The 57,671-nt window shown below is 61.8% G+C and carries 47 protein-coding genes (2 of these 47 only partly in view); 32 read left to right on the forward strand and 15 right to left on the reverse strand.

Annotated features, from left to right (window positions below; all coding sequences use genetic code 11):
* From DM806_RS22220 to DM806_RS22230, 3 genes are all read right to left on the reverse strand, one after another.
* A protein-coding gene (locus DM806_RS22220; protein ID WP_179045342.1) for an SDR family NAD(P)-dependent oxidoreductase crosses the window boundary here: on the reverse strand, window positions 1-581 show its 5' portion. It extends 394 nt beyond the left edge of the window; the window shows 581 of its 975 coding nt (coding positions 1-581); the start codon lies at window positions 579-581; its stop codon lies beyond the left edge, outside the window.
* A gap of 49 nt (window positions 582-630) precedes the next feature.
* Window positions 631-2,043: an aromatic ring-hydroxylating oxygenase subunit alpha gene (locus DM806_RS22225; RefSeq protein WP_179045343.1), complete on the reverse strand. Its 1,413-nt coding sequence runs from the start codon at window positions 2,041-2,043 to the stop codon at window positions 631-633.
* 131 nt (window positions 2,044-2,174) lie between these two features.
* Window positions 2,175-3,428 (reverse strand): DUF7064 domain-containing protein, encoded by a 1,254-nt coding sequence (locus DM806_RS22230; RefSeq protein WP_179045344.1) that lies wholly within the window; start codon window positions 3,426-3,428, stop codon window positions 2,175-2,177.
* Window positions 3,429-3,656: 228 nt separating this feature from the next.
* On the opposite strand from DM806_RS22230, the gene DM806_RS22235 reads away from it, so the two are divergent.
* Window positions 3,657-4,172: a YybH family protein gene (locus DM806_RS22235; protein WP_179045345.1), complete on the forward strand. Its 516-nt coding sequence runs from the start codon at window positions 3,657-3,659 to the stop codon at window positions 4,170-4,172.
* A 25-nt stretch (window positions 4,173-4,197) separates the two neighbouring features.
* Window positions 4,198-5,121, forward strand: coding sequence for an LLM class F420-dependent oxidoreductase (locus tag DM806_RS22240; protein ID WP_218647612.1), 924 nt, complete (start codon window positions 4,198-4,200; stop codon window positions 5,119-5,121).
* Here DM806_RS22240 and DM806_RS22245 read toward each other — a convergent pair.
* Window positions 5,113-6,036 carry a GntR family transcriptional regulator gene (locus DM806_RS22245; protein WP_179045346.1) on the reverse strand — a complete coding sequence of 308 codons (924 nt, stop codon included), beginning with the start codon at window positions 6,034-6,036 and terminating at the stop codon, window positions 5,113-5,115. The two genes, DM806_RS22240 and DM806_RS22245, sit on opposite strands and share 9 nt — an antisense overlap.
* Before the next feature lie 39 nt (window positions 6,037-6,075).
* Between DM806_RS22245 and DM806_RS22250 the strand changes: the two genes are divergently transcribed.
* From DM806_RS22250 to DM806_RS22295, 10 genes are all read left to right on the forward strand, one after another.
* Complete coding sequence (locus tag DM806_RS22250) at window positions 6,076-6,921, forward strand: enoyl-CoA hydratase (RefSeq protein WP_179045347.1); 846 nt, start codon at window positions 6,076-6,078, stop codon at window positions 6,919-6,921.
* 12 nt (window positions 6,922-6,933) lie between these two features.
* A complete protein-coding gene (locus DM806_RS22255; RefSeq protein ID WP_179045348.1) occupies window positions 6,934-8,049 on the forward strand; it encodes a hypothetical protein in 1,116 nt (371 codons plus the stop codon).
* A gap of 1 nt (window position 8,050) precedes the next feature.
* The gene (locus DM806_RS22260; RefSeq protein ID WP_179045349.1) at window positions 8,051-9,085 is read left to right on the forward strand and encodes a phosphotransferase family protein; all 1,035 of its coding nucleotides are present in this window, start codon (window positions 8,051-8,053) and stop codon (window positions 9,083-9,085) included.
* Window positions 9,082-9,540, forward strand: coding sequence for a hypothetical protein (locus DM806_RS22265; RefSeq protein WP_179045350.1), 459 nt, complete (start codon window positions 9,082-9,084; stop codon window positions 9,538-9,540). The genes DM806_RS22260 and DM806_RS22265 overlap by 4 nt, the downstream gene beginning before the upstream one ends.
* A gap of 9 nt (window positions 9,541-9,549) precedes the next feature.
* Window positions 9,550-11,883, forward strand: a complete 2,334-nt coding sequence (locus DM806_RS22270) for an acyl-CoA dehydrogenase (RefSeq protein WP_179045351.1) — start codon at window positions 9,550-9,552, stop codon at window positions 11,881-11,883.
* A 10-nt stretch (window positions 11,884-11,893) separates the two neighbouring features.
* The gene (locus DM806_RS22275) at window positions 11,894-12,373 is read left to right on the forward strand and encodes a nitroreductase family deazaflavin-dependent oxidoreductase (RefSeq protein WP_179045352.1); all 480 of its coding nucleotides are present in this window, start codon (window positions 11,894-11,896) and stop codon (window positions 12,371-12,373) included.
* 2 nt (window positions 12,374-12,375) lie between these two features.
* A complete protein-coding gene (locus DM806_RS22280; protein WP_179045353.1) occupies window positions 12,376-14,016 on the forward strand; it encodes a class I adenylate-forming enzyme family protein in 1,641 nt (546 codons plus the stop codon).
* Between the two features lie 142 nt (window positions 14,017-14,158).
* On the forward strand, window positions 14,159-15,559 hold the full coding sequence (locus tag DM806_RS22285; RefSeq protein ID WP_179045354.1) for an aromatic ring-hydroxylating oxygenase subunit alpha: 1,401 nt from the start codon (window positions 14,159-14,161) through the stop codon (window positions 15,557-15,559).
* A gap of 60 nt (window positions 15,560-15,619) precedes the next feature.
* Complete coding sequence (locus DM806_RS22290; protein ID WP_179045355.1) at window positions 15,620-16,021, forward strand: putative quinol monooxygenase; 402 nt, start codon at window positions 15,620-15,622, stop codon at window positions 16,019-16,021.
* Between the two features lie 35 nt (window positions 16,022-16,056).
* The gene (locus tag DM806_RS22295; RefSeq protein ID WP_179045356.1) at window positions 16,057-17,304 is read left to right on the forward strand and encodes a cytochrome P450; all 1,248 of its coding nucleotides are present in this window, start codon (window positions 16,057-16,059) and stop codon (window positions 17,302-17,304) included.
* A 91-nt stretch (window positions 17,305-17,395) separates the two neighbouring features.
* On the opposite strand, the gene DM806_RS22300 is transcribed toward DM806_RS22295, so the two are convergent.
* Window positions 17,396-19,354, reverse strand: a complete 1,959-nt coding sequence (locus DM806_RS22300) for an oxidoreductase (protein ID WP_179045399.1) — start codon at window positions 19,352-19,354, stop codon at window positions 17,396-17,398.
* Window positions 19,355-19,393: 39 nt separating this feature from the next.
* Window positions 19,394-20,188, reverse strand: coding sequence for an SDR family NAD(P)-dependent oxidoreductase (locus DM806_RS22305; RefSeq protein WP_179045357.1), 795 nt, complete (start codon window positions 20,186-20,188; stop codon window positions 19,394-19,396).
* Window positions 20,189-20,447: 259 nt separating this feature from the next.
* Here DM806_RS22305 and DM806_RS22310 point away from each other — a divergent pair, with 259 nt between their 5' ends.
* The 4 genes from DM806_RS22310 to DM806_RS22325 are packed head-to-tail and all read left to right on the forward strand — an operon-like array spanning window position 20,448 to window position 24,538.
* Window positions 20,448-21,206, forward strand: a complete 759-nt coding sequence (locus DM806_RS22310) for an SDR family NAD(P)-dependent oxidoreductase (RefSeq protein WP_256869434.1) — start codon at window positions 20,448-20,450, stop codon at window positions 21,204-21,206.
* A 30-nt stretch (window positions 21,207-21,236) separates the two neighbouring features.
* On the forward strand, window positions 21,237-22,550 hold the full coding sequence (locus DM806_RS22315; RefSeq protein WP_179045359.1) for a phosphotransferase family protein: 1,314 nt from the start codon (window positions 21,237-21,239) through the stop codon (window positions 22,548-22,550).
* Between the two features lie 23 nt (window positions 22,551-22,573).
* On the forward strand, window positions 22,574-23,653 hold the full coding sequence (locus DM806_RS22320; protein ID WP_179045360.1) for a Gfo/Idh/MocA family protein: 1,080 nt from the start codon (window positions 22,574-22,576) through the stop codon (window positions 23,651-23,653).
* 30 nt (window positions 23,654-23,683) lie between these two features.
* Window positions 23,684-24,538 (forward strand): MaoC/PaaZ C-terminal domain-containing protein, encoded by an 855-nt coding sequence (locus DM806_RS22325; RefSeq protein ID WP_179045361.1) that lies wholly within the window; start codon window positions 23,684-23,686, stop codon window positions 24,536-24,538.
* Window positions 24,539-24,566: 28 nt separating this feature from the next.
* Here DM806_RS22325 and DM806_RS22330 read toward each other — a convergent pair whose 3' ends face one another.
* The 3 genes from DM806_RS22330 to DM806_RS22340 all read right to left on the reverse strand — a co-directional run bounded on the left by DM806_RS22330 (window position 24,567) and on the right by DM806_RS22340 (window position 28,045).
* A complete protein-coding gene (locus DM806_RS22330) occupies window positions 24,567-25,706 on the reverse strand; it encodes an epoxide hydrolase family protein (RefSeq protein WP_179045362.1) in 1,140 nt (379 codons plus the stop codon).
* Entirely contained in the window at window positions 25,703-26,983 is a 1,281-nt protein-coding gene (locus DM806_RS22335; RefSeq protein WP_179045363.1) for a phosphotransferase family protein, read from the reverse strand. Before DM806_RS22335 ends, DM806_RS22330 begins: the two co-directional genes overlap by 4 nt.
* Before the next feature lie 153 nt (window positions 26,984-27,136).
* Window positions 27,137-28,045 carry a sugar phosphate isomerase/epimerase family protein gene (locus DM806_RS22340; RefSeq protein ID WP_179045364.1) on the reverse strand — a complete coding sequence of 303 codons (909 nt, stop codon included), beginning with the start codon at window positions 28,043-28,045 and terminating at the stop codon, window positions 27,137-27,139.
* A 114-nt stretch (window positions 28,046-28,159) separates the two neighbouring features.
* Between DM806_RS22340 and DM806_RS22345 the strand changes: the two genes are divergently transcribed.
* On the forward strand, window positions 28,160-29,482 hold the full coding sequence (locus DM806_RS22345; RefSeq protein WP_179045365.1) for an aromatic ring-hydroxylating oxygenase subunit alpha: 1,323 nt from the start codon (window positions 28,160-28,162) through the stop codon (window positions 29,480-29,482).
* Window positions 29,479-29,877, forward strand: coding sequence for a VOC family protein (locus DM806_RS22350; protein ID WP_179045366.1), 399 nt, complete (start codon window positions 29,479-29,481; stop codon window positions 29,875-29,877). Before DM806_RS22345 ends, DM806_RS22350 begins: the two co-directional genes overlap by 4 nt.
* A 44-nt stretch (window positions 29,878-29,921) precedes the next feature.
* Here the strand turns inward: DM806_RS22350 and DM806_RS22355 are convergent, their stop codons facing one another.
* Window positions 29,922-30,449 carry a VOC family protein gene (locus DM806_RS22355; protein WP_179045367.1) on the reverse strand — a complete coding sequence of 176 codons (528 nt, stop codon included), beginning with the start codon at window positions 30,447-30,449 and terminating at the stop codon, window positions 29,922-29,924.
* A gap of 103 nt (window positions 30,450-30,552) precedes the next feature.
* Between DM806_RS22355 and DM806_RS22360 the strand changes: the two genes are divergently transcribed.
* The 11 genes from DM806_RS22360 to car all read left to right on the forward strand — a co-directional run bounded on the left by DM806_RS22360 (window position 30,553) and on the right by car (window position 45,009).
* On the forward strand, window positions 30,553-31,332 hold the full coding sequence (locus DM806_RS22360; protein WP_179045368.1) for an SDR family NAD(P)-dependent oxidoreductase: 780 nt from the start codon (window positions 30,553-30,555) through the stop codon (window positions 31,330-31,332).
* Between the two features lie 29 nt (window positions 31,333-31,361).
* Window positions 31,362-32,420 (forward strand): phosphotransferase family protein, encoded by a 1,059-nt coding sequence (locus DM806_RS22365; RefSeq protein ID WP_179045369.1) that lies wholly within the window; start codon window positions 31,362-31,364, stop codon window positions 32,418-32,420.
* Window positions 32,421-32,424: 4 nt separating this feature from the next.
* Complete coding sequence (locus DM806_RS22370) at window positions 32,425-32,934, forward strand: hypothetical protein (RefSeq protein WP_179045370.1); 510 nt, start codon at window positions 32,425-32,427, stop codon at window positions 32,932-32,934.
* 134 nt (window positions 32,935-33,068) lie between these two features.
* A complete protein-coding gene (locus DM806_RS22375; protein WP_179045371.1) occupies window positions 33,069-33,290 on the forward strand; it encodes a hypothetical protein in 222 nt (73 codons plus the stop codon).
* 318 nt (window positions 33,291-33,608) lie between these two features.
* On the forward strand, window positions 33,609-34,775 hold the full coding sequence (locus DM806_RS22380; protein WP_179045372.1) for an acyl-CoA dehydrogenase family protein: 1,167 nt from the start codon (window positions 33,609-33,611) through the stop codon (window positions 34,773-34,775).
* 22 nt (window positions 34,776-34,797) lie between these two features.
* Window positions 34,798-35,781 (forward strand): thiamine pyrophosphate-dependent dehydrogenase E1 component subunit alpha, encoded by a 984-nt coding sequence (locus tag DM806_RS22385; protein WP_179045373.1) that lies wholly within the window; start codon window positions 34,798-34,800, stop codon window positions 35,779-35,781.
* A gap of 32 nt (window positions 35,782-35,813) precedes the next feature.
* On the forward strand, window positions 35,814-36,773 hold the full coding sequence (locus DM806_RS22390) for an alpha-ketoacid dehydrogenase subunit beta (protein WP_372859711.1): 960 nt from the start codon (window positions 35,814-35,816) through the stop codon (window positions 36,771-36,773).
* A gap of 54 nt (window positions 36,774-36,827) precedes the next feature.
* On the forward strand, window positions 36,828-37,643 hold the full coding sequence (locus DM806_RS22395) for an enoyl-CoA hydratase/isomerase family protein (protein WP_179045375.1): 816 nt from the start codon (window positions 36,828-36,830) through the stop codon (window positions 37,641-37,643).
* A 368-nt stretch (window positions 37,644-38,011) separates the two neighbouring features.
* Window positions 38,012-40,300, forward strand: a complete 2,289-nt coding sequence (cofH, locus tag DM806_RS22400) for a 5-amino-6-(D-ribitylamino)uracil--L-tyrosine 4-hydroxyphenyl transferase CofH (RefSeq protein WP_179045400.1) — start codon at window positions 38,012-38,014, stop codon at window positions 40,298-40,300.
* Window positions 40,297-40,953 carry an NADPH-dependent F420 reductase gene (npdG, locus tag DM806_RS22405; protein ID WP_179045376.1) on the forward strand — a complete coding sequence of 219 codons (657 nt, stop codon included), beginning with the start codon at window positions 40,297-40,299 and terminating at the stop codon, window positions 40,951-40,953. Before cofH ends, npdG begins: the two co-directional genes overlap by 4 nt.
* 507 nt (window positions 40,954-41,460) lie before the next feature.
* Window positions 41,461-45,009 carry a carboxylic acid reductase gene (gene car / locus DM806_RS22410; protein WP_179045377.1) on the forward strand — a complete coding sequence of 1,183 codons (3,549 nt, stop codon included), beginning with the start codon at window positions 41,461-41,463 and terminating at the stop codon, window positions 45,007-45,009.
* A gap of 27 nt (window positions 45,010-45,036) precedes the next feature.
* Here car and DM806_RS22415 read toward each other — a convergent pair whose 3' ends face one another.
* The 3 genes from DM806_RS22415 to DM806_RS22425 all read right to left on the reverse strand — a co-directional run bounded on the left by DM806_RS22415 (window position 45,037) and on the right by DM806_RS22425 (window position 48,121).
* Window positions 45,037-46,080, reverse strand: a complete 1,044-nt coding sequence (locus DM806_RS22415) for a helix-turn-helix domain-containing protein (RefSeq protein WP_179045378.1) — start codon at window positions 46,078-46,080, stop codon at window positions 45,037-45,039.
* A gap of 32 nt (window positions 46,081-46,112) precedes the next feature.
* Window positions 46,113-47,273 carry an acyl-CoA dehydrogenase family protein gene (locus DM806_RS22420; protein WP_256869435.1) on the reverse strand — a complete coding sequence of 387 codons (1,161 nt, stop codon included), beginning with the start codon at window positions 47,271-47,273 and terminating at the stop codon, window positions 46,113-46,115.
* A 62-nt stretch (window positions 47,274-47,335) separates the two neighbouring features.
* Window positions 47,336-48,121: an SDR family oxidoreductase gene (locus tag DM806_RS22425; protein ID WP_179045380.1), complete on the reverse strand. Its 786-nt coding sequence runs from the start codon at window positions 48,119-48,121 to the stop codon at window positions 47,336-47,338.
* Between the two features lie 435 nt (window positions 48,122-48,556).
* On the opposite strand from DM806_RS22425, the gene DM806_RS22430 reads away from it, so the two are divergent.
* The 3 genes from DM806_RS22430 to DM806_RS22440 are packed head-to-tail and all read left to right on the forward strand — an operon-like array spanning window position 48,557 to window position 54,524.
* The gene (locus DM806_RS22430) at window positions 48,557-49,285 is read left to right on the forward strand and encodes an SDR family oxidoreductase (RefSeq protein ID WP_179045381.1); all 729 of its coding nucleotides are present in this window, start codon (window positions 48,557-48,559) and stop codon (window positions 49,283-49,285) included.
* A 41-nt stretch (window positions 49,286-49,326) separates the two neighbouring features.
* Window positions 49,327-51,330, forward strand: coding sequence for a right-handed parallel beta-helix repeat-containing protein (locus DM806_RS22435; protein ID WP_179045382.1), 2,004 nt, complete (start codon window positions 49,327-49,329; stop codon window positions 51,328-51,330).
* Window positions 51,327-54,524 carry an alpha-L-rhamnosidase gene (locus tag DM806_RS22440; protein ID WP_179045383.1) on the forward strand — a complete coding sequence of 1,066 codons (3,198 nt, stop codon included), beginning with the start codon at window positions 51,327-51,329 and terminating at the stop codon, window positions 54,522-54,524. Before DM806_RS22435 ends, DM806_RS22440 begins: the two co-directional genes overlap by 4 nt.
* A gap of 52 nt (window positions 54,525-54,576) precedes the next feature.
* On the opposite strand, the gene DM806_RS22445 is transcribed toward DM806_RS22440, so the two are convergent.
* Window positions 54,577-56,634 (reverse strand): glycoside hydrolase family 2 protein, encoded by a 2,058-nt coding sequence (locus tag DM806_RS22445; protein WP_256869436.1) that lies wholly within the window; start codon window positions 56,632-56,634, stop codon window positions 54,577-54,579.
* Between the two features lie 10 nt (window positions 56,635-56,644).
* A protein-coding gene (locus DM806_RS22450) for a rhamnogalacturonidase (RefSeq protein WP_218647613.1) crosses the window boundary here: on the reverse strand, window positions 56,645-57,671 show its 3' portion. It continues 599 nt past the right edge of the window; the window shows 1,027 of its 1,626 coding nt (coding positions 600-1,626); its start codon lies beyond the right edge, outside the window; it ends in the stop codon at window positions 56,645-56,647.

Below are 57,671 nucleotides of genomic sequence, written 5' to 3' on the forward strand. Positions count from 1 at the left end.
AGCGCCTCGGGATTGTAGGTATTCACTGTGATGCCATAGGGTCCGTAATCGGCCGCCATGGCACGCCCCAAGCCAAACAATGCGGCCTTGGACGTGGAATAGGCGCTGCCGCCCATCTTGCCAGTGCCTGCATAGGATGCCGCGTTGATGATGCGCCCCCACCGCTGCTGCTTCATATGCGGCAGGGCGGCGCGCGCCATATAAAATGGTGCATTGAGATTCACCGACAGCGTTCGATGCCAGGTGTCGATAGAACATCCCTCGACCGGCCCGATCGCTTCGTCGCTATAGATCGCCGCATTATTAATCAGGATATCCACCCCACCAAAGGCCGCAACGCACTCGTCCACCAGCATCTCGGCGAAGACCGGATCGTCCACCGCACCGGCAACGCCGATCGCCTGACCTCCGGCGGCGCGTATCTCTTCCACGACGTCGTCGATGGCCTGCTTGCCCGCCGCGCCGGAGCCGCGCGCGTTAATCACCACCCGCGTTCCTTCAGCCGCGAGCAGGCGCGCGATCGACCGGCCAATGCCAGAGGAAGAACCCGTTACAATGGCCCTCTTGCCTTCAAGTCTCATACTATCCCCTGCACTATAGTCTGCCGTCCGTTGCCAGCGCGGCCATTATTCACACGGCTTGGTTCAAAATGATCTGCGCCTGTTCGCCGGCTGCAGCAGGCAGAGGACGGACGCCGGCGATATATTCGTCGATCACATCGTGGAAATGGAGCAGCCGCCGCTCTTCATTAGCGAGATAAGAGCCCTTATACCCCTTCGACATGAAGCCCAATTGCTGAGCCTGCATGATTCCGCTGTCCTGCTCCACGACCGGGCCGAGGCTGCGTTCGCCATAGTCGAACACTTGGTGGACGACCTCCTCATTCGCACGCACCGGCCCGCCCGGCGTGCCGATAATGGCTGTCGGCTCTTCAGGCTCCATGGCGTAGAACCAGTTATCGAACAGCGACTGCGCGGGATCGCTCGCATGCGGGCGAACGCGCAGGAAATGAATGCCGTCCGCCGTGATCGTCATGGAAATATTGGGGAAGATCGAATAGCGACAATAATCCGTCAGCTGTTCGTCGGATAGCTGGCGATAATGATCGCGGCCCTTTTCAAGTCCCACCTTCCGCTTCCGCTGCTGCAACGCTTCACGAATTTCCGCTTCCCGGCCGACAAACTGCTGCGGATCAAGGCCGCAATCCCGCAATATCCCCTGCAGAGACTCTACAAGTTCATGGTTTTGCGCGAGCGGCGCGTCGATCGTCCGACGGAGACGACTGGCCACCGTTCCGCCCCGCGGTTGAGCGTAACAATGCCCTTGCGCGAAAGCGATTTCGGTCATGTGCCGGTAATTATCCTCCACGACCCATGCCGCCTGCGGATGCACGGTCTGGACATGATAGGATTCGGTGAAATTATCCTGCACAACCTTCCAGTTGCAGGACATTCGGGCCGTAAGCGCCAGATACCGCTTCATGTTCGCCAGGGGATAGGCGGACCAGCGATCCCATACAGGGCCCAGAAAATCGCGCAGGCTGCCGCAATCCGGGTCCATATTGGCCCAGATGAAACCGGCAAAAGTTTCACAGGCAATCTCGGCCAGCCCGATTTTGCCGCACAGATCGCCCGACATGAAATTTTCTCGGTCGGGCGCCGAAGCCAGCTTCCCATCAATGTCGAACCGCCAGGCGTGATAAGAACAGACGAACCGGTCGCTGCTGCCCCAGTCATGGGAAACCAACCGGTTCCCCCGATGCGGGCAGACATTGTAAAAGGCGCGGATGGTCCCGTCGTCCTGGCGCACCATGATGATGGACTCAGGACCGACAGGCTCCACCTGATAATCGCCGGGCTCGGGAATCTGATCCTCGCGACCGAGCAGAAGCCAGACTTTGGCCCACATGCGCTCCATCTCGACATCCGCGAAGGCGGCCGAGGTATAGCGCTCGCCAGGCAAGGGACGATCCGACATAGAGTGCCGGTGCGCCTGTTTCAACAGCGGCAGTTCTGCCACGCCCGCCCGATTAGCGTGCTGCATGGATCCTCTCCTCCGACTCTCATTCAATGTCCGGATTTGAGTACTAAAATCGCATAATGATGGCCCACGTCAAGCTACAATCGTACACGATTTTACACATACACGTATACGTATTGAACGTGGGGATGCACTCACTGCTTCGGCGTCGCCTTATCCATCATGCGGTAGGCATCGCGGTATATGACCATCTGAATATCGCCATGCCCCTTGGCCTTGCGGCCTTCACACTCCCATTCGAATAGCACGAAATGCGCCGCCATATTGGGCCAGGCCATGACCGGCGTCGAGGAAATCGCCTTTCCGGTAATGACATAGTCGCGGCCGTTAGTGGCCGTGATGACCGTGCGCACCGCCATCGGCGCAATCCCGTCCGGGCCTCGCGTCGTCTGCTGATCTACATGGGCCACGCCATGAGTTTCGCCATTCTCGTAGATATAGCCCCACAGGCAGTTATTGTCGTCGCCATTGCCGGAGAAGTTGTCACCCCATTCAGGATGATAACGCCGGCTGTCGAAGCTGCAGTGGTGAAAAGCGAAATCATCATCGAACACACCTACCGTCCAGTTGAGCGGCGGTGTCTTGCGGATGACTTCGCTGCGCGCTTCATTCCACGACCGATCGCGGGTGTGATAGCCATCGATCTTGAACCGCTCGCCCGAAAGGACCAGCTCACCGCTCGTCTTCATGGCCTGCGTGATATGCCCGCCATTGTAACGGCAAGCGGGTGGCATGATCGCTTTCAGGTGTAGATCAAGGCTGGTTTCATAAGGCGGATCGTCGAATGTGATATGAAATTCTTCCAGCGGCTTGATCATCCTGACGGTCACGCCGTTGGCATAGGTGCAGTTTGTGATGTCATCCGGCAAAGGCATGACACTGCGGTAATCGGAATAGTCACATGCGACCTGATTGCCATTCTGACCACGCCAGATGATCAGGCCACCATAAGTGACCGACAAGGCCGGATGGTGCCAATAATAGATGATGCAATCGATGCCATGTTCCGGAATATTGAAGCCGAACATGCTGGTTTCCGTCCACTCGTAATGAGCACCCTCCGGGACGGGCTGGATCCATTCCTCTTCGGGACGCATCACGGAAAAATGATTTTCCCGCCCTTCCGCGGAGTAATTTTGATAACCAATGTCACTGCTTACCTTCATTTCCTTTGCCATCATACTCTCCTTGACCATATGTATCCGCAGCCGCGAAACCGGCGGCGGCTGAAATGTCCCGGACGAAGCCCTGCACTTGTCGACCATGTCCTGATGATTACGCGCACGCGGCCCCGAATCAGAAACCGCCGGCGCCGACGCCCCTCTCTTGAAAACGACCACCTGCAGCGCCGCAGCGGAATTGTTCCAGTTCTTTTCGATAGCTAGCACACCTTACGCGACCTATCTTCATTAGTCAATATTCGTATACGATAATCTATCGATCGATTTTACCACCCATCTCCAAATATTGTCATAACAATATGAGATATATTGATTTTCTTTAAATTTCGGCACACCTTCTTTAAATCCGCATACTAAGACTCCAGAATATGTTTGACCGCGACCGTGTGATTTGCGACTTGCACGTATAAGCCAACAGGATCGCAGGAGAGTCTTATGAAGCTCAGGCCTGGCATCGCCACGCTGTTTGTTGGATCACTCCTTTCCGGCACAGCCCTGGCTGCGCCCGCGAAGGACGATGGCGAACAGATACGCCATGCGCTTACGTCAGGATGCGCGGCATTTGCCAATGGAGACCGGATTGGCGCAGTCGCCCCTTTCCTGAAGTCAGCGGAATTCCTCGAATATGACTTCAGTCCACCGCGCTCCAAAAATTATAAGGAGCATAAGAGGGAAGTCGAGGGCTTCTTTGAAATCCTGACGGGCAAGTCCATCTGCGAATATCTTGAAATCACTCCCGTCATCCTGTCACCGGACAGCGCCTATTCAACCGCGCTGATGCGCTTTGCCGGCCAGTTCAAGGATGGGCGCGTCATCGACGTCACGTTTCGGAGCACCGACGTCTGGCGGAAGATCGACGGGACATGGCGCATCGTGCACGAACACAACTCCTTTCCGGTCAACCCTTTTACCGGGAAGGCTGACCTGACATCATCACCGGCTTCGCAGTGAGGGTCAAATATTCGGGTGAATGGCAATGATGACGATATCTCCTTCCTTTCGCGTCGGGGTGGTTTTCCCCCAGCTTGAAATTGAGGCCGAGGCAGCGGCCATCCGGGATTTCGGGATAGCGGTCGAAGCGATGGGCTATCGCCACATCATTGCCTATGATCATGTGGTCGGCGCGAATATTCGCGACCGCCCCGACTGGAACATGCCCTATACGCATGAAAGTGCGTTCCATGAGCCATTAACGCTCTTTTCCTATCTGGCAGCCTGCACACGCAAAATCCTGCTATCGACAGGCGTCATCATCCTTCCCCAGCGACAAACCGTCCTCCTCGCCAAACAGGCGGCCAATGTGGACATTTTTTCGGGCGGCAGGCTGCGCCTGGGGGTCGGCCTGGGCTGGAATGAAGTGGAATATGAGGCGCTTGGCCTTCCCTTCGCCGATCGTGGCGAGCGCATGGATGCCCAGATCGCGCTTCTGCGAAGGCTCTGGACGGAAGAGTCGCTCACCGTCGCGGACCAGCATCACCATATCAGCGACGCAGGCCTCTGTCCGCTGCCGATACAGCGCCCCATTCCGATCTGGATCGGCGGCATCGGCCCGGCCGCCCTCCGACGCGTGGCCACCCTGGGCGATGGATGGCTACCCGCATTCGAGGCGGAACTGGCCGAAGAGAAGGTAGAGCTATTCCGTGATGCCCTGACCCATGCAGGAAGACCGGATGACAGCGTCCAAATGGAGAATATCATCTTCCTGGGCAATACGATCGGTGGCCCTATGCGAGGAGCCGATGACGCCGTGAAGGATGCTGAAATCTGGCGTCATGCCGGCGCCGCGGGGGTGGCGATCCACAGCATGGGCATGGGCCTGAAAGGCGTAGAGCAGCATCTGCGGCTGTTCGAGAACATTGCCGGAATGATGGGGATGCCGTCGCGCCCGGCTTCAGATTGACAGCGGACGACCGTCCATCCTGGAGCGCTCGACAAAGCCTCGATCCACGCGATAATCATTCAGCACCTTGCGCGCCTGCTTCAGCAGAATCTTGATCGCCTTACCTTCATCGCCATTCTTGATGGCCTGCGCCATCTGAAGATATTTGGGCGCCCCCGCATTGATTGCGCGGTGCCCCAGGATCATCACGACCGAGCGGGTATAATGATTCATCCGAGTCCGGCTGGCCACATCGGCAAGATAGCGGTTGCCGCAGGAGCGGATGATATGCGCATGGAAGCGGTTGATTTCGCGCATGGTTGCCGCGGCATCCATGCCCTTGCCCCTTTGTTCGATGCGCCGTGCGATTCCGATCAAATCGTCGGCCAGTTCCTCGTGCGCGCCTTCGACGACAAGCCGTTCCATGGCACAGGCCGACATCCATGTAAGTAGTTCAAATCGTTCTAGAATTTCGTCCGGTTCCACGAGACGCACGCGGGCGCTCCGGTTCGGCACCAACTCCAATATGCCCTCACCCGCCAGAATGCGGATGGCCTCCCGGACCGGGACTCGCCCAATGGAAAGGGCGGCGCCGACTTCCGGTTCGCTGATTGCGTCACCTGGGCGCAGCAATCCCCGGCCGATCAACGCATCGATATGCTGGATGGCCTGTACTACAAGCGCGCTCGAACCGGTCTTCTTGCCGGCCCCACCCCGCCCCTCCGACGTTTCTTCCGCTACCGCTCCGATCATCTGCTTTCCAATATACCTTACAATCAACCCTGTACCACGGGCTTTATGAGAAATCACCACAGTAATTTGTATACGATACAGCTTCCGTCGAATACGAAATTCGTTGACATACATGGTCAGTAACGCAACAATATGTTGGCGCACAATAACATGATGGGAGAGGGACCGATTCACCTCGGCCACCCCCCCTCTTATGACGCCTGCCAGGGGACCGAAATAGAGATGACAAGCCATCTGATCCTCGAAGAGCGCCCGGAAGGCGGGATTGCTCGAGTGATCCTGAATCGCCCCGAGGCACGTAACGCCCAGAATCTGCCGCTGCTCTATGCGCTGGACGACGCTTTTTCGCGTGCGATGGCCGATCCAGCGGTGCGAGTCGTCCTTTTGGAGGCGGCGGGACCGGATTTTTCATCCGGCCATGACCTGCGCCAGTCCCTCGACATGGCGGAAGGTGCATCTTTCCGCGGTGCCTCTCACAATGATCTGGTGCATGAGCCCAACGGCCTTGGTTATATGGCGCGTGAGGAAGAAGTGTATCTCGGCCTCTGCCGCAAATGGCGCGACCTGCCCAAGCCGACGATTGCTGCCGTGCAGGGTCGCTGCATCGCGGGGGGGCTGATGCTGGCCTGGGTGTGCGACCTGATCGTCGCGGCCGAGGATGCGCTGTTCATCGACCCCGTCGTGGCGATGGGCGTCAGCGGCGTTGAGTGGTTTGCGCACCCCTGGGAACTGGGGGCGCGCAAGGCGAAGGAAATGCTGTTCACCGGTGATGCCATCGATGCGCGGGAAGCGCTGTCGCGCGGCATGGTCAATCATGTCGTGCCACGCCACTCCCTGTCCGACTTCGCCCTGGATATGGCCCGGCGCATCGCGACCAGGCCGCCCCATGCGCTCGCTGCCGTCAAGAAGGCGGTCAACGAAACTCTGGACATCCAGGGACAGCGCACCGCCATCGAGCTGGCGTTCCGCATCCATCACCTGACCCATTATCACAATATGCAACAGCATGGCATGCTGGGCGATCCATCGGGGACGCCCGGCGCCAAGCCCGTTCTTCCCAGGAAATGAGCAGAAATAATAATGAGTAACGACCTGATCCTCAGCCCGTCGGACGAATATTTCACGCACCAGATTCCGTTGCCCCATCATGTGGTGGGAACCAGTGATCCGAATTGGCGGGAACGCTACTGGTTTTCCATTCACGACACACAGGCGCAGGATTTTGTCCTTTCGGCCGGCTTTGGCAAATACCCCAATCGTGATGTGATGGACGGCTTTGCCATCGCGGCCAAGGGCGACACGCAGCGCAACCTGCGCTGTTCGCGCCAACTGACGCCCCATTTCCATGATGTGGCCGTCGGGCCATTTTCGGTCGAGGTGATCAAGCCGCTGGAATTGCTGCGGCTCAAACTGGACCCCAATGATAGCGGCATCGCCTATGACCTGACCTGGGAAGCATCGGCGCCGCCCGCGCTGGAAGGCCGGCATTTCGAGATCAATCGTAACCGCGTGAGCCATGACCTGGTCCGCTATGTTCAGACGGGCCGCCTAAACGGCGAGGTGACTTTTGGCGACGAGCGCTTAACCGTAACGCCGGATCGCTGGTGGGGCGTGCGCGATCACAGCTGGGGCATGCGGCCGATGTCCGCCGTGCCCGGCGACCCGCCGGTGGCGTCGGTCCAGTGGAACTTCCTCGGCTTTATCCCGATCCAGTTTCCGAGCTTCTCGATCCACGTCTATCTGTTTGAATCCCAACCCGGACGCCCCACGCACCTGTCCGCATCGATCATGCGCCCCACCGGTGCCGAAGTTCATGACGATGAGATCCGCGGTGTCACGCACGATTTCGAGTGGGTCCACGACGCACCGATCCAGACGCTGGTCGGCGGCCGCATCACCATCGACTTCTTCGACAAGCCCGCGCTAGAAATCGATGTCAGGGCATGCCCCGGCCGCGCCTTCCTGAAGGGCGGCGGCTATGGCAGCACGCAGGGCAAATGGTTCGGCGAAAGCCATGCCGAACAGGAAAAATATGACCTGACGGACAAGGCTCTGTTACGGGATTATAATTCCCATTCCAGCGATCATCTGATCGAGGCACGCTGCAATGGCGAAACCGGCTATGGCATCATCGAATATATGATCCGACGCGGTTATGGCAAATATGCCGAAGCGCACCGCTCCCGGAAAGCCTGACATGGACGAACGGGAAATCATCGACGGCATCGCAACGCTGGCACGCAGCAATGGCGTGTCGGGTCCGGTGGAGATCAAGGCGCTCAAACGCGTCCGGGGCGGCAATTCATCGGAAATCTGGGCGTTCGACGGCAACTGGTCGGAAAATGGCGCGTACGTCGCTCGCCCGCTCATCCTGCGCAGCGGCGCGGACAATGAATTTTCCTTTGGCGGACGCGATATGGAATATCGGGTACTCAAGGCGCTCGAGCGTTCGGACGTCAAGGTGCCGCGCATCTACTGGTTCGATCCGGCAGGAACGCATTTCGGTCGCCAGACGATGGTTATGGAACGCAGCCCCGGCATCGCCGAGCGGCTGGTGATGACCGACCGGAACGGACTGGGCCTGGATCAGTCGGCCCGTGTCGCACTGGGCCAGGAAATCATCGATCTGCTGGGCCGCATTCACGCCTTCGAGGCAGCGCCGGGCGAACTGGATAGTCCCACCGATCAGGCGCATCCCGCCGCCGACCGCCTGCGCGCGCATGATCAGGCGATCGAAAAGCTTGAACTGGAGCCGATGGTCGAATTGCGCATTGCCTCATGGTGGCTCTGGAAGAACCTACCGCCGCCGCCTGAACGGCTGACGATCGTGCATGGCGACTATCGACCGGCCAACATGCTGGTCGAAAAGGGTCGCGTCACCGCCATTTTGGACTGGGAATTTACCAGTCTGGGCGATCCGCTTGAGGACCTTGGATGGTATCTCACGCCCTACTATGCGAAGGAACATCTGATCCCCGGCGCCTTGTCCTATGACGATGTCATAGCACGCTACGAGCAGGCGACCGGAACGGTGGTAAACCGGGCCGCCGTCCGCTTCTGGGGTGTCTTCGCGATCTACAAGCTCGCCTACATGACCATCGCGGCCCTGCGCTGGATGGCGGAGGGCGATGCCAGCCGCATGACCAGTTCGGGCCGTTTCATCTTGAAACCGCTACTGGCGGCGATCGCCGACGCAACCAGTGACAATCGCAGCGAGGACGGTGCGCGATGAGACCGACCCCGGAAGAAATCATCGCCAGCGCGCGCACCCTGATGAAAGATCATGTCGCGCCCGAACTTTCATCGGAAGCGCAGGCCCATTTCCGCAGGGTCATGTCCGCCTTGAGAAACGGCCGCTGGAACGAGACCGCCTTCGACCTTTTGCATGAGAATGAAGCTCTGGCGGCTTTGATCCACGCCTGCCTTGACCAGCACGGCAGGAGCCTGCCTGAATCGCTGATCGGCCAGTTGCGCTCGGCGTCAGAAAGACAGGCAGCGGGCACGCCGCGCAGCTTCGCCGAAGCCAATGCCGTCAATCACGCTCTGCGGAAGGCCCTGACCGGGCTGATCGAGGCGATGCGCGACGGGCAAGTCCCAGATGATGCGGCGCTGGGCAGTCTTATCGTCGCCGTGTCGCTCGGCTTGCAGGACAGGCCGCAACCGGATGACGTCCAGAAAGAAAGATGAATTTCTACAGTGCTTACGCTCACCCCTGAACAAATTCTGCTCAAGGACATGGTCGGCGACTATGTGCGCGCGCGCCATGGGGAGGCCGGCGCGACGTGGACCGCGACCGGCTGGCGCAGCTTGGCGCAGGACCTCGGCATTGTCGGCGCGGCGTTCCCGGAGGCGCTGGGCGGCGCCGGCGGAACGCTGCTGGATGCCATGGTCGTCATGGAAGCATTTGGCGAACATCGCCTTGTCCAGCCCTATGCCGAAGTCCTGATGGCGGGCCGCCTGCTTGCCCTGTCGACCCATCCTACGCACCACGCGCTGATTGCTGAACTGGCCGCAGGCGAGCGGGTCATCGTTCCCGCTGTGCAGGAACGCAGGGCAACCGATCGCCTTGCCGCTATCCAGACGATCGCCCACGCCGACGAAGAAGGCAGCTACCAGCTTTCGGGCGCGAAGATCATGGTCGGGGGCGCGCCCTGGGCCAGCCATCTGCTGATCCCGGCGCTGACCGGTCCGGAAAGCCTTTCCCTGTTTCTGGTGGAAAGCGACCGGGCAGGCATCGCCTTAAAGCCTTGCCGCACCGTCGACGGTTACGACGCCGCCGACATCATCCTGAACGAGGTCCGGGTCAGCATCGAGGATAGGGTCGGCCCGGCGGGCGAAGCGCTGGCCCTCATCCAACGGGCGCGGGACGAGGGCGCGGCGGCCTTCTGCGCCGAGGCGGTCGGGCTGATGCGCGGCATGATCGATCAGACGACAGCCTATCTGCGCGAGCGACATCAGTTCGGCAAACCGCTCGCCTCCTTCCAGGTACTTCAGCACCGGCTCGTCACCATGCAATTGCTGATGGAGCATTCCGCGTCACTGACCTTCGGCGCGACGCTGGCGCTTGAGCAGGGGGATAGGGCAGCGGCTCAGATCGTCTCAGCCGCCAAAGCCTATGTCGGCGACGCGCTGCGAGATGTCGGCACGGACGCGATCCAGATGCATGGTGCGATCGGCCTGATGGCCGAAACCCCGATCTCCAGCTTTTTCTGCCGATCGCTGGCCCTGCAGGAACGTTGCGGATCGACCGAGCATCATCTGCGGCGCTTTGCCGAAACGCTGGGGGAAACTCTGCACAATCATGCCGTCGACATCGTCGCGAGGATCGTCGGCGAGGCTCAGGAGGACAGACGATTTCGGGAGGAGGTTCGCGCCTTCCTGAACGAGGCGCTGACCCCCGATCTGCGCGCCAAAGCCCAGGGCGAAGTGGGCGCCTTCGCCACCCCGCGCGCCAGCACCGAGTGGCAGCGCAAGCTTCATGCAAAAGGCTGGGTAGCGCCATCATGGCCGCTCGCTTTTGGCGGTACCGGCTGGACGCCCCGGCAAAGGCAGATTTTTGAGGCCGAATGCGCGCTGGCGGGCGCACCCCGATTGCCCGCCATGGGATTGCAGATGTGCGGCCCCGTATTGATGCGCTTCGGCACGGCGGAGCAGCAAAGCCACTTTCTGCCGCGCATCCTGTCCTGCGAAGATTATTGGTGCCAGGGCTATTCGGAAACGACCTCCGGCTCGGACCTCGCATCATTGCAATTGCGCGCGGTGCGGGATGGTGACGACTATATATTGAACGGCTCCAAGATCTGGACGACCTTCGCCCAGTTCGCCAACTGGATATTCCTGCTTGTCCGCACGTCCACGGAAGGAAAACCGCAGGCGGGCATCACCTTCCTGCTCGCGCCGATGGACAGTCCCGGCATCACGGTTCGCCCCCTGATATCGATGTCGGGCGAACATGAAGTCAATCAGGTCTTCTTCGACGACGTGCGCATACCCGTGGCCCATCGGGTGGGCGATGAGAATGAAGGCTGGCGCATCGCCAAATATTTGCTCGAATTCGAGCGGGGCGTAGGCCATCAGGTTCCTGCGCTGTCGGTGGAACTCAGCCGGCTGCGGGAGATTGCCCTGGCGGAAATGTCCGAAAGCGGAGCGCCGCTCTGGGAAGACCCGATCTTCCGTAGGACATTCGCGAAGCTGGAAATTGCCACGCTCGCCGCACGCCTGACCGAGGAACGGTTGATCTATTCGCGCGCCGAGGGTGATTCAGCCGGTGACGGCAACGCCGCCCTGATGAAACTGACCTGGAGCGAGTTGGCGCAGGCGATCGAACAATGCTCGGTCGAAGCCATTGGCCCCTATGCGGCTATCGATCAGGAGGCTTTTTTCCGCAGCTTTGACGATGATCGGATTATCGGACCGGTGCATGGAGCAACAGTCACCAGGCGATATCTGAATGACCGGGTAATGACGATCGCGGGCGGATCGAACGAGGTCCTGCGCAATATTTTGGCGCGCGTGACAATCGGCGCATAGGAGAGGAAGCATGGCGGTTGATCGGATGAAGGCACTGCCGGAGGATATCCAGAAGCATCTGGCCGCGCATGTCGAATTGTACCAGCGCGATCCGGAGCGCGCGCATATATGGGATTCGTCGGTCATCGGCGTACCGGGGCCGGTGAAGACGCTATTGCTGCGAACCAAAGGCCGAAAGTCAGGCGATGACCGCTATGTCACGCTGCAATATTTCCGTCCTGAGAACCTCTATGTGATTGTGGGCTCCAAGGGCGGGGTGGCGGACCATCCCGCATGGTTCCTCAACCTGCTGGACGAGCCCCGATGCCATATGCAGGTCGGCGCTTTTTCCTCCGACGCTGTGGCGCGGGTGGCGAAAGGCGACGAGCGCGACCGGCTATGGGCGATGGTCAGCGAGGAGCAACCACAATATCGACGCTATCAGGCGCGGACGAGCCGCGAAATCCCGATAATCGTCCTGAACCCGACCGCTTCGAAGACGGCGTCCTGAACATGGTCACGACACAGGATTACAGCATTGGCGCAGACGGGCTAGTCCATGGCCTGCACCCGCGCCCCATTCCCCAGGGGCCAGCGACCGTCGCGCGGATATTGGAGGGGTGCAATCCCGATCACGTCGCCCTGATCGATGCGACTGGCGAACTGACCTATGGCGAACTGGACCGGTACGTCCGGGCAGCGGCGTCCGGGTTGGCCGCGATGGGATTGCAACAGGGCGACCCGATCGCCGCCTGCTGCGTCAATCACAGCGCCATGATCGTCGCTTTTCTGGCGTCGCAGCGGTTGGGCCTGGTCTGGAACGGCGTCAACCGCGTGTTGGCGGATGCGGAAAAATGCGCACAACTGCTCGATGCCGAAGCGAGACTGCTGCTGGCCGATCCGACCGTGGCCGAGGCTCTGGCCGCCCGCAAGGCGGATCTGCCCAAGCTGGATCGCATCCTGACAACAGGTACTGACGCAACGCTGGAATGGCCAACGCTGATCGCAGGAAATCTGGGAAAGGATGCCGCCGCCGCGGAGATCGATCCGTTCGCGCCCGCCGCGCTCAGCTACACCAGCGGCACCACCGGCCTGCCCAAGGGCGCGGTCCATACGCAACACAGCATCATGGCCTTCATCAACGGCGCCATCGCGTCCAACCGGGGCGGCATCTGGCAGGCGGGCATCCGACGGAGCGTGACGATCGCGCTCACGATCCTCAACGGCATGACCTATGGGCCTCTGGCCGCGCTGGCCAGCGGAGGATCGTTCGTATCGATGGACCGGGTCGATTCCATCGGCGTTGCCGAATGGATCGCCCGCACCCGTATCCAGGCGCTGTGCTGCACCCCGCCAACCATCCATGATTTTCTGTTCAAGGACAGCCTGCAGGCCATGGATCTCAGCAGCCTGGCCTACGCCATGGCGGGAGGTGCAGCGGGATCGGCCGAGCTTTACGAACCGTTCCGCGCGCGCTTCGGGTCGGAACTGATCAACGAATATGGCATGACCGAAGCGCCCTCGGGCGTCGCCGGCAGCCGTTGCGACCAGTTGCCGCCCGACAAATGCGTGGGCAAACCCTATAGCCATCTGGAAATTGCCGCGCTGGACGACAATGCCGTTCCCCTGCCGCAGGGCGAGACCGGCGAGATCGGGATCAGGGCCATCCAGACCGGCCCATGGGCTGGCGTATTCACCGGCATGCGCGGCTATTGGCGCCAGCCGGAGGAAACAGCGGCGACGTTCCGCAACGGCTGGATGTGCACGGGGGACCTGGGCTTCCTTGATCTGGAGGGCAATCTGGCGATCGTCGGACGCAAGAAGGAAATGATCATCCGGGGCGGCGCCAATGTCTATCCGGCGGAAATCGAACGGGTGCTACGCCTGCGACCGGAAATTCAGGACGCGGTGGTGTTGGGCATAGCGGATCAGCGGCTGGGCGAAATTGTCGGCGCCTGGCTGCTGCTCAATGATGGCGTCGATGAAAGCCCGGAACTGATCAAACAACTGACCGATGCCTGCGCCGGGCAGCTGGCACGCTACAAGGTGCCGGCCCGCTGGCTGATCGTGGATAATATTCCGCGCAATGCCATGAACAAGCCGGATCGCAAACTGCTGCGGACCGTTCCCGCACGCGAACTCGTGCAGGCATAGTGACTGGATTTTGTTTGGCGTGATTTTGGCGGCAGAGGTGATGACACTCGCTTAGAAATCACTCTAGTTAATTGTCATAGTATTATTTTTGCAGAAAATCGGTTCCCATTTTCCTGCATGATGCTCTGGAGGAGCCTGAACCATGAATGTCGTACGCAAGGACATCAAGCGGGGCCACGGATCGGAAACCCGGCAACTTGCCGGCGAGCTGTGGGCTCTCGACACCTATCCCGACCATCCGGCCGGCAAGGAAACGGGCAATTACGACCCGACCTATGACCGGATCGAATATTCGCGCTATTATGATGTCGAATTCGCGCGCAAGGAACATGAAAAGATCTGGATGAAATCCTGGCTGATGGCCTGCCGTGACGAGGATATCCCCAATGTCGGCGACCGGATACCGTTCAATGTCGGACGCGTCTCCTTCATCATCGTCCGCGTCGCCGAAGACAGCTTCAAAGCCTTTTACAACAGCTGCCTCCACCGTGGCACGCAGCTATGCACCAAGCCGGAATCCGGCACGCACTTCCGCTGCCCTTATCATGCCTGGGAATGGAAGATCGACGGATCGCTGAGCTATATTCCCAGTCATTGGGACTTCAAGATGGTGACGCCCAAAAATGGCGCACTTCGTGAGGTCAAGATCGGACGCTGGGGCGGTTTCATCTACATCAATGCCGATCCCGATGCCGCACCGTTCGAGGACTCGCTGGGCGTCGTGCCCCGGCATTTCGAGCCGTTCGACATCGCCAACCGTCATACGGCCGCGCATTTCCGGCGCCTCGTGCGCGCCAACTGGAAACTGAACCAGGAAGCCTTCATGGAATCCTACCATGTGGTGGGCACCCATCCGAACGCCATTCCATTCAGCGGCGACACCCAGTCGCAATATGATATCTATGATGACGGCATCGCGCATATCGGGCGGCAGCTGACGCCCGGCGGCCATCCGAGCATGCACGCCGATGACGCCGTGACGACCGCCGAGGCCATCATGGGTGCCGTGGCCTTCGTGCGCGACATGCATCATCCCGATGCCGAATTGCCGCAGATCGATCCGGACCAGCCCGTCAGGCCGCAGGTCGCTGATTGGTATCGCAAGCTGGAGACGCAGCGGCTGGGCCGTCCCTGCACCCTGCCCGACGGCATCCTGATCGACTCGCCGCTCTATTTCGTCTTCCCGCACACGACCTTCTGGCTGTCGGAAGCGCTACCCTTCTTCTACCGGTTCATGCCGCATGAATCCGATCCGGAAATGAGCTATCTGGAGGTCCGGATGCTCAAGCATCACGCGGCAGGCACCGAGCGGCCCAAGCCGTCGCCCTGCATCGAAATCGGTCCCGATGAATGGATCAAGGACAAGGCCCCGGCCTTCGGATTCCTGGCGGCGGTTTTCGATCAGGACTTTGAAAACCTGCCGAACGTTCAGAATGGCGTCCGCTCGGCGGACCCGCAACGCCACTATGCCCAGCTTGGCGATTATCAGGAGTTCGTCATCAAGCGTTGGCACGAAGTCATCGACGAGATGATCGCGGAATGACGGCAGAAGTGCCAGGTTCGCGTCCGGCACCCTTGGGAAAGACCGGAAGAGGATGAGCCGATGAACTATAACAAGATATTCATTGAAGGTAGTGCGTTCATCTGCGTGTTCACGATCGACCCCGCCAAGAGGGACCAATTTGTTGAACTGTTCGATGATCTCTGGACCCGGTTCATCCCCACTATGGAGCGCGACACAAATTTCGTCTTCTATGGCTGGGGACGCGATCCGAACCAATTTTATTGTGTCGAGTCCTGGCAATCGGAAGAAGCCACCAATGCCGTGCGCGCCGAACCCTTCTTCCAGCAGCGCGTCGGGGAACTGATCGACTGCTGTGCCGCCCCGATGCAGCTGACGATCCTGTCGGGCATGCGATCCGATCGGTCGGTCTTTGACCTTTATCCGGTCGGCCAATCGGAACTGCATCCCAATACGGAAAGCAACACCAGCGTCTTCGTCTGATCACCGACGCTGCAACCTTATAGACGGAGTATCACATGGTCGACCTAGGCAGCTTCAGCGATACGGAAGTGCAGCGCTGCCCGTTTCCGTTCATTCACAGCCTGCATGAACAGGCGCCGATCTATCCCGATCCGCGCACCGGCTTCCATGTAGTGACCCGTTACAAGGACATCGCCTATATCAGTATGAATCCACAGCTTTTCTCGAACCAGACGGCTATCGTCATCAACGAAAAAAACCCGTCGGAGGATGGCAAGCGCGTCGCCGCCCTGTACGAGGAAACCGGTTATAACCGCATACATACGATGGTCACCAACGACCCGCCGAGCCACACCGCCTATCGCGGCTTAGTCGATAAGGTTTTCACCGCGTCCTTCGTCAAGAGCCTGGAACCTTATATCGCCGATCTCGCCGACGAGCTGATCGACAGTTTCTGCGAAACCGGGAAGGTCGACCTGATGCGGGATTTCTGCATCCGCCTGCCGATGTACGTCATCGTCGATCAGCTCGGCCTGTCGCGCGAAGAATGGGAAAAATTCAAGATGTGGTCGGACTCGACCATGGCGCTCATCGATCCGGCCTTGCCGATCGATGAGCGGCTGCATCTTTCGACCTTCCATATCGAAATGCAGCAATATCTGGTGTCCAAGGGCGAGGAATATCGCAAGGCGCCGGTCGACAAGATGCTCAGCAACCTTGCCAATGCGCAGCTCGATGGCCGCTATCTGACCCCGACCGAATTCGTGTCGATCGCCGAACAGCTGTTCGTCGCGGGCAATGAGACGACGACCAGCGCGATCGGCCATGCGGTGCGCCTGCTGATCCGCAACCCCGACGTCTATGCCCGGCTGCGCGAAAATCCGGCAAAGGTCGGCGCCTTTACCGAGGAAGTGCTGCGCCTCCACGCGCCAAGCCCGCATCTCTATCGCGAGGTGAAGGAAGACACCAAAATTGACGGCTATGCGCTGCCCAAGGGCAACATCGTGATGTTGAGCTACCTCGCGGGCAATTACGACCCGTCTTTCTACGAATGCCCGGAAAAGATTGACCTCGACCGCAAGGGCATCCGCAACCACCTCGCCTTCGGTCGCGGCATCCACTATTGCCTCGGCAACCTGCTGGCACGCGCCGAACTGAAGCTGGGCATGGACAAGCTGGTCCAGCGCCTGCCCAACATGCGGTTCGACCCGGACTATCCGGAACCTTCCTTTGCGCCGATCTTCCATGTGCACACGCTCGACAGCATGCACATCCTGTTCGACCCGACCTCGCGCCAAGCCTAATCCTGCAGATGGGCTGATCCCGATGGGGATCAGCCCAGGCCCCTGTTTTGCTGTGATTTCCAGGCCGTGAACTGTGCCAGTTCACTCGAAATCACTCAAGGCTGGCGGCAACCCGGCGTCCCTCGGCTATGGCCGCCAGCATGTCGCGCGGGCTGGCCGCATCGCCGATCACATGCAAGGCTGGGAGTTCGCCGCGCAATTCATCGAACAGATCCCTGCGGGACCGGTTGTACGTCACCAGCACTACAACGTCCGCCGGGACATACTGCTCCGCTCCACCATCCAGCGGTCGAACGACGCAATCCACCTGCCCTATTTCGGCGAGCAAGGCCCGCGTGATCAGACGGAACTCCTGTTTGCCGAACCGTTCCAGCGCCGGCGTCGTCCGCAGCGTGCTCTGAACATAAGGCGTCATCATCGGGTGGCGCGTGACCAGCGTCACCGCCATGCCCCGCGCCATGAGCGTATCGACGGCCGCGATCGCCTCCACATGGCCCACATCATCGAGGACCAGCGCATGCCGGCCTTGTGCGGCAGGGGCGGCCGTCAGGAGATCGATCGTACTGAGGACATGGGGCTGATGCACGCCGACGAGCGACGCCCACGGCGCGGAAGCTTGCATCCCGTCCATGCGGGGTTCCGAGCCAGTGGCGATGATCACGACATCCGCACCTTCCCCGCGGATATCGTCCGCGGAGAAATAGCTGTTGAGCCGCACATCCACCCCCAGCCGGTAAACCTCCTGTTCAAGCCAAGTGAGGATGTCGCCAACCATATGCAGATAGGGCGCCTTGCGCGCCACGGCGGCCGCGCCGCCCAGGCCCGGCATCGCTTCGGCCAATATCACCGCATGCCCAGCCAGAGCCGCGACGCGGGCGGCCTCCATCCCTGCGGGGCCGCCGCCGACGACCAGCACCTTGCGTTTCACGACCGGCGTGGCGGCAATGACATTGTCGTCCAGCTGCCGTTCAAAACCCACCGCCGGATTGACCAGGCACCCCATGCGCCCACCGCGATTGAGTTGGCCGATGCAGCCCTGATTGCAGGCGATGCAGGGGCGGACCTGTTCGGGATGCCCCTCCTTCGTCTTGCGTACCAGATCGGGATCGGCAATCTGCGCCCGCACCATTGATATGAGGTCCGCCGTGCCTTCGCGCAGCACCTGTTCGGCCTCCTCCAGCGTGCGGAACCGCCCTGCCACGATACGCGGCAGAGTGGAGGTCGCGGCGATCGGGCCTGCGCTCGGCAATTCGTAGCCGGTCGGCGTTTCCATCGTCGCGTTCATGGATAGCGGCCGATAATAATCGCCCAGCGAGACATTCACATAGTCGATCAGCCCTTCAGCCTCCAGCGCGTGGATCAGGGCTACATTATCTTGTGCCTTGACCCCTTCGGGCGCTTCGGTCGCGCTGAGGCGCACGCCCACCACGAAATCCTGCCCAACCCTTTTGCGTACTGCCCGCGCCGTATCCATCAACAGCCGCATGCGGTTTTCGAGCGAGCCGCCATAGGCATCGGTCCGCCGGTTCAGAACGGGCGAGAGGAACTGATGGAAGATATAGCCATGCGCACCGTGAATCTCAACGCCCTCCAGTCCACCCTCACGGCAGCGAAGCGCGGCGGCGGCAAAGGCTTCGATCAAGGTGTCGATATCTTCCTGTCGCATCGGGCGCGGCACGAAACCGAGCGGACTGGGAATATCCGAAGCCGACCAGCCAAGCCCGTCCAGACCCGGAAAATGCGCGCCGCCATGATGGAGTTGCTGGAAAATCTTCATGCCATGGGGTCGAATGGCCTCCATCAACCTGCGATAATGGGGAATGATCGCGTCATCGAAATTGCGCACCGTTCCCACGCTCGACGGATGGACGCTGGCAATCTCTAGGATCGACAATCCGCAACCACCCCGCGCCCGCGCTTCATGATAAGCGATGAACTCGTCGGTCAGGCTGTCCTGCGAAAAATGCGTGCCGTGCGCTGTCCGCACGATGCGATTGGGGATCTCCACCGACCCGATGCGGATCGGCTCGAAGACATGACAAAGACTCATCACCCCTCGCCTCCTTTCCTTTTGTCTGGTTTCCCCGTGTCACTCACCGATGGAGGCATAGGCCTGCGGCGGATATTCGTCGGGGAAGGTGCAACGCCGCAGATGATTTCCGCCATCGACCGGCATCCAGGTGCCCGTCGCGAAACATTCGTCCGACGCCAGCCACAGACAGGCCGCGGCCATGTCGGCGGGCGTGGCCCCGCGTCCCAGCGGCGCTTCCTTGACCGCAGCCTCCCGGACGCCCGGAATGGCCACGAAGGGCGCCGCCATCGCGGATTCGATCAGCGAGGGAAGGACCGCATTGACGCGAATTTGCCGGGGTCCGAATTCGATCGCAGCATATTTGATCATCATGTTGGTCGCGGCTTTGGCGCAGGCATAGGCCATCTGGCCCGGCGCGGCATGGGTCGAGGAAATGGAAGAAATGACCACCACCGCTCCGCCATCGCGCATGACGCGCGTGCAGTTCTGGACGAAGAAGAGCGGTCCCATGAAGTTGACGGCCATCGCCCTTTCCACCTTTTCCGGCGTGATATCGGCGATCATGCCCGGCATCGGCCAGCCCGCGGCGTCGATCGCGATGTCGATCGGGCCTAGCGCGTCGCGCGCCTGATCTGCCAGGCGCACAAGATCCTGCGGCTTGCCCGCGTCGCAGGCGACGGCCAGGCCACCGATCTTCGCGGCCAGACGTTCCAGATTCTCCAGATTCCGCGATGCGACCGCGACCCGTGCGCCCTCGGCAGCCAGCCGTTCCGCTATCGCCCACCCCGAACCGCCCTCCGCCGACGCGCCCAGCACGATCGCCGACTTGCCGGAAAACCGTTGTTCCGCCATCATCCTCTCCATAAGAATCGCATACGATCTTGCTGCAGCTTGAGGTTATTGGCAAGGCTATGGATCAATTATTCCCAAGCTGAATCTGTAAGAAATTTTTAGCTTTCCGACTTAATTTTCTGGAAAAGGCTGCACCGGATATTGCATAAAATACACATATCTCGTATACGACTATTCACAAAAGAAGAACGATCGGCCGGTCAACCCGATGGACAAGGTTCTGCGGCCACCGCGCACGAGAGCAATTGCGGAGGATGCATTGAAGGAATTTGAAGGCAAGGTGGCGCTGATCACCGGCGGCGGAAACGGGATTGGCCTTGCCACTGCCCGTCTCTTTGCCGAGCGCGGAGCGCGGGTCGCCATCGCGGATGTGAACCGCGAGGCCGGCGAGCAGGCGGCGGAGCTGCTGCGGCAATCCGGCGCAGAGGTGATGTTCGTCTATGGCGACGTGTCCGACAAGGCGGTTGTCGAGCAGATGGTCGCGGAAACCGTGGCCAAGCTGGGCGGGCTGGATTATGCCGCCAACAATGCCGGCATCACCCATCCCAAGGATGCGGAATGGGATGACGATGCCTTTCAGCGCACCCTGGACATCAATCTTTCGGGCGTCATGCACTGCCTGAAAGCCGAACTGCGTCACATGCTGGCGGCGGGCAAGGGTTCCATCGTCAATACCGCCTCGATCGGCGGGCTTATCGCCTCGGTGGTCCCTTCCCTGCCGGCCTATACCGCCAGCAAGCATGGGGTCATCGGCCTGACCAAGGTCGCCGCGCTGAGACATGCCAGGGACGGCATTCGCGTGAACGCCGTGCTGCCGGGCGTCACCTTCACCAACATGGTCAAGGACGTGATGGAACTGGGCGAGGAAGAACGCAAGGTTCTGGAAAATATGGCGCCGATGGGCCGGGTCGCCCGTCCCGAGGAGATTGCGGAAGCCATCATCTGGCTCTGTTCCGACAAGGCGAGCTTCGTCACAGGCCATTCGCTTGTCGTCGATGGCGGCGCTATCGCGCAATGAAGCGCAGCATCGGCGAAAGACCTAGCTAGCATGGACAAGAATTTCACCCGACCGCGCGGGGATGGCTTGCCGTCCACATCGCATATATTGAACGCCATCCGTAGCGATCTGGCCCGGGTCATCCTGCCCGACGTACAAAGCGAACGCAGCCGCGTGCTGTTGCAGATGACCGATCTCATGCTGCGGCACCTCATCACGCGGGAGGAATTTGGCGGCGGCGAAGTGGCGCGGGCCGTCCCGGCCAGGGTGGCCGAGAACCTTCGGGCGCAGATCGAACGGGAATATGAGGCGCTGGGCGCGATCACGAGCGCGGAAGAAAAGATCGAACTGCTGGAGCTGGCTCCGGACATCAGTGCACTGTTCGTCGTTTCTCCTGATCGGCTGACCGACTATCTGCGCAGTCAGGTGCCCGGCATGACGGAAGCGGTCGTGACGAACGTCGCGCAAGTCGTGGGCGGCTTGTCCAAGGAAACCTTCCTGTTCGATGTCCAACTGCCCGACGGTCCCGCTGGATTTGTCATGCGGCGGGACATTCCCAACCCGCCGATCCAGTCTTCCGCGCCCGACGAAGCGAAGGTGCTGCACCCGCTTTTCAAGCTCGGCCTGCCTGTGCCTGAACCTGTCCATTCGGAATATGATCCGGCATTTTTCGGCATGCCCTTCCAGATCAGCCGCAAGGTCGGCGGCCGGGCCATTTCCGGCGCGGTCGAGATCAACAATCTAGGCGCCGAAGCAAAAGGCAATTGCGAACTTCTTGCCCGGTTTCTCGGCCAATTGCACAGCGTCAACATTAGTCTGCTACCAGAGATGAGCCACGCCGGCTGGTCGACGACGGATTATGTGCGGGAGCATGTCAGCCAATGGCAGGCATGGTGGAGGTCCAACCAGATGGAACCCTCCGTCATTGTGGACACCGCCTATGAATGGTTGTTGGCGAATGTCCCGCAATCGCCGCGTCCCGTTCTGGTCCATGGCGATGCCGGACTGCATAATATCATGGTTGAGGGCGGCCGAACGACGGCCATGATCGATTGGGAACTGGTGCATGTCGGCGATCCGTCCGAAGACCTGCTCTACTGCCGCAACTGGGTCGATCAGGTGATGAACTTCGATGCCTTCCTGAGAATCTATCGCGACCATGGTGGAGCGGAGATCAATGCGGATAATTCGCACTATTACAGCCTGCTCAACTGCGTCCGCAACGTGACCTGCTCGATTGCCCAATATCGTGGCTATCGCGATGCGGTACTCCCTCTGCTGCCGTCGGCCTATTCCGGGATAAAATGGCAGAAGGTCTTTCTTCGCAAAGCCGCCGAAGAATTGAAGACCCTTTTGCCGAACTGATTTCGTCTTTGGGAGATTTTACGATGAAGGTAGGCATTGTCGGCGTAACGCCGGGGCGCAGTTGGGCGACCATCTCGCACATTCCCGCGCTTCAGGGATTGCCGGGCTATGACATAGCGGGACTCGCCAACAGTTCCGAAGCCTCCTCGCGTGCGGCGGGAGAAGCCTGCGGTCTCAAAGCCTATCCGGACGTGCAGGCATTGTTGCAGGACGAGGCGGTCGATCTGGTTGCGGTGACGGTCAAGGTGCCCAACCACCGCGCTCTGGTCGATGCGGCGCTCGACGCCGGCAAGATGGTCTATTGCGAATGGCCGCTGGGCAATGGCCTGGCCGATGCGGAGGCAATGGCCGCCCATGCCGCCGAGCGCGACCTCCGCACCGTCATCGGCCTTCAGGCGCGCTTTTCCCCCGTCATCCGCTATGTCCGCGATCTGGTTCGTGACGGCTATGTCGGCGAAGTCCTGTCCACGACGCTGGTGGGTTCCGGCATGAGTTGGGGCGCGCAGGTCAATGCGCCGCATGCCTATACGCATGACCGGAAGAACGGCGCGACTTTGCTCACCATTCCGCTCGGCCACACGATCGACGCGGTCTGTTTCTGCCTGGGCGAATTTCGCGAGGTGAGCGCCACCATGGCGACGCGGCGCGAAAGCTACGAAATCGTGGAAACCGGCGCTACCGAACCGATGCTGGCCGAAGACCAGGTCGCCTTCAACGGCCTATTGGAAAATGGCGCCGTCGCTTCGGTCCATTATCGCGGCGGCGTTTCGCGGGGCACGAACCTGCTGTGGGAGATTAACGGCACGAAGGGCGACCTGCAAATCACCTCCTATGCCGGCCATGCGCAGATGTTCGAGCTGACGCTTCGTGGCGGGCAAGGCGACAGCGCAACCCTGGAAGAGATGGTCGTGCCGGAAAGCTATCGGACCATTCCGCCCGGCATCGAAGGCTTCGCCGTCAATGTCGGCGAACTCTATGCGCGCTTTGAAAAGGGCGACGACGGCGCTGATCCGGCCCCCGATTTCGCGGCGGCAGTAAAGCGCCATGGCCTGCTGGATGCGATCGAGCGGTCCGCGCAGAACGGCCAGCGCATTTCGCTCTGAGCCGAAGCTCGATCCTGAAGAAAGACCCAGATGAAAATTGCGCAGATAGAACAGCTGGCGCTCGATCCTGTCAAACAATCCTATGATCATCGGGATGTGATCCTTTACGCCCTCGGGATCGGCTATGGCGCGGATCCCCTGGCCGAAGAAGACCTGCCCTTTGTCTATGAACGGGACCTCCACTGCGTCCCGGCCTTTGCCAACCTGCTGTGCGAAACCCCGCTCTGGCAGAAGGATCCCGCGTTCGGCATCGATTGGCAGGGCATCCTGCATGCCGAACAATATTTCGAACTGCACCGGCCTCTACCGCCGCGCGGCGACGTATGGGGTTTCAGCAGCATTATCGGCATCGAAGACAAGGGGGCGGGGCGCGGCGCCCTGTTGCACCAGCGGCGCAATCTGGTGGATGCGTCATCGGGTGACGTTCTGGCGACGATCCGCGCGACGATGTTCCTGCGCAATAATGGCGGCCAAGGCGGTTTCGGCCAATCCATAGCGCCGCCCGCGCCGATCGAGGGGCCCGCGAACGATCGAATCCTCGAATATGCCACGCTGCCTGGACAGGCGCTGCTGTACCGGCTGAACGGAGACTGGAACCCGCTTCACGCGGATCCGGCGATTGCCCGCCAAGCCGGCTTTGAAAGACCCATCTTGCACGGCCTGTGCACGCAGGGAATTGCCTGCCGCGCCCTATTGGACGCCTATTGTGGTGGTGATCCCACACGACTCAAATCGATGTTCGTCCGGTTCAGTCGTCCCGTCATGCCGGGCGAGACGATCCGGATCGAATTTCAGAAGCAAAGCGAGACATCGCTCCGGTTCAGGGCGATTTCCAAAGAGCGCGATCTGGTGGTGCTTGATCGCTGCTCGGCGGAACTGCACTGACCGCAGCCCCGCCGTTCACATCCCGATTTCAGTCCCGGAGCTGACGGAAACAGGTCCGCACTTCATTCACGAAAATCCGGGGCTGTTCAAAGGCGGCGAAATGTCCGCCCTTTTCCACCTTGTTCCAGTGAATGATCCGGCTAAACAGACTTTCCCCCCATTTGCGCGGCGGCGACATGATCTCGCCGGGGAATTGGGTATAGCCCAAAGGCAGGTCGATAGTCATCGGCCGGAAGGATCCCATGCTTTCCCAATAGAGCCGTGCTGACGACGCACCGCTATTGTTCAGCCAATAGAGCATGATGTTGTCGAGCATCTCGTCATAGGTGAAGATCGTTTCCGGCTCGCCATCGCAATCGCTCCAGCCGCGCAGCTTCTCATAGATCCAGGCGGCCTGCCCAACCGGCGAATCCGCCAGCGAATAGCCAATTGTCTGCGGCCGGGTGGCCTGCAACCTCGCATAGGCGGACTCGACATCGGCGAAATGGCTGAGCTGGCCGACCGCCTTTTCCTCGTCGGCATCCAGTTCCGGCTCCAGATCGTCCGGGCGGATGGAGAGCATGTTGAAATGCACGCCCGCCAGACCCAGAGGCGCCTGCACGCCCAGGGACACGGTGACGGCCGAACCCCAGTCCCCCCCCTGCGCGACATAGCGGTCATAGCTCAACCGCCGCATCAGCTCGGCCCAGGCGCGGGCGGTCCGTTCGACTCCCCAGCCCGTTTCCGCAGGCTTGCCGGAAAAGCCGTAGCCTGGCAGCGAGGGCACCACCAGATGAAAAGCATCGGCGGCATCGCCACCATGGGCCACCGGATTGGTGAGCGGTCCGATCACCTTGTGGAACTCGATCACCGATCCGGGCCAGCCATGGGTAAGCAGCATCGGGATCGCATGGGCATGTGGCGAGCGGATGTGCAGGAAATGGATGTCGAGCCCGTCGATCTGCGTCTTATACTGGCCGAAACCGTTCAGCATCGCCTCACAGCGCCGCCAATCATAATCGCTCCGCCAATAAGCAACGAGCGCGCGCAGCCGGTCCAGCGGAACGCCCTGCGTCCATCCGTCCGCCGTTTCCCGTTCGGGCCAGCGAGTCCGGTCGAGTCGATAGGTCAGGTCGTCCAGCTCGCTCTGGGGAACCGCCAGTTCGAAGGGGGTGATGACCTCGCTCATGACTGACGCGCCAGAATGGAATCGAGCACGAAGGCGATGCGGTGCATCAGGCGCTGGGTGAAGTGCGCGCCGGCGCTGGCGACGAGAATGTCGTCGCTCAGGCCGCCTTCAAAGGAATCTCGACCGCCGCCGACGACCAGGTTCATGAGGCGAAGGCCAGCGCGCAGGGCGAAGAAGTCGATCTGGCGCTGCGGAATGTCTGCACCACCCGCCGCGCGATAGGCGTCCATGAATTTCGACCAGTCGGTGACGGCGATCACGACCGGATAGCAATAGCCCAGATCCTCGCCCGGATGACCGATCGCGCACTGCTCCCAGTCGAGCACGGCGGTAATCTGATCATCCTGCGCCAGAATATTGTGGAAAACCATGTCGTTGTGGACGATCGCGCGGCGGTCGTCCATACAGTCGACATTCTCACGTAGCCAGGAAATAACCGCCGACATGGTGATGGACGGCCAGTGCGCCCGGCTGTTCCACCGTTCGGCCAGCGCTTCCAGTTCGGTACGCCAGCCTTCCACGTCATGGCGTTCGCGCGCCTGACGCAATCCGACGCCGACCGTCTCGACCGATTGGTCGTGCAACACCGCCATTTCCCGCGCGAGGCCCAGCACAACCTGTTCGCTTTCCGCGGGCAGCCAGTAATCCGGCTGCACCGGCGAACCTGCCACCTGTTCCACCAGCATGAAGGCCGCGTCGAGCCAGGAGGGGTCGTTTTCGACCAGCACCGGACGAGGCACGCGCATGCCGGCGCCGGCCAGCTTTTCCAGAAGCTGATACTGGACAGCCTCGCTCAGAAACGCATCGCCGGCCGCTTGTCCAGGAATACCCCGCTGAATGACCATATCGCGCGGAATGTCCGTGCCACCGGCAATCGAAAACAGTGCGGTCTGGCGGGAACGGCCACCCACGATCAGGCGGAAGGCGGTGATTTCCACATCCTCGCAACCCGGACGGCGGCGCAGATAGGCCTGCAATCGGATCGGATCGATTGTGCTGACATCGGCGCTCCCATGGGCCGGGGCAGCACGCTCGACCGCGTCGATCTGCGTCAGCGCCGCATCCAGCAGCGACTTTTCCCAGCGAATCGCTTCAGCCAGGGTGCTGGTGGAGGCCCCCTTCTCCAACTGCGCGGCCGCCTGCGCGATCACCGCGCCCGTGCTGCGATAGGCGGCAGCATTTTCCGGCGGGCCGCCCAGACGATCCGTGTTTGCCGACGCCTGATCGGCGGCGAGCGCAGGGGGCACGTCCGGCCCCGGTTCGAGGGCGTTAGCCAAGGTGGTCAGGATCCTGATACCATTATCCAACGCGTCGCGCGCACTGTTATTTTCGACACTGGGGCGGACCTGTGTCCGCAAGCCGCGCGCTACACTCCATAGATATTGGGCATTGGTCACGTTAGAAACCTCTCCAAAAACAGGTACTATAGCTTACTGTAAGATTGCGGATAAATTCAATGCCCCCCCCGCCATTATTGCGCGGGCGCCGTCCGCGCAGCGTTTCAGGGCGAAATTCAGGGAGTCATCGCGCAGTTGCGCCGACAGGACTTCCAGTCCGACCGGGCCGTCATATCCGGTTTGCGCCACGGCTCGTAGAAAGGCCTGCAAATCATAGGCGCCCTCGCCCGGCACCTGCCGGTGATCGACCGTGTCGGTGAACAGATCATCGGGCGTTCCCGCGGCCACATCGGAAATCTCGACCCCGGCAATGCGCGATTTGGGTAGCCCGGCGATCGGCGGGAGCGGCAGCGAGCGGCGCGCGAAATGCCAGCTGTCCAGCATCAGTCCGGCCTCCTCGCCCCGGCAATCGCCCAGAACAGCCAGAGCGGACGGAATGTCCGCGATGTTGGAAAAGGCGATGATCTCCAGCGCGAGAACGACACCGCTCCCCCGCGCGCGCTCTACGACGACGGCAAAACGATCGGCCATATGCGATGCGGATGCTGGCTCAGCGGCGAAGTCGCCCGTGGCCTTCAGGATGCGCGCGCCCAGCTGGCCCCCAAGGTCGAGCATGATATCGAGCGAGCGGCGCCAGCCATCATCGTCCCGCCACCAGCCGGTCAAGGCTTCGATTTCCAGATAGCGCATATCATGATCGGCCAGCAGCGTCCGCAACCCCACAACGCCGTGAAGACCAACGGCATCGACCAATTCCGGTTCGATCAGTCCGATCCCGGCAAAGCCCGCCTGCTGCGCTGCGCGTACGCGCTCCGTCAGGGGAATGGGACATGGCATGGGGTCCGCAGTGGGCCTCTGCCCCGCAAGCAGCCAATGGGCAGCGAGCAGATCAGGCGGCGCATGCGCCATTGGCGGCTTCTGCCCGGACACCGACTCTTCCATTCATCCTCTCATCTGCTACGGGCTTGGCAAGGCCCGGCGACCACCTTAATATGCTAACATACGGATCGCCCGCAAACCATAATCTCGGGCTGCCGATAAGCAGGAGGAGAGGTCATGGCTGACAGCTATGTAATCCAGCCCGGTGCGGCGCGTCCGCTGGCCGGAGAACGCTATACGTCCCGCGCGTTCATGGAAGCGGAATGGGACAATGTCTGGACGAAGAGCTGGCTGATCACCATCCGCGCCGACGAAATTCCTGAAGCCGGCGACTTCGTCGTGGAGGAGATCGGCCCCGAATCGATCCTGATCGTCCGTCAGGATGACGGGGCGATCAAGGCCTTCTACAATGTCTGCCAGCATCGGGGAAACAAGCTGGTAGGGGACACCGCCGGCAGCATGGCGTACTTCACATGCCCCTATCATAGCTGGCGCTTCGAACTGGATGGCCGATGCAGCTATGTCCAGGACCCGGAAGATTTTCCCGGTGGTGATCCCTGCGCTCGGGCGTCGCTTGTGGAGGTCGCCTGCAAGCAATTTTCTGGCTTCGTGTGGATCAACATGGACCCCGACTGCGCGTCCCTGCGCGATTCGCTGGGGTCGATCTGGGACGAATGGCTGGCCTATCCGCTCGAAAACATGGTGCGGGTGCAGGCTACGTCCGTGCACATGCCGTGCAACTGGAAGCTGCTCATGGACAATTTCCATGAAACCTATCATCTGCCGACCGCGCATCCGGAAGGCATCGAATATTCCGAGGACAGCTATCAGGAAACGCGGCTGGAACTGTTCGAGAATGGCCATGCGCTGGGCCAATCGAAATGCTGCCTGCCCGCGCACCGGCTGCCGGATCACAAGCCGCGCATGACGGCGCCGATCGCCGCCGACCTGCAGCGGTGGGGCCTTGATCCGGAGGATTTCTGCGGGCGCGAGCGTGACGCGCGCGAGGCGGTGCAGCAACAGAAGCGCAAGCTGGCAGGCGAGCGCGGGCTTGCCCATTATGAGATGCTGAGCGACGCACAGCTGACCGACGTGTTCCACTATACCGTCTTCCCGAATTTCGCGACCTCGCTCAATGCCGACGGGATGCTGTTCCTGCGCGCGACGCCGCACGCGACCGATCCGGAACGCTGCGTCTTCGACTGCTGGTATTACAGCTTCGGCGGAATGAGTTCGCATATCGAGCTGGTGACGCTGGAAGGAGAGTCCGACCAGCCGCATGCCGAGCGGGAATTTATCGACTATGGCGAAAAGAGCCTGGGCGTCGTGCTGGATGGCGACGCATGGGTGATGGCAGGCCAGCAGCAGGCGATGCGATCGCGCGGCTACCGCGGCGCGATCCTGGCCAATCAGGAGCGCCGTGTGGCGCAATATCACGCCATGATCGACAAATATATCGCGGGCTATCGCCCTCGCCCGTCAAACAGGAGCGCCGCATGACCGCCGTCAATCACGTTCGCAAGATCGATCATGTGAATATCCGCACGGACCAGATGGAGGAGAGCGCGGCCTTCTACCAGCGCCTGCTGGGATTGCATCGGACGGTGCCGCCCGGTCTGACGGGCATCGAGGTCGTCTGGCTGTGCGACAGCGGTGGCTTTCCCGTCATTCACCTCACCGAGCCGTTGCCCGGCGAAAAACGGTTCCCGCCCGGCGACACCGGCCGCCTCCATCATGTCGCGTTCGACTGTCACGGCCATGACGCCATCAAGCAGACGCTGGCGGACATGGGTGTGCCCTATGAGATCAACGTCGTGGCATCGATCGGGCTACGCCAGATCTTCGCCATCGATCCCAACGGCGTGCGCGTGGAGTTGAACTTCACCGGCGATTAGGGGGGAGGGTCGGCCCAGCTCTTTGGGCCGCCCCCCGGCCATCCTCAGCCTGCCATCGGATCGAAGATTTTGGTCTTGCCGTCCCAATTGGCGCCGGCTTGCTGGATCATGTCGAACAGGCCCTGCACCTCCGGCTTCAAAGCGCCGACTTCCAGGAGGATCGTTTCGTCGTCATCCATCGCGAAATAGGCGACTTGGGATCCGTCCGCGAACTCTGCGCCCTGCAGCCGCTTGCCACCGCGTTCTGCGATCCAGGCTTCCGCGTCTTCCATGCTGTCGGAAAAAGCGCACAGATGATGCACGCCCTTCCGGCCGGCATTCAGAAATTCCTGGAAGATCGACGGGCCGCGAGGTTCGATGAGTTCGACCATCAAATCCCCGGAAAAGGCGATCGCCGCGCCAAATTGCGGCAGATGATCCTTGCCGCGATAATCGCCACGGACCATGTCGAACGCCGGAAAGATGAAAAAGGGGCCAACCCCCATCACCTCGGTCCACCAATCGATCGCTTCGTTTATATTGGGCACCATATAGGCAATCTGATTCAGCCGTCCCAAGGGCTTGTCGATCATGATCTTTCCTTCTCCATCAAGCACTGGTTATGATGATGACCATATGCTAGCACTCTATTCTCACAGTGAGAATGACTCACGCCATAAAATGTGAGGGATGAGGATGCGCAGGACGAAAAGTCCCGAATTGCACGGCAAGGTGGCGTTGATCACCGGCGGCGCGCGCGGGCTGGGCGCGGCGACCGCCTGGGCGATCTGCGAGGTGGGCGGCAAGGTCATGATCGCGGACCTGCTCGCCGAACGGGGTGAGCAGACCGCCGCAGAATTGCGCGAAGCAGGGCATGACGCTCGTTTCACGCCTTTGGATGTGCGGGACGAAGCGGCATGGGCGGACGCCGTGCGGGCGACGACCCATGCCTTCGGCAAGCTTGACATTCTGGTGAACAATGCCGGTATCGCGACCGCCGCCACCATCGAGGATCTGACGGTGGTCGATTTCCAGGCGATATTGGACATCAACCTGCTCGGTCCGTTCCGCGGCATGCAGGCGGTGATCCCAGTGATGAAGGCGCATGGCGGGGGCGCCATCGTCAATATTTCCTCCAATTCGACACAACGCGTCAGCGCTATCACCACATCCTATGCCGCCACCAAGGCCGCCGTCGCCAACATGACGAAATCGGCTGCGATCCATCTGGCGCAGACGGGCACCGGTATCCGCGTCAATTCCGTGCATCCCGGCCCCCACGCGACCGAAATGCTGCTGGGCAGCGATGCCAAGGCCGATCTGCCCGAAGTGCGCGCGCTGCGCGACGCCATCCCGATGGGCCGCATGGGACAGGCAGAGGAAGTCGGCGCCGTGGTCGCCTTCCTGGCGTCCGATGCCGCATCCTACGTCACCGGCGCGGAACTGTTCGTCGACGGCGGTCTGACGCCGCATTGATCTCTCTCCCCTTTATGGATTTGAGTGCCATGGACTTCACACTTCAGGAACTGGAGCCGATCCTTTCCGACAATCTGAACGGCCGGGTCAGGATCGAAAAGGTCGAGGGATTTCCGCGTGGCTCGTCGCGCGAAACGCGCTTCGTCACCTACAGCGTCGATGGCGGCGAGACGCGGGAAATGGTGCTGCGCAGCGACTTCCCCGCGGGCAGTACCGATCCCAATCCGCTGGACCTGGAATATTTCATCTATGACCGGCTGGGGCAGGCAGACGTGCCAACCGCGCGCACGCTGTTCTGGGAAGCCGATCCCGCACGTACCGACCGGCCCTTCTACGCCCGCGAGAAGATCGACGGCGACTGGAACATCGCGCATTTTTCCGACCCTGACCCAGCCTATGACAGCCTGCGCATCGCCATTGCCAAGGAACATATCGGCGCACTGGCCCGCGTCCATGCCATCGATTGGCGCAGGATCGGCTTTGGCGAGCGGCTGCCTGTACCGCGTGACGAGGCTGACGCGGCTCCCTGCGCACTCCGCCATGCGCGCGACCAGTTTCTGAGCCTGGCGACCGAACCCATCCCGCTGCTGCTGGAGGCGGTGGAATGGCTGACCGACAAGGCGCCGCCCGCGCCAAGACTTTGCCTCTGCAAGGGCACCAACGGCTATGGCGAGGAGGTCTTCCGCGACGGCCGCATCGTGGCGCTCAGCGACTGGGAAGAGGTCACGATCGGCGATCCGGCCGCCGACTTCGCCTTCATGCAGGGCTTTCTGGGCGACATTGTCCGGGACGGGCGCAAGCTGTGGGGACTGGAGCCGGCGCTCGACCATTATGCCGAGCTTACCGGAATCCGCATCGTGCCGGAGGCGGTCCAATATTATCAGTTGATCCGCGCGTTGCGCCTGGCGGTCATGTCGCACAATAGCGCGACATCGCTGCGGCGACCGGACGCTCATATCCGTCAGGGATGGACCGGGACCGAAGTACTGCACCTGTCGAAGCATATATTGGCGTCGGCCATGGGGCTGGTTCCGCCGATCCCCGGCCCCCGCTTCGCCCAGCTCAATACGTCTGTGGACATGGGATAAGCCAATGATCCATCCATCCGCCATCGAAATCATCCGCAACATCGAAGCCACGCTGGTCGACATCGTCGAACCTGCGGTGCAGACCACGACCGCGCGCAGCGCGCTTGCCACCATCGGCCATCTGCTGCGCCACGTTGCGCTGCGGATAGAGGATGAAGGGCAACTGCTGACCGACGACATCGCCGCGCTGAAGCTGCTGCTGAACGACCTTGCCGTCTACATCGCATCGACCGGCGACACTGCGCGCGCACGCGAGATCGGCACAGCCATGTCCGCTGCCGAGCCGCCCGCCGGGCGCTATCCCTCCATCCAGATTCTGGCCACGCAGGCGGCGGCGCTGCGCGCGGTCATGCAGGATATATTGGCCTATCTCCAGACGCAGCGGGACGCCCGCAGGGGCGAGGCCGATTATCTGGCCGCTCGCGCCGCGATCCGCGCCTATCTGACAGCGGACGTGCTCATGGAAGCCAGGCTCATCCATCCGGCTTTCGAGGATAAGGGACCGCGGCGTTAAGCCATCGGCACGACGCTCATTGTTCCGAAGGAAAATCGGTGCTTTCGCTCACGTCGCGCAAGGCCTCGTCCCCCGCCGGCGGCTGTCGAAGACATCAAGGAGCATGGTTAGGCGTCGCTGCCCAGCAACAGACGTTGCGGCGGATCACCACTGTCCATGGCGCGGACGATCGCGACCGCCGCGGCCGCGAGGTTGCCGATGAAAAATTCTCGCTTAGCGTCTTCGGCGACAATCTGCTGAACGAGAAATATTGCATCAACGTGTCGCGTCAGCAGATCGGCGGCTGGTATGTTCCGGGTGCACCGATCACCTGGGGGAAGGTGAGGCCGGCGTCAAGTTCTGACGCCGACGGGTGATCGAACGGCCTGATCCATCAGGCTGGGACAGGGAGGTGGCGCCGTATAGTCCGCCGCCTTTTATAATGGAAAATGATTGTCGGATCAGCGCCTCCCATGCCGCCCCAACGATCGGCGCTTTTCATTCCCGCCGATTTGGCGGACAAGGTCATGCGGAATCAATTTTGTTCAGCGCCTTATCCACTGGCTGATCGGCAAACGGGCAAATCTTCCACTTGGCACCTTGACTTCAGCACGTTTGCATATAGTTAGAATGCGTACCAACACCAGCTCTTTGGGGGCATGGTTTTGTCTGTTATGCCCGGTAGGAGGGATTGAGTGGATATCAGCTTTTCGGAAGAGCATGAGGCCATCCGCGACAATGTGCGGAAGGTCTGCGATCAGTTCGATGACGAATATTGGTCGAGATGCGAACAGGAAAAGACGTTTCCCTTCGAATTTCACAAGGCGATGGCGGATGCCGGCTGGCTGGGCATCACCATGCCGGAGGAACTGGGCGGCGCCAATCTGGGCGTGACCGAAGCCGCGATCATGATGCATGAGGTATCGGCGAGCGCCGGCGGTTATTCCGCGGCGAGCACGATCCACCTCAACATTTTCGGCCCCCATTCGGTCGTCGTGCACGGAACGCCCGAACAGAAGGAGCGCATGCTGCTCCCGCTGATCAAGGGCGAGGATCGCGCCTGCTTCGGCGTGACCGAACCGGACGCCGGACTCGACACCACCAGCATCTCGACCTTCGCGACCAAGGTGCCTGGCGGCTATCGCGTTACCGGTCGCAAGATCTGGACCTCTTCGGGCCAGGTCGCCAACAAGATCCTGCTGCTGACCCGCACCACCCCCAAGGACCAATGCAAGAAGCCGACCGACGGCATGACTTTGTTCTACACCGATCTGGACAAGAGCAAGATCGAGGTGCGCCGGATCCCGAAGATGGGCCGAAATGCGGTCGATTCAAACGCCACCTTCATTGACGATTATTTCGTGCCTGAAGAGGACCGGATCGGTGAGGAAGGCAAGGGCTTCCACTATATCCTCCACAGCCTTAATCCCGAACGCATTCTGGTCGGCATCGAAGCGGTCGGTCTGGGCCGTGGCGCCCTGGCACGCGCCGCCAAATATGCCGGTGAGCGCAAGGTATTCGGGCGCCTGATCGGCGAAAATCAGGGTATCCAGCATCCGTTGGCCGAGAACTGGACTTATCTGGAATCGGCCTTCTGGATGATCATGCGCGCCGCCAACCTCTATGATCAGGGCAAGCCTTGCGGCGCCGAGGCAAATGCCGGCAAGTTCCTGGGCGGTCGCGCCGCGTTCGAGGCATGCACCCGCGCCGTCATGACCCATGGCGGCATGGGCTATTCCAGCGAATATCAGGTAGAACGCCTGTTCCGTGAGTCGATCCTGCTGCGGATCGCTCCGATCACTGAGCAACTCATCCTGAGCTTCATTGCCGAGAAGGTGCTCGACCTGCCCAAATCCTACTGATCAGCCAAACTGGAGAGGCGATATGTCCAATTACCCCAAGCCAGACGCGGCGACGCTTCTGGATATCTACAAGAAAGCTGCATTGATCAGGTTCAACGATGAGCGCGTCATCAAGGAGATGACGGCAGGCAAGCTCATCATGCCCTTCTATTCCACCCAGGGTCAGGAAATCATTCCCTCGTCCGTAGCGGCGAACCTGACCGACGACGACTATATCTGCACCATCTATCGCGGCGTGCACGATATGCTGGCCAAGGGCTTCCCGCTGGAAGCGCTGTGGGGTGAATTGGCGGGTCGCGTCAACGGCTCGTGCAAGGGCAAGGGCGGCCCGATGCACCTGACCTATCCCAAGAAGGGCATGATGGTCACGACCGGCGTCGTCGGTTCGTCCATGCCGATCGCGGTCGGCCTCGGCTGGGCCGCCAAGCTGGACGGCAAGGGTCAGGTGTCGATCGCCAATTTCGGTGACGGTGCGTCCAACATCGGCGCGTTCCATGAATCGCTGAACATGGCGGCGCTGTGGGATCTGCCGGTGATCTTCATCTGCCAGAATAACCGCTATGCCGAACATACCAGCTTCGCCAATTCGACCAAGGTCGAGCGCATCGCGATCCGCGCGGCCAGCTACGGCATGGAAGGCGTGACCGTCAACGGCAATGATCCCGACGAGATGTACGGCGCGGTCAAGGTCGCGGTCGAGCGCGCCCGCGCCGGCGAAGGCCCGACCTTGATCGAGGCGATGACCTTCCGCTTCAACGGCCATCTGGTCGGCGACGCGGCCCACTATATCCCCCGCGAGGAACTCGCTGCCGCGAAGGAAAGGGATCCGGTCCCAGCGCTGCGCAAGCGTCTGCTGGCCGACGGGGTCGCCCGTGAGGCCGACCTTGACGGAATCGAGGCGGAGATCAAGGCTGCGATCGATGCTGCCGTCATCGCCGCTTTTGCCGCTGAACTGCCGGATGTCGCCGAACTGAAGCGCGACGTTTTCGCTCACGAACTCGCCTGAGGCCCGCCATGACCGAACCCAAGAAAATGAATATGATCGAGGCTATCAACGCGGCACTTCATGCCGCGTGTGAAGCCAATCCCAAGGTGCTTGCCCTGGGCGAGGATCTGGCCGACAATGAAGAAGGCGGCGTCATCGGCGTGACCAAGGGTCTGTCGACGAAGTTCGGCACGGACCGAATCAAGTCGACCCCGATTTCGGAACAGGCGATCATGGGCGCGGCCATCGGCGCCTCGCTGGTGGGCTATCGTCCGGTCGCTGAAATCATGCTGATGAACTTCGTCACCGTGGCGATGGACATGATCACCAACCATGCCGCCAAGCTGCGCTTCATGTCGGGCGGGCAGACCAACGTCCCGATCGTGATCCGCACCATGACCGGCAGCGGTTTCTCGCAGGGCGGCCAGCACAGCGACTATCTGGAAGCCTGGTTCGCCCACACCGCCGGCATCAAGGTCGTTGCCCCGTCCACCCCGGCAGACGCCTATGGCCTGATGCTCTCCGCCATCGAGGATGACGATCCTGTGATGTTCATCGAGAGCCTGCCGCTCTACTGGACGCCCGGCGAAGTGGATTTCAAGCCGGTCCCGCTGGGCAAGGCGAAGATAAGCCGCGAAGGGTCCGACGTGACCATCATTTCCTACGCGACCGGTGCGGTGCACGCCCTGGCTGCGGCGGAAAAGCTGGCGAAGGACGGCATTTCGGCCGAAGTCATCGATCTGCGGACCATTTCACCCTGGGATCGCGAGACCGTTTTCGCTTCGGTTTCCAAAACCGGCCGTGCCGTCGTCGTCCATGAAGCGGTCAAGGAATATGGCGTAGGCGCCGAAATTTCAGCGGTCCTGCACGAGCAGCTTTGGGACAAGCTGAAGGGACCGGTGCAGCGCGTTGGCGGCGCCTACAGCCCGGTGCCTTTCTCCAAGCCGCTTGAACAGGCGTTTGCGCCGAACCCCGCATCGATCATCGCTGCCGTCAAGGTTGCGCTGGGCTGACCCGGACGATCTGGCCGCCGCGTGGTGCGGCGGCCAGACATAAGGAATTGCATCATGATCCAATCGGCGGAAGATCAGAGCTATCTCGTCGAACTGGTGGACGGCGTGCTGCGCCTGTCCTTCAACCGGCCCCAATCGGGCAATGCCATCCCCAAGACTACGGTTCCGCAACTGATCGATCTGTTCCACGCGTCGCAGGCCGATCCCTCAGTCCGGTGCATTCTGGTTCGCGGCGAGGGCAAGGTATTTTCGGCCGGCGGCGACATTGCCGGTTTTGCAAAATCGATTGAACAGGATGTGGAAACCCGTCAGGCCGATTTCGCGCGCCGCCTGCCGCTGGCGCGGAAGCTGGTGGAAGCCATTGCGGCCTTCGACCGACCCATCGTCACATCGGTCCGCGGTGCGGCTGCGGGCGCCGGCCTCTTCTACCCGCTGGTTGCCGATTATGCGATCGGGGACGAAACGGCGGCCTTTGTGTTCGCTCACCAGCGGGTCGCCTTGTCCCCCGATGCCGGGGTGACTGCGGTGTTGCCGCAAGTCGTGGGTACCCGCATGGCCCGCATGTTGCTGATGACCGCCGCCAAAGTGGAAGCGCGGGAGGCGCTGCGCCTTGGAATCCTGCACCATATCGTGCCGGCCGACGCGCTGGAGGACGAGGCCATGAAGGTCGCCCGTCGCCTCGCCCGTGCGCCGCAGCTTGCGATCAAGACGGCCAAGAAAATGGTGAATGACGCCCCGCATCAGACATTGGCCGAAATTCTGGATGCGGAGACGGCTGGGATCGTAGCGTGCGTGGGCGATCCCGATTTCGCGGAGGGTGTACGAGCCTTTCTGGAAAAGCGGCCGACATCCTTCCCATCGACCCAGTAATCCCGCCAGCTTGCATTTCGCTTCATGGAAATGCTCCTGACGTGGACGGCCATAGGAGGCAAAAAGTCCCAGAGAGCTGAGCGAAAGCGGGCATGTGGATATCGCAAAGGCGCCTTTAGGGATAGCTCTGAGCGCGTCTCGCTGCGACTTATAATGGGCGGAAACAGCACCTGCCGAAGGCGGAAGAAGCCCGAGCCGGCTATTGCTAACAGAAGATAAGCCGCATAATGAATGCATGCACATAATATACTTCCCGAACTAAAATGACGATCCAGGAGGGACCGATGTCGGCTAGACACGGAAATGGCGGCGGCACCGCGAGTGCTTCCATAATTCCGGATTTGGGCGCCCTGGATGCAGCGGCCGTGATGGATGTTGCTGAGCGGTTCGATCTTTCTGCTCTTCTTGCGGCAAGCGAGGCGATGACGCTGGCGGGCAAGGGCGCGCTCGTCACATATTCCCGCAAGATATTCATTCCGCTGACCCAGCTGTGCCGCGATGTCTGTCACTACTGCACTTTTGCCATCCCGCCGTCCCGCACAGCCAGCCCCTATCTTCCGCGCACCGAGATTCTCGCACTTGCCCGCGCCGGGGCTGCGGCGGGATGCCGGGAAGCGTTGTTCACGCTGGGGGATAGGCCGGAACTTCGATACAGCAGCGCGCGCGCCGCACTCGACGAACAGGGGCAGGAAACCACATTGTCGCTGCTGCGCGACATGGCGGAACTTGTCTTTGCGGAAACCGGCCTGCTCCCGCACCTCAATCCCGGACTGATGATGGCGTCGGACTTCGCCATGCTGCGGCCAGTCGCCGCGTCTATGGGACTGATGCTGGAAAGCGCGTCCGAACGGCTGTGCGAGAAGGGAATGCCGCATCATGGATCGCCGGACAAACAACCGTCTGCCCGACTCGCCACGATCGAGGCAGCGGGCATTGCGCAGGTTCCCTTCACCAGCGGCATCCTGATTGGCATCGGGGAAACCCGGCGTGAGCGGGTCGAGGCGTTGATCGCATTGCGCGACAGTCACGCCCGGCATGGGCATATACAGGAAGTGATTGTCCAGAATTTTCGTGCAAAGCCCGGTACGCGCATGGCCGACGCCCCCGAACCGACGCTGGAAGAGCATTTATGGACCATCGCCATGGCGCGGTTGCTGCTGGGGCCGGGGATGACAATCCAGGCGCCGCCCAACCTGCACGCACCCGAGGCGCTAGGCGCATTGCTTCGCGCCGGTGTGAATGATTGGGGCGGCGTGTCGCCGGTAACACCCGACCATGTCAATCCCGAAGCCCCCTGGCCACATCTTGAGCGCCTGGAACAGGCCACCCAAGCCGCCGGCCGAACGTTGCGCGAGCGGCTGGCGATCGGCCCCGCTCATGCCCTGGAGCCGGAGAAATGGCTCGATCCCGCGTTCGTGCCGAGTGTCCGTCGCCAAACCGATGGACGCGGCCTGCCGATCGTGGAGATGTGGCGGCCGGGCGGAAGCGACGACATGCCAGCGCCGCTGCCGAAAGGGACAGGCGCAGCAGTCGCGATCCTTCACGACATTGTCGGTCGCGCGATCGCCGGAAAAAGGCTGGACGTCCCGGACATCGTGCGCCTTTTCGAAGCGGAAGGCCCGGAGGTCAGCCATCTGGTCGCCACTGCCGACGAACTGCGCCGCGGGACTGTAGGCGACAAGGTGACGTTCGTCATCAACCGGAACATCAATTATACCAACATCTGCCTGTATCGGTGCGGCTTCTGCGCCTTTTCCAAAGGGACAGCGAAGACCCTGCGCGGCCCTGCCTACAGGCTGGACCTGGAGGAAATCGGCCACCGCGCCGCGGAAGCCGTCACCCGCGGCGCAACCGAAGTGTGCCTGCAAGGCGGCATTCATCCGGACTATGACGGCAATACCTACCTCGCCATCGTGGAAGCGGTGAGACGCGCGGCACCGGACATACACATCCATGCCTTTTCACCACTGGAGATCAGCCATGGAGCCTCGACGCTGGGCCTGTCGCTGCACGACTATCTGACGCGACTGAAAAATTCCGGCCTTGATACTCTGCCGGGCACCGCCGCCGAAATACTGGACGATCGGGTCCGCGCCATCATCTGCCCCGACAAGCTGACCACCGCGCAGTGGCTGGAGGTGATGCGCAACGCGCATCGGATCGGACTGCGCACCACCGCGACAATCATGTTCGGCCATGTCGATCGCTATGATGATTGGGCGCGCCATCTGCTGGCGATCCGCGATCTTCAGGCTGACACGGGCGGCTTTACCGAATTCGTGCCCTTGCCTTTCGTCCATATGGAGGCGCCCAACTGGCGTCGGGGGCAGGCGCGATCCGGGCCGAGCGCGCGAGAGTGCCTTTTGATGCATGCGGTCGCGCGGCTCGTGCTGCATCCACTTGTCCCGAATATTCAGGCGAGCTGGGTGAAACTGGGCGAAGCCGGCATAGCTGCCATGCTGTCCGCGGGCGTCAATGATCTGGGAGGAACGCTGATGGATGAATCGATTACCCGCGCAGCCGGCGGCGCGCAGGGGCAGTGCAGGGATATCGCGTGGATGACAGCGATAACCGATCGGGCAGGCCGGCAGCTCCGTCAGAGGACGACCCTGTATGGCGAGGTGTCGGCCCGGGTCGCGATGGAGGAGCCGGCATGAGCAACTACGAGATCGCCGTGATCGGCGGAACGGGCAATCTGGGCCGCGCCATCGCCCGCCGGCTCGCCAGGAAGGGCCGCTCCGTCGTCATCGGCTCGCGCCTGGCGGCGTCCGCCGAAGCGGCGGCCTCAGAATTGGGGTTCGGCCTGTCCGGCCTCGCCAATGCAGAAGCAGCCGCAGCGGCCCGGCTGATCATCATCACCGTTCCATTCGCGGCGCAGGAAACGACCCTGCAGGACATTGCACCGCACGCATCCGGCAAGATCGTCGTCGACACCACCGTTCCCCTGGTTCCACCCCGCGTCATGCGTGTGCAGTTGCCGGCGGAGGGCAGCGCGGCCCAGCGAGCGCAGGCATCGCTGGGCGAGGATGTGCGGCTGGTCTCCGCTTTCCACAATGTCGCGGCGCACAAGCTGATAACCGATGCCGATGTCGGCTGCGACGTGCTGGTCTTCGGCGATGACAAGACAGCACGAGCCGAAGTGGTGAAGCTCGCCGATATGATGGGTCTGCGCGGCCTCCATGCCGGGGCATTGGCGAATTCGGCGGCGGCGGAGGCCATGACCTCGATCCTGATCTTCCTCAACAAGACGTACAAAGTCGATGGAGCAGGCATCCGTATCACCGGCGACCTTATCGCCCCTGAAGATTGACGACCCTGACTTGCATGCTGGATGAAAGAGTCTCGACGGGAAAATCGGGGCATGGAACAGCGAATTCATAAGGTTCGCGCGCAGTAATGATGCCACGCGGCCTCTGACTGGCACATTGGTCGTCGACGTGCTGAACACAACGGCGCTGGTCGACATTGTGGCCGGTAACGGCCTGCACGGTGCGCGCATCGCCCCGCTATCAAATCCGCTTGGCTGTCGCCCAAGAACTGCCGAAGCATGGAAAGTCCAAAGATGGGTTTCTGGCGCACTATCACCCGCAACACCACAAGTTGATACCATTACGCCATCGCGCTCGGCAGTGCCGAATCTTGGATCGCCCCTTCGGACAGGTTATTCATGACCGTCAAAAGGGTGGCGGCGTTTCGGCATAGTATCGAAGAGGCTCGGCATGATTTCATTGGTCCGCCGACCTTGGCGAACATGGATCGCCGCAGATATGATTTTCGCCACGGCAAATATGCCTCTTCACCAACAAAGGACAGGATGATGGCGAGCGAGTTCGATCAGCGATATCTTTTCGACCGGGCCGGTGCGCGCATGCAGGCGCTGATCGCTCAGGACGCGGAGATTGGAACGAGGACTCCCGACGACAATGTGACGCGCGCGATCAATGCGCCGGGCGCCAGCTATCGCGACATCATCCGCACCGTGCTTTCGGGCTATGCCGATCGCCCGGCGTTGGGCACCCGCCATCATGAGGCCGTGACCGATCCCAGCGGCCGGACGGTCCGCAAATATGAAGCCCGCTTTGACACGATCAGCTATGACGAACTGCGCCACCGAGTCGAGGCGCTGGCCAATTTCTGGCGGCATCACCTCGATCATCGCGCCGCGCCGGGCGATCATATCGCCTTCATCGCCTTCACCGGCGCTGAAATGGCGACGCTGGACCTCGCCTGCAATTACGCGCTGACCATATCCATTCCGCTTCAGGCCAATCTTCCCGCGCCGGACATGCAAGGCATCCTAGCCGACACGGCGCCCGTCACCATAGCGGCGACGATCGACAATCTGGACCTCGCCGTCGGCTATGCGATGGGCGCCGACAGCGTCCGCAGCCTCATCATCCTGGATCTCGACGAACGCATATCGGAAGAAAGTGAAGCCGTTGCCGCCGCCCGCCAGCGGCTGGCGGCAGAGGGCAGGATCGCGCTCATCTCGCTGGCCGACGCCATCGAATATGGTCAGGGCTTCACCTATCAACCGCCGCCCGAACCGGCGGCCGGGCCGGATCAAGTCTCCATGATCATGTACACGTCCGGCAGCACCGGAACACCCAAGGGCGCCATCATCCATGACGCCATCAGCGCGCAATTCTGGTCCGAAACGATCAGCACCTATCTGCCCACGGTCGCCGTCGCCTATGCGCCGATGAACCATTTCATGGGGCGCAACATGGTGCATGGCGTGCTGGCGCAGGGCGGCACGGCCTATTTCACGCTGAAGAGCGACATGTCGACGCTGTTCGACGATTTCCGCATCGTGCGGCCGACGTCGATCCTCTTCATCCCGCGCGTCTGCGAAATCATCTATCAGCATTATCAGTCGGAGCTGCAACGCCGCATTGCCGCAGGCGAGCAACCTGAATCAGCCGACGTCGCCGTCCGCGCGGAAATGCGCGCGGGCTATCTCGGCGACCGCCTGTGCGGCGGCGGCGTCGGCAGTTCGCCAACCGCGCCGGAAGTACGGCGCTTCATCGCCGAATGCTGGGACATGCCGCTGATCGAAGGCTATGGCTGCACGGAGGCGGGTGCGGCGGCAATGACCTTCGCCAACCGGCTGACCCCGCACATGATTACCGAATATAAGCTGCTCGACGTGCCCGAGCTGGGCTATTACACCACCGACAAACCCTTCCCGCGCGGCGAGTTGCTGGTCAAGACGACCAAGATGTTCCAGGGCTATTTCAAACGCCCGGAGGCAACTGCATCGGTCTTCACCGAGGACGGCTTCCTGAAAACCGGCGATATCATGGAACAGCGCGGGCCGGATCATCTGGTCTGGGTGGATCGGCGCGGCAATGTCATCAAGCTGAGCCAGGCCGAGTTCGTCGCCGTCGGCCCTCTCGAAACCGCCTATCTGGGCAATAGCGCGCTGATCGACCAGATCTTCGTCTATGGCAGCTCCTACCGCTCCTACCTACTGGCGGTGGTGGTGCCTGATGTGAGTGTCGCGCAGGCCCAGCTTGGTCGCGCGGCGACGGAGGCGGAACTGCGCACCCTCATCCTCAACGAGTTCAAGGAAGTCGCCCGCAAGGCGCAGCTCAAGAATTTCGAGATTCCGCGCGACGTAATCGTCGAAACTGAGTCCTTCACTCTCGAAAACGGCCTCCTCTCCAGCGCCCGCAAGCCGCTGCGCCCCAATCTCAAGCGGCGCTACATGGAGCGGCTAGAGGCCATATATGAGGATATGGACAAGCAGCAGCAGGCAGAACTCGCCCGGTTGCGCGAAAGCGCGACCGGCACTTTGGCCGAGCGCGTCGCTGGCGCCTTCAAGGCCAATCTGGGCCTGGCAGTCGTCGATCCGACCGATCCGCGCAGCTATGGCGATCTGGGTGGGGACTCGCTGGGCGCGGTCGGCCTGTCGCTGCTGTTCGAGGAAATGTTCGAAATCTCGGTCGCGGTCAGCGCGATCCTGCACCCGGCTGCCAGCGTGCTATGGCTGGCCGACCATATCGAGCGGCTGCAATCCGGTGAGGGCGTGCAATTTGCCGATGTCCATTTGGATGACGGCATGCTGCACGCATCCGACCTCAAACTGCACAAATTCCTCGATGAAGGGGTGCTGACCGCCGCATCCCATGCCCAGCCGCCCGTCGATCAGGCCCGCAATATCCTGCTGACCGGCGCCAACGGCTTCCTTGGCCGCTTCCTATGCCTCGAATGGCTGGACTATGCGGCCCACAGCGGCGGCACAGTCTATTGCCTGGGGCGCGGCAAGGACAGCAAGGCAGCCTATGCGCGGATCGAGGCGATGTTCGACAAGGGGGACGCAATCCTGCTCGATCGCTTCCGCACGCTGGCGTCCAGCCATTTGGAAATGGTCTGCGGCGATCTGGCGCTGCCGCAACTGGGATTGGGCAAAGTGCAGTTAGATCGTCTGGCCGAGCAGATCGACCATATCGTCCATCCCGCCGCGCTGGTGAACCACCGGCTGTCCTATCAGAATCTGTTCGAACCCAATGTCGCCGGGACGGCCGAACTGATCCGGCTCGCCTTGACCGGCCGGCTCAAGCGGTTCGACTATGTTTCAACGGTGGCTGTGCCCTTCATGCTGCCGGAACTGACCGCCGCACCGGAATCAATGGATGTGCGCACGGTGTCCGATACTGTGCCGCTGACCGACATCTACGCGTCGGGCTATGGCGCCAGCAAATGGGCGGGCGAGGTTCTGCTGCGGGAGGCGCATGCCCTGTTCGGCCTGCCCGTCAATGTCTTCCGCCCGAACATGATCATGCCGCATTCGCGCTATATCGGGCAATATAATGATACCGACATGATGACGCGGCTGCTCTACAGCGTCGTGCAGACCGGGCTGGCACCCCAGTCCTTCTACACGCTGACGCCCGACGGCCAGCCGTGCCGCGCCCATTATGACGGGCTTCCGGTCGATTTCCTGGCGGCGGTCATGGTCGGGATCGGCGCCCAGCCCTATGACGGGTTCAGCAGCTTCAATATGGTGAACGCTCATGATGATGGCGTATCGCTGGACAGCTTCGTCGGCTGGATCGCATCGAAGGGCTATCAGGTCGCGCGGATCGCTCCGCACGCCGAATGGATGCGGCGGTTCGAGGACAAGCTGCGCAACCTCCCCGAGGCGGAGCGCCACCATAGCTCCATCAACATATTGGGCCATTTTGCGGAACCGCATTCGCCGGGGGCCAGCCCCTTGACGAGCACGGACTTTGCCGCACGCGTCCGCACGCTCAAGGTGGGGCCGGACATTCCGCAGCTGGGCGAAGCCTATATCCACAAATATCTCGATGACCTGTGCGCTCGCGGCCTGATCGCCCCCCCTGCGATGGTGGCTGCCTGATCGATGCAGGATGGAGGCGGCGGCGCTTTAGCGACCCGTCGCCGCCGCCTCTCCTTCCGCCTTGTCGGAAAAGCTGCGGGGCGGCACGCCCCAATGCCTTTTGAACGCGCGGGCAAAGCTGCTTTCGATCGGATAGCCCACCCGCTGCGCAACCTCATACATGCTGAGGGAATCGGTGCGCAGCAGCGTCGCAGCCCGTTCCATACGTGTCCGAGTAAGAAAAGCGATGGGGGCTTCGCCGACTATCTCATGAAAAGCCGCCGCAAAGGCCGATCGGGACAGGCCGACATGCCGGGCGAGGTCAGTGACGCACCAAGGCCGATCGGGATGCGCGCGAATTTCCCTGACGACGGTCGCCACCCGCCGCATATTGGGGCAACGCACGTCATGGACACTCTCGCCCCACAGCCGCGACGACCATTGTTTGAGCGCATGGCAGAGCTGCATATTGGCAAAAGCGCTGACCAGCGCGAGCGATCCCGGTCCCTCCAGATCATGTGCAAGCTGTTTCGCCGAATAGGAAAAGGATTTGAAAGGCGCTTCCCTATTGGCGTCCGTCGGCGCATGCAGCACGAGCAGGTCGGGTGCCGCACGGCTCACATGCGCATTTTTGCGAACATAGGTCAGTTCCAGCACCGATTGCAGCACCACCGCCTGATCGGAACCTTGGCCCACCCGTCGGCGCTCGACCAGCTCCGGCATGGGATTATGGACGGACGGTGCCATCCCCGCCACGGTGAGCGGCCCCTTCCCCAACAGATGCGCATCTCCGTAAAAGATCAGGACATTGTCACCGGCTATCAGATTAATCGACGGTTGATAGGCCATCTCCAGCCGGATGTCTCCTTCCAGAACCGTGTAGAGGACCGGCAACTGGATCGCGGGCATGCGCCATTTCGCATCCTGACGGATCATCAGGATTTGTGCATGCGCGCGTTCCACCCGCAGATCCTGCAACAATATTTCCGATAGAGAGGCTGGCCCGCTGGGATGGACGGCATCCCGCTTCACGATCCTAATCTGATCCGAAACCTGACGCGCGGAATAGATGCCTGTGTCGAACCGGGCCATCTGGCCTTCCTCTCCCTGTCTTCTGCACATCCTCAATAGGATTTGGGCAAATCCAGCACCTTCTCGGCGATGAAGTTAAGGATCATCTCCTCCGTAATCGGCGTGAAGCGCGGCAGGATGGACTCGCGGAACAGCCGCTCGACCTGATATTCCTTCGCATAGCCCATGCCGCCATGGGTCATCACCGCTTGCGTACAGGCATCGAAACAGGCCTTGGCGCCCAGATATTTCGCCGCATTCGCCTCCGCGCCGCAGGGCTTGCCCGCGTCATAGAGGTAGGCGGCACGCATGCCCATCCAGAAGGCGCTCTCCAGCTCGATCCAGTTCTTCGCCAGCGGATGCTGTATGCCCTGATTCTGGCCGATGGGCCGCCCGAACACCTTGCGTTCGCGGGCATATTGCGCGGCGCGGGACAGCGCATTCTGCCCAAAGCCGACCGCTTCCATGCCGACGAGGATGCGCTCAGGATTGAGGCTGTGCAGGATATAGTGGAAGCCCTTGCCTTCCTCACCGATCCGATCCTCTTCGGGGACGAAATAATCATCGATGAAGGTGGCGTTGGAATCGACGGCGTTGCGGCCCATTTTGGGGATGCGCCGTACCTCGATCTGCGACTTGTCGAGATCGGTGTAGAACAGGGTCATGCCGTCGGTCGGCTTCCTGCATTGCTCCTTGGGCGTGGTGCGGGTCAGCAGCAGGATCTTGTTGGCGACCTGCCCCGAAGACGTCCATATCTTGCGACCGGTGACGCGATAGCCGCCATCCACCCTGGTCGCGAAGGTCTTGATGCTGGTGGTGTCCAGCCCCGCATCAGGCTCAGTCACGCCGAAACAGGCGCGGTCCGTGCCCGCGATCAGGGGCTTCAGCATTCGCTCCTTCTGCTCCGGCGTGCCATGGACCACCACCGAATGCGGGCCGAAGATGTTGAGATGAAGGGTGCTGGCCGAATTATAGCCGCCGCAGCCCGATGTCACGGTGTGCATCATGATGGCGGCTTCGGTGACGCCCAAATTGGCGCCGCCCAGTTCCTCCGGCATGGTGATGCCCAGCCAACCCCCATCCGCCATCGCCTTGTGAAATTCGAAGGGGAATGTCTTTTCCTCTTCACAGGCCGACCAATAATCGTCGTCGAACCGATCGACGACCTTCTTGACACCTTCCCGGATCGCCAGATGTTCGGGCGAAAGTTCCATTTTCATCCTCCCTCGGATGTTTCCTTCAACGACTGAAAGGAGCGTACTTGCGCGCCCCTCGCTCAGCTCGCCTTGGTGCTGACCGGTGGCCGGATGAGGATCTCCTGAAAATTGATGTCGATCGGCTGCTCCAGCACATAGCGGACGATATTGGCGATATGCTGCGGATCGGACACCAGCCGATGCGCGCCGTCGCCGCCAAAAGCCACCCCCCTGCTCTCGAAAGAAGACGCCACGCGCGCCAGTTCCTCCTGCCGGAAACCACGGGCAAGTTGGGTCTCAAACCCGCCCGGAATGATGGTGCAGACGCGGATATCGTCCTGCTCCAGTTCCTCGCGCAGCGAAACGCCGATCGCCTCGACCGCCTGCTTGGAAATGCCATAGACGCCGGGAACCTCGAAACGCGCCTGAACCGAACCGACATTGATCAGATGGCCAGGCCTGGCATGGATGCGCATGGCCTCTACGGCGGCCTTGCATCCTTCGAGCATAGCCATGACGTTGATGTCCAGCATGGCTTGCCAGCGATCGACCGAACCGCTCAAAATCGGTTCCGGATACATCACGCCGGCATTGTTGATGAGCGCGAAAAGATGCGGATGCTGGCCGGCAACCTTCTCGACCAGCGCAGCAAGCGGCCCCCGTTCGCGAAGATCCATCGGAGCGGTGTGGGCGCCCGGACCGCCGGCATCGCATATCATCTGCGCGGTCGCATCCAGTTCGGCTTGGTTGCGGCCGACCAGCCACAGTTCAGCGCCAACCTTGCCGAGTTCAATCGCAATGGCACGGCCAATTCCGCTGGACGCGCCAGTCACAATGACAGCTTTATCATCCAATGATCCGATCATCATCTTCTCCTAATTGACCGATTTATCCGGCTCTCAAACGCGGGTGGGGACGCAGGGCAGCTCCATTCACCTGCCGGGCATGAGCATGGCACGACCAGGACGACAGCGGGGAACCACAGCAGCGATGCCGATCAGGATAACAAGTGCCGTCATCATTGCCCCGTTCATGTTTTTGGTACGCCTTAATATCATATGCCAAAATACTATTTAAGCCTCTTTTTCCGGCTGCTGCGAAAATCGCTGGCCCCGCTTTCCGCCTCGAACACGTGGTAGACGGCTTACCGCTAGAACGAACCAAGGCCGCCATCAGCGACCTGCCGTCACCCCGCTCCTGCCTTTCGTCATAGGGCGACAGCGGGCGGATCATCGTCGCCGGTTGACAGGCTGCTTCGGACGCGTTTAAACATCATACATATTATCAAACTGGAGAGCGGAATGGGACGTCTGGCAGGCAAGACGGCGCTGGTGACGGCGGCGGGACAGGGGATCGGCCGCGCCACGGTCGAAGCCTTCGTGCGGGAAGGCGCGCGCGTCATTGCCACCGACATTCGTGCTGAGGCCATGGCCGGCCTTGATAGCGTGGAGGTACGCGCGCTGGACGTTACCGATCTCCGAGCGGTCAGGGCTGTTGCGGCGGACCATCCCGATCTCGACATTCTCTACAATTGTGCCGGCTTCGTGCATCCCGGCACGATCCTCGACTGCGGGGAAGAGGATTGGGCCTTTTCCAACAGCCTGAACGTCACCGCCCAATATCGGATGATCCGCGCGGTCCTGCCCAACATGATCGCGCGCGGCGGCGGATCGATCATCAACATGTCGTCGGTCTGCTCCAGCATCAAGGCGGTGCCCAATCGCTTCGCCTATGGCGCAACCAAGGCGGCGGTGATCGGCCTCACCAAGTCGGTGGCGATCGACTTCGTGACCAAAGGAATACGCTGCAACGCCATTTGCCCCGGCACAGTCGAGACGCCGTCGCTGATCCAGCGGCTGCACGACACTGGCGATTTCGACAAGGCCTATGCCGAGTTCACCGCACGCCAGGCTATGGGCCGCTTCGGCCGGGTCGAGGAACTGGCGGCGCTGGCGGTCTATCTCGCCTCGGACGAATCCGCCTTCACCACCGGCACCATAAACGTGATCGACGGTGGCTGGGTCAACTGAGCACATAAGCGCCGACCTAGAGCGCGACGAGGAGAGTATATATGAAGGGCAGCTTGTGCATGGCATTGGCGGCGATGGTGCCGATGGCGCTGCCGGTAACGGCGCGCGCGCAGGAAGGACCGATGCTGGTTCATGTCTCGCCCTCCGGCGATGACAAGGCGCCGGGCACGCAAGCACGGCCGGTGCGCACACTCCTTCGCGCGCAGGCTCTGGTGCGACAGAATAACGCGAAGCGCGATGTCACCGTCATCCTCGCCGATGGGATCTACGCGCTCGATGCCCCCCTGCTCTTCCGCCGCGCCGATGGCGGGCTGAATGGCCATGGCGTGACCTGGCGGGCGGCCGAAGGCGCCCATCCGATGCTGTCCGGCGGGCAGGTAGTGAGCGGCTTCAAATCCTATGATGCCGAGCGCCGCCTCTATGTCGCGGACGTGCCCAAGGGGATCGACACGCGCCAGCTCTGGGTCGACGACACGCTGGCCGAGCGTCCCTGGATCGAGATTCGCGCGTCGGACGTCGCGTTCAACGCCACCGGCTTCCACATCAGCAATCCCGATCTCAACTGGCTCTCCACCCTCCAGCGCCCCGACCGGCTGGAGCTGGAGGCGACGGGCTTCTTCACCGATCGTATCTCCCCAGTGAAAGCGATCGAGGGTAGCCGCATCACCATGGCCCAGCCCGCTTGGGACAATAATAGCTGGGGCTATGACACGATCACCAAGCCGATCTTCCCGCAGGACAGCCGGCTTTTCCTCGTCAATGCGCTGGAGTTCGTCGGCAAGACCAATGAGTGGCACGGCAAGCCCTATCAATGGGTGATCGATCCGCAGGCGGGCAAGCTCTACCTGCGCATGGGGCTGGACGAGGATATAGCAAAGCGCCGCGTCGTCCTGCCCCGACTGGAGACATTGGTGTCGATCAGCGGCACGCCCGATGCGCCGGTCGAGCGACTGCGGTTCGAAGGGCTGCGCTTCTCCCATACGAGTTGGCTCGGAGCCTCGCGCGCCACTGGTTACGCCAATCAGCAGAGTGGGTCGTTTCTGGCCGAAACGTCCCCGATCCGACCGGCCGATGCTTGGAAAACGTGCGGTTGGGGATGCGTCGAATTTGAATCGATGCGTCAGAAATGGAACCAGATGCCCGCCGCGGTGCAGGTGTCCGCCGCGCGCGACATTGTCTTTGAACGGAACCAGTTCTCTCAATTGGGCCAAATCGGGCTTGGCATCGGCAATGACGCCAATGCCAATCTATCGGGCGTTGGCCTCGCCACCAGCAACATCCGGGTTGCGCGCAACCGCTTTGCAATCCTGTCAGGCGGCGCAATCATGGCCGGGGGCATACGAGTGGAGGCGCATCATCCACAGGACGCGGCGCTCATCAATCGCGACATCATGATCGAGGATAATATCGTCGCCACCGTGTCGCAGGATTATAAGGATAATGCCGCGATCCTGACCACCTATGTCAGCGGCGCACACATCGTCCATAACGATATCAGCGACGCGCCCTATGATGGCATCGCCGTCGGATGGGGCTGGGGCTATAATGATGCCGGCGGCAATCCCAATTATGACGAGAATGCCAAGGGCTATGTCCACAACGTCAAATATATAACGCCGACGACGCTGCGCGATACGCTGGTCGAGGGCAACCGCATCCATGGCGTGAAGAGCTGGTTCATGGATGGCGGTGCGATCTATAATCTTTCCGCCAATCCCAATGCGATCGTGCGCGGCAATCATATTTTCGACATTGGCGACAGGATCGGCATCTATCTGGACGAAGGATCGAAGCATTTCCGCGTCACCGGCAATGTCGTCGAAACGCGCGGCAAATGGCTGAACATCAATACGGCGGGCAAAATGTACAAGCGCCGCATCTCGACCGACAATATCGCGACCGGCAACTGGCATATCTCCAACAGTACAGGCGGGCGCTGGCTGGAGGAAATCGGCAATGTGTCGCGCGACAACATGCTGCTGCCCAATCGCGACTGGCCGGCCGACGCGCAGAAAGTCATCGATGAAGCGGGGGTGCGTCCATGAGCCTGATCCGTCGCCGCACGCTGCTGAAGGGCGCGGGCGCGCTCGCCGGCCTGCCCGCCTTCGCGGCGAAGGCGCAGGAAGGCGGCGACCTGCGCATCATCGACCTTCGCGCCGAAGGGCTGGTCGACCCGATCGGCCTGGACCAGCAGGATGTGCGCCTGTCCTGGCGGCTGGAGAGCCGCGACCGCGCCGTCCGCCAAACCCGTTGCGAGGTGCAGGCCGCAAGCAGCCGCGCCCTGCTGGAGGCCGGTACGCCTGACCTCTGGCATGCGGGCGAAGTGCTGACCGACAAGAGCATGGACATGGGCTGGCTCGGCGCGCCGCTCCGGTCGCGCCAACGCGTCTGGTGGCGCGTGCTGGTGCGGGACGATCGCGGCGTGCGCGCCACCAGCCCGATCGCCAGTTTCGAAATGGGGCTGCTCGATCCCGCCGACTGGAAGGCCCAATGGATCGAGGCGCAGACCGATCAGGAGCGTGCGGACCGGGCGGCGGGACTGCACTGGATGCGCGGCGACCGGACGAAGGACAAGTCGCCACGCCAGTTCCGCTTCGCCTTCGACCTGCCGGTCGCAAGCGAAATCAGCCTCTTTTCCATCTGCAATTACAAGGCCCCGCTGCTCTGGCTGGATGGGACGGCCGTTGCCCTTCCCGCCCCCGGTCCCCATCGCTTCGGCGCGGAACCGCTTGCCGAAACTACGCATAAGCTGACCGCAGGCCGCCATGTCGTGGCGATGCAGGTCAATGACCCCGCCGGTTTCGATGAGCGCCGGATGCATGAGATCGCCGCCGCGCTGATGATCCGCGCGGACGACCGCCGTATCACCAGTCAGACGATGCGCACCGCGACCCATGCGCCCGACGGCTGGCAGGCGACCGCCTTCAACGACGCCGGCTGGGACAAGGCCGAACGTTCCGCCAGCCAGCCACAGGCCTGGCCCCGTGCGGGTGGCTATATGCTGCGGCGTGACTTCGGCCTCAAGCGGCCCGTCCGTCAGGCGCGACTGCGCATCACCGCGCTGGGCGCCTATGTCGCGGAAATCAACGGCCGTCGTGTGGGCGACGCCCAACTTGCACCCGAGAGCAGCGACTTCCGCGAAACCGCGCTGATGCGGACCTATGACGTGACCGCCCTGCTCCGCCCCGGTACCAATGCGATCGGCGCGCTGCTGGGCGAGGGCTGGTATGGCAGCTATCACGCCCCGGCCGGCCGCTATGCCTTTGGCGATCCGCCGTTGCGCCTGTTCGCACAGCTGGAGGTCGAACATGACGACGGCAGCCTGTCGATCGTGGCCACCGACGATCGCTGGCAGCTCCAGACCGACACGCCGATCACCCAGGCGGAAATCTATTATGGCGAGGATTATGACGCCCGGCGCGAACAGCCCGGCTGGTCCAGCCCCGGCTTCCGCGCGGCCGGCTGGACGCCGGTGCGGATCGGCCAGACGCCTCCCTGCCGCCTGCGCGCGCATGTCGCCCCGCCTATCCGCGCGATCGACCGGCTGCGCGCGGTCAGCATCCGCAGCGTCGGCGAAGACCGCCATGTCATCGACTTCGGCCAGAATTTCGCCGGCTGGGCCGAACTGAAAGCGAAAGGTTCGGCAGGGCAGACCGTGTCATTACGCTTCGCCGAGATAGTGCATCCCGACGGCACGATCGACGTCGGCAACCTGCGCGCTGCGCGGGCCGCCTGCCTCTATACCTTCCGGGGCGATCCGGCGGGGGAAAGCTATCAGCCGCATTTCACCTATTTCGGCTTCCGCTATGTCGAGGTGAGCGGCCTCGGTCGCGCGCCGACCGCCGACGAAGTCACCGGCATCGTCCTGTCGAGCGCCCTGCCCGAAACCGGCAAACCGCTGGTCGAAAACCGCATCATTCAGGGCCTGTGGCAGAATAGCCGCTGGAGCCAGCGCTCCAACTTCTTCGGCGTACCGACCGATTGCCCGCAGCGCGACGAGCGGCTCGGCTGGACCGGCGACGCGCAGGTTTTCTGGGATGCCGCCGCCTTCACCATGGATGTCGGTCCCTTCACCCATCGCTTCATGGGCGACGTGCGCGACGCGCAGGGGCCGCGCGGGGAGTTTCCCGACTATGCGCCGACCGGCTGGCGCGACCTGTCCCTGGGCGCTTCGCCGGGCTGGGCGGACGCGGGCATCATCCTGCCCTGGACGGTATGGCAGCGCTATGGCGACACCGCCATCGTCGACCGCAACTGGGCGGCAATGACGCGCTACATGCGCTTCCTGTCCGACCATAATCCCGACCATATCTGGCGAAACCTGCGCGGCTACGACTATGGCGACTGGGTCGCGCTCGACGCGAAGAAGCCAAGCGACGAAACCACGCCCAAGGATCTGATCGCCACCGCCATGTGGAAATATGCGGCCGACGCCATGGCCGACATGGCGTTCGGATCGAAGCGCCAGCCCGAAGGCGAACGCTATCGCCAACTGTCGCGCAACATTGCGGCGGCTTTTGCCACGGCCTTCGTCAAAGCGGACGGCAGCGTCGGCAACGGATCGCATTGCGGCTATATAGTGGCGCTGCGCTTCGGCCTGGTGCCCGACCCGCTGCGCGCGGCGGCGACGGCCAAGCTGGTCGCCGACATCCGCCGACGCGGCACGCTCATTTCCACCGGCTTCCTCGGCACGCCCTACAGCCTCGACGCGTTGGCGGATCAGGGGGAGGAGGCGCTGGTCTACGACCTGCTGCTGCGCACCGCCTTCCCCTCCTGGGGCTATATGATCGCGAAGGGCGCTACGACCATCTGGGAGCGGTGGAATGCCGACATGGTCGATTCCGCGATGAACAGCTACAATCATTATGCGCTGGGCGCAGTCGCGGGCTTCATCTTCCGCCGGGTCGCGGGGATCGATCCGACCTCGGCCGGTTTCCTGACCTGGCGCTTCAACCCGGTGCTGGACAAGCGGCTGGAGCGCGGCGGCGCCAGCTATGACAGCGTGCTGGGACCGATCCGCACCGACTGGCGCAACCGGACGGACGGCTTTGCAGCGGAGATCAGCGTGCCGGCGAACAGCCGTGCAGAAATATGGCTGCCCGCCCAGTCCTTTGACTCGATCCGCGAAGGCGGCAAGGCAATCAACAGCGTACCCGGCGTCCGCCCGATCGGATCGCGCGGCGACCGTTTCGTGCTGGAAGCCGGATCGGGCGATTACAGCTTCACCGTCTCGCGCTGAATACCCATCCCCCCCGCTGGCCGCCCGATCCCTTCGGGCGGCCCTTTTACTGTCAGGGCCGCGTCGTCCAGGTCCAGCGCACCGCGTCGGTCAGCAGCTTGCCACCCGCCTGCACCCGCCCCTCGATATGGTTATCCCCCTTGGCGAGGTCGATATCCCAAGTCGCGATATGATCCTCCACCGGCACGCGGGTCCATGCCCCGTCGTTCAGGCGCAGTTCGACCGCAGGCTGGTTGGAAAAGACCTGTACCTTCACCCGCTGCGTCCGCTTGGCAATGTCGCGGCGGCTGGCGATGTGGAGCATCGGCGCGTCCGACCAATTGGCCTGATACCAATAATAGGCGTCCTTGCGGACCTTTCGATCCTCGCTCACCAACCCCTTGTCGTTGATCGCCGGTCGGTCTCCCTCGTTGCGCTTGAAGGAGGGGAAGTCGATCCCGACCCAGACGAAAGTCGACCAGAGGAAGGGCCGCTTCTTCATCTCGCGCCAATGCTTGATGTGAAAATCGGTCTGATATTGTTCGGGATGCCAATAGCCGTTGGATTCCGGCCGCTTCACCACCGGGTCTTCCTGATGCAGGATGCTCGCCCCCGCCCCATATTCGCTGACGCCGATCGGCCGGCCGGGCAGCTTCGTATGCAGTTCGTCGGCCCATGGCCCGATATCTTCCGACTTGGTCCAGTACCAACCGAAATAGCGATTATAGGACACGGTATCGCTATGCTGCGCGATCGGATCGCTATCCTCCAGGCAGCAATGGGCATAGGTAGTCGGCCGCGTCGGATCGAGCGCCTTGGCGGTCGTCTGCAACTCGGCGAGGATTCGGTTGGAGGCAGCGTCCGACTTGCGGATTTCATTGCCGATACCCCACAGCGCGACCGAGGGATGATTGCCCGTCTGCGCGATCAGTTCGCGCATCTGCTCTACCAGATTGTCTCGAAACGCATCCGACGGATCATGATCGTCGATCAGCGGCACTTCGGTCAGCAGCAGCAGCCCCAGTTGGTCCGCGCGCTCATAAACACGCGGGGGATGCTGCATATGGGCAAGGCGGATCGCGGTCGCGCCCATATCGGCGAAGATCGCCAGATCCTCGTCAATCTCCGCATCGGTGACGATCGGCCCGCGTCCGAAGCGAGTGGGATGCTGGAGGTTGACGCCACGCAGTTGATAGGGCGCTCCGTTCAGCAGCACGGTGCCGTCCGGCTTCACCGCGATGGTGCGCACGCCCAGCGGCACGGTCTGGCTATCGACGATGCGACCGCCCTCCACCACATCGGTCACGACATGATAGAGATAGGGCGACTTGCGCCCCGCCCAGAGTTGCGGATTGGGCAGCACGATCGTCTGCTTCACCGTATCGCTCGCACCGGAGGCAAGCGTCGCCGGCGCGACGGAGCGCGCCACGATTTTACCCTTCGCATCCACGATCCGGCTACTGAGGGTGAAGCGCGCCGCCGCAGCGCGATCGTTGCGCAGCGCTACCGCGACGTCGATCGTCGCGCGGCGGGGGTGGAGCGCGGCAGTGCGCGCCTGCACCCCCGGCCCGCCATGATCGAGCCGATCGATCGCCAGCGCGTCGCTCTCGATCAGGGACACGGCCCGATAGAGGCCGCCAAAGATGTTGAAGTCGCCATTCAGTGGCGCGATATGGGTGTCCCGGCTATTGTCGACCCGCACCGCCAGCAGGTTGCGCCCCGGCTTCAGCGCATCGGTCGCGTCGAGGCGGAAGGCGCCATAGCCGCCCTGATGCTCGCCCAGCTTGCGGCCGTTGAGCCAGATGTCGGCCTTCAGCGTCGCGCCACCGAAATGCAGCAGGTATCGCTTTCCCGGCTGCGGCTTGTGGCCGATCTCCAGCCGATACCAGGCCGGGCCGCGGTAATAGACCCCCTCCGGCTCGCCCCGCGCCCTGGCCCCGCCGATGCCGCTATCTTCCGCATTGTAGGTGTGCGGCACGCTGACCGGCGCCCATGCGCCATCATCGAAGCCGGGTGCTTCCGCCCCGGCCGCGTCTGCCTTGATGAAGCGCCAGCCATTGGCGAGCGGCGTTTCGGTGGCGGCGTGCGCGACGCCCGGCAACAGCAGGGCAAGCGCGAAACCATGGCGCATCGTCATTCCTTCAGCTTAATGTCTGGATGTCGCCGATCTGGATGCCGCTGCTCGCGGTCGACCGGATCGCATTGTCGCGGGGCTGGCGAGAACGCAGGCCGTCCACCATCGCCCCCTGCACGTCGTCGAACAGGATGGCCGGGCGCGCGTCGGCCGTCTCGACATCGAAGCTGACGTCGCGCAGACTGATGTTGCGGGCATGGCGGACATAGAGGCCATGGGCCGGGAAAGCGCCCATGAAGCTCGGCTCCAGGCTGCTTGCCGGCCGTTCGGGAATGACCCTCCGCGCGTCAGCCTCGCTCCCGCCACCCGCCGAGCGGACATGGACGTTGGAAAAGCTCACATCCTCGATCGGCTCGCCCGGATTGCCGATAATGCCGCACGCATAGGGACCGGGCGCGCCCGACACATTGATGTCAGAAAAGCGCACCCGCCGCACCTTTGAAGGACCATTGCCGCGCGGCGCCCGATTGCGGGCCGCCAGTCGCACGAAGATCGGATGGTTGACCGGATTGCGCAGATTGATGTCGCTGAATGTCACATCCTCCAGCACCCCGCCGTCGATCGCGCCCAGTTGCAGCCCGCGCGTATGCTCGCAGGTGCAGCCCGAAATCAGGATGTTGCGGAATCCGGTCGCGGAATCGGTACCCAGCTTGATCCGCCCCAACACCCCCACATCGTCGACCGATCGATAGGGCGACGGGCGATAGCGTCCGCCCACCACCGACCCCAGATCATAGCCGCTGGTCTTGCAGCCGATGACGGTCACATCCTCGCAAAAAACCGGTTCCTGCAGGGCATAGCTGCTCTTGAGCACGATCGCGTCATCCTTGGGCGCGTTGACCAGGCAATTGCTGATCCGCACGTCGCGGCAGCAGTCGATATCTATGCCGTCGCGATCGGTATCGACGGTCAGATTGTCGATCGTCACATTGGTCGATCCCAGCACATAGCAGGCGAAATGCCCGCCTTGCAGGATGGTGAAGTCGCGCAGCAGCACATTGCGACAGCGGCGCAGCGCCACTGCCTTGTTGCCG

It is taken from the genome of Sphingobium lactosutens (assembly GCF_013393185.1).
GTDB lineage: Bacteria > Pseudomonadota > Alphaproteobacteria > Sphingomonadales > Sphingomonadaceae > Sphingobium > Sphingobium lactosutens_A.

Excerpts from the sequence above, each read along its gene's own strand:
- DM806_RS22225 (WP_179045343.1), bottom strand. The coding sequence starts at position 2,043 with ATGCAGCACGCTAATCGGGCGGGCGTGGCAGAACTGCCGCTGTTGAAA.
- DM806_RS22235 (WP_179045345.1), top strand. The coding sequence starts at position 3,657 with ATGAAGCTCAGGCCTGGCATCGCCACGCTGTTTGTTGGATCACTCCTT.
- DM806_RS22240 (WP_218647612.1), top strand. The coding sequence starts at position 4,198 with ATGATGACGATATCTCCTTCCTTTCGCGTCGGGGTGGTTTTCCCCCAG.
- DM806_RS22250 (WP_179045347.1), top strand. The coding sequence starts at position 6,076 with ATGACAAGCCATCTGATCCTCGAAGAGCGCCCGGAAGGCGGGATTGCT.
- DM806_RS22255 (WP_179045348.1), top strand. The coding sequence starts at position 6,934 with ATGAGTAACGACCTGATCCTCAGCCCGTCGGACGAATATTTCACGCAC.
- DM806_RS22260 (WP_179045349.1), top strand. The coding sequence starts at position 8,051 with ATGGACGAACGGGAAATCATCGACGGCATCGCAACGCTGGCACGCAGC.
- DM806_RS22265 (WP_179045350.1), top strand. The coding sequence starts at position 9,082 with ATGAGACCGACCCCGGAAGAAATCATCGCCAGCGCGCGCACCCTGATG.
- DM806_RS22275 (WP_179045352.1), top strand. The coding sequence starts at position 11,894 with ATGGCGGTTGATCGGATGAAGGCACTGCCGGAGGATATCCAGAAGCAT.
- DM806_RS22280 (WP_179045353.1), top strand. The coding sequence starts at position 12,376 with ATGGTCACGACACAGGATTACAGCATTGGCGCAGACGGGCTAGTCCAT.
- DM806_RS22285 (WP_179045354.1), top strand. The coding sequence starts at position 14,159 with ATGAATGTCGTACGCAAGGACATCAAGCGGGGCCACGGATCGGAAACC.
- DM806_RS22290 (WP_179045355.1), top strand. The coding sequence starts at position 15,620 with ATGAACTATAACAAGATATTCATTGAAGGTAGTGCGTTCATCTGCGTG.
- DM806_RS22295 (WP_179045356.1), top strand. The coding sequence starts at position 16,057 with ATGGTCGACCTAGGCAGCTTCAGCGATACGGAAGTGCAGCGCTGCCCG.
- DM806_RS22300 (WP_179045399.1), bottom strand. The coding sequence starts at position 19,354 with ATGAGTCTTTGTCATGTCTTCGAGCCGATCCGCATCGGGTCGGTGGAG.
- DM806_RS22305 (WP_179045357.1), bottom strand. The coding sequence starts at position 20,188 with ATGGCGGAACAACGGTTTTCCGGCAAGTCGGCGATCGTGCTGGGCGCG.
- DM806_RS22315 (WP_179045359.1), top strand. The coding sequence starts at position 21,237 with ATGGACAAGAATTTCACCCGACCGCGCGGGGATGGCTTGCCGTCCACA.
- DM806_RS22320 (WP_179045360.1), top strand. The coding sequence starts at position 22,574 with ATGAAGGTAGGCATTGTCGGCGTAACGCCGGGGCGCAGTTGGGCGACC.
- DM806_RS22325 (WP_179045361.1), top strand. The coding sequence starts at position 23,684 with ATGAAAATTGCGCAGATAGAACAGCTGGCGCTCGATCCTGTCAAACAA.
- DM806_RS22330 (WP_179045362.1), bottom strand. The coding sequence starts at position 25,706 with ATGAGCGAGGTCATCACCCCCTTCGAACTGGCGGTTCCCCAGAGCGAG.
- DM806_RS22340 (WP_179045364.1), bottom strand. The coding sequence starts at position 28,045 with ATGGAAGAGTCGGTGTCCGGGCAGAAGCCGCCAATGGCGCATGCGCCG.
- DM806_RS22345 (WP_179045365.1), top strand. The coding sequence starts at position 28,160 with ATGGCTGACAGCTATGTAATCCAGCCCGGTGCGGCGCGTCCGCTGGCC.
- DM806_RS22350 (WP_179045366.1), top strand. The coding sequence starts at position 29,479 with ATGACCGCCGTCAATCACGTTCGCAAGATCGATCATGTGAATATCCGC.
- DM806_RS22355 (WP_179045367.1), bottom strand. The coding sequence starts at position 30,449 with ATGATCGACAAGCCCTTGGGACGGCTGAATCAGATTGCCTATATGGTG.
- DM806_RS22360 (WP_179045368.1), top strand. The coding sequence starts at position 30,553 with ATGCGCAGGACGAAAAGTCCCGAATTGCACGGCAAGGTGGCGTTGATC.
- DM806_RS22365 (WP_179045369.1), top strand. The coding sequence starts at position 31,362 with ATGGACTTCACACTTCAGGAACTGGAGCCGATCCTTTCCGACAATCTG.
- DM806_RS22370 (WP_179045370.1), top strand. The coding sequence starts at position 32,425 with ATGATCCATCCATCCGCCATCGAAATCATCCGCAACATCGAAGCCACG.
- DM806_RS22385 (WP_179045373.1), top strand. The coding sequence starts at position 34,798 with ATGTCCAATTACCCCAAGCCAGACGCGGCGACGCTTCTGGATATCTAC.
- DM806_RS22390 (WP_372859711.1), top strand. The coding sequence starts at position 35,814 with ATGATCGAGGCTATCAACGCGGCACTTCATGCCGCGTGTGAAGCCAAT.
- DM806_RS22395 (WP_179045375.1), top strand. The coding sequence starts at position 36,828 with ATGATCCAATCGGCGGAAGATCAGAGCTATCTCGTCGAACTGGTGGAC.
- cofH (WP_179045400.1), top strand. The coding sequence starts at position 38,012 with ATGGATGTTGCTGAGCGGTTCGATCTTTCTGCTCTTCTTGCGGCAAGC.
- npdG (WP_179045376.1), top strand. The coding sequence starts at position 40,297 with ATGAGCAACTACGAGATCGCCGTGATCGGCGGAACGGGCAATCTGGGC.
- car (WP_179045377.1), top strand. The coding sequence starts at position 41,461 with ATGGCGAGCGAGTTCGATCAGCGATATCTTTTCGACCGGGCCGGTGCG.
- DM806_RS22415 (WP_179045378.1), bottom strand. The coding sequence starts at position 46,080 with ATGGCCCGGTTCGACACAGGCATCTATTCCGCGCGTCAGGTTTCGGAT.
- DM806_RS22420 (WP_256869435.1), bottom strand. The coding sequence starts at position 47,273 with ATGGAACTTTCGCCCGAACATCTGGCGATCCGGGAAGGTGTCAAGAAG.
- DM806_RS22425 (WP_179045380.1), bottom strand. The coding sequence starts at position 48,121 with ATGATCGGATCATTGGATGATAAAGCTGTCATTGTGACTGGCGCGTCC.
- DM806_RS22430 (WP_179045381.1), top strand. The coding sequence starts at position 48,557 with ATGGGACGTCTGGCAGGCAAGACGGCGCTGGTGACGGCGGCGGGACAG.
- DM806_RS22435 (WP_179045382.1), top strand. The coding sequence starts at position 49,327 with ATGAAGGGCAGCTTGTGCATGGCATTGGCGGCGATGGTGCCGATGGCG.
- DM806_RS22440 (WP_179045383.1), top strand. The coding sequence starts at position 51,327 with ATGAGCCTGATCCGTCGCCGCACGCTGCTGAAGGGCGCGGGCGCGCTC.
- DM806_RS22445 (WP_256869436.1), bottom strand. The coding sequence starts at position 56,634 with ATGCGCCATGGTTTCGCGCTTGCCCTGCTGTTGCCGGGCGTCGCGCAC.